This window comes from Pseudomonas sp. LS_2 (assembly GCF_042709235.1).
Classification (GTDB): domain Bacteria; phylum Pseudomonadota; class Gammaproteobacteria; order Pseudomonadales; family Pseudomonadaceae; genus Aquipseudomonas.
This window is the reverse complement of the sequence record NZ_JAVAYC010000035.1, coordinates 1-43,380: the sequence shown is the minus strand read 5'-3', so window position 1 is coordinate 43,380 and position 43,380 is coordinate 1. Positions and strand designations below refer to the sequence as shown.

Annotated in this window: 42 protein-coding genes; 16 read left to right on the top strand and 26 right to left on the bottom strand. The window is 63.5% G+C overall.

Translation table 11 applies throughout. The features are described 5' to 3' along the window. Positions 1-66: 66 nt before the first annotated feature. From RAC97_RS22415 to tssB, 10 genes are all read right to left on the bottom strand, one after another. Positions 67-582, bottom strand: coding sequence for an Hcp family type VI secretion system effector (locus RAC97_RS22415; protein ID WP_375101841.1), 516 nt, complete (start codon positions 580-582; stop codon positions 67-69). Between the two features lie 134 nt (positions 583-716). Further along, a complete protein-coding gene (gene icmH, locus RAC97_RS22410; protein ID WP_375101840.1) occupies positions 717-1,496 on the bottom strand; it encodes a type IVB secretion system protein IcmH/DotU in 780 nt (259 codons plus the stop codon). A 50-nt stretch (positions 1,497-1,546) separates the two neighbouring features. Continuing rightward, entirely contained in the window at positions 1,547-2,890 is a 1,344-nt protein-coding gene (gene tssK, locus RAC97_RS22405; RefSeq protein WP_375101839.1) for a type VI secretion system baseplate subunit TssK, read from the bottom strand. Positions 2,891-2,944: 54 nt separating this feature from the next. Beyond that, positions 2,945-3,742 (bottom strand): type VI secretion system lipoprotein TssJ, encoded by a 798-nt coding sequence (gene tssJ, locus RAC97_RS22400; RefSeq protein WP_375101838.1) that lies wholly within the window; start codon positions 3,740-3,742, stop codon positions 2,945-2,947. Beyond that, on the bottom strand, positions 3,739-4,266 hold the full coding sequence (locus tag RAC97_RS22395; RefSeq protein ID WP_375101837.1) for an FHA domain-containing protein: 528 nt from the start codon (positions 4,264-4,266) through the stop codon (positions 3,739-3,741). The genes tssJ and RAC97_RS22395 overlap by 4 nt, the downstream gene beginning before the upstream one ends. Then, positions 4,263-5,294 (bottom strand): type VI secretion system baseplate subunit TssG, encoded by a 1,032-nt coding sequence (tssG, locus tag RAC97_RS22390; protein WP_375101836.1) that lies wholly within the window; start codon positions 5,292-5,294, stop codon positions 4,263-4,265. The genes RAC97_RS22395 and tssG overlap by 4 nt, the downstream gene beginning before the upstream one ends. Continuing rightward, the gene (gene tssF / locus RAC97_RS22385) at positions 5,258-7,024 is read right to left on the bottom strand and encodes a type VI secretion system baseplate subunit TssF (RefSeq protein ID WP_375101835.1); all 1,767 of its coding nucleotides are present in this window, start codon (positions 7,022-7,024) and stop codon (positions 5,258-5,260) included. The genes tssG and tssF overlap by 37 nt, the downstream gene beginning before the upstream one ends. 3 nt (positions 7,025-7,027) lie before the next feature. Beyond that, positions 7,028-7,438 carry a type VI secretion system baseplate subunit TssE gene (gene tssE / locus RAC97_RS22380; RefSeq protein ID WP_375101834.1) on the bottom strand — a complete coding sequence of 137 codons (411 nt, stop codon included), beginning with the start codon at positions 7,436-7,438 and terminating at the stop codon, positions 7,028-7,030. Then, positions 7,435-8,922, bottom strand: coding sequence for a type VI secretion system contractile sheath large subunit (gene tssC, locus RAC97_RS22375; RefSeq protein ID WP_375101833.1), 1,488 nt, complete (start codon positions 8,920-8,922; stop codon positions 7,435-7,437). Before tssC ends, tssE begins: the two co-directional genes overlap by 4 nt. 17 nt (positions 8,923-8,939) lie before the next feature. Then, the gene (gene tssB / locus RAC97_RS22370) at positions 8,940-9,443 is read right to left on the bottom strand and encodes a type VI secretion system contractile sheath small subunit (protein ID WP_375101832.1); all 504 of its coding nucleotides are present in this window, start codon (positions 9,441-9,443) and stop codon (positions 8,940-8,942) included. Positions 9,444-9,712: 269 nt separating this feature from the next. Here tssB and vasI point away from each other — a divergent pair, with 269 nt between their 5' ends. From vasI to tssM, 3 genes are read left to right on the top strand one after another with little or no spacing between them, the layout of a single operon-like run. After that, a complete protein-coding gene (gene vasI / locus RAC97_RS22365; protein WP_375101831.1) occupies positions 9,713-10,420 on the top strand; it encodes a type VI secretion system-associated protein VasI in 708 nt (235 codons plus the stop codon). Continuing rightward, positions 10,408-11,862, top strand: coding sequence for a type VI secretion system protein TssA (tssA, locus tag RAC97_RS22360; RefSeq protein WP_375101830.1), 1,455 nt, complete (start codon positions 10,408-10,410; stop codon positions 11,860-11,862). Before vasI ends, tssA begins: the two co-directional genes overlap by 13 nt. 8 nt (positions 11,863-11,870) lie before the next feature. Beyond that, positions 11,871-15,488 carry a type VI secretion system membrane subunit TssM gene (gene tssM, locus RAC97_RS22355; RefSeq protein WP_375101829.1) on the top strand — a complete coding sequence of 1,206 codons (3,618 nt, stop codon included), beginning with the start codon at positions 11,871-11,873 and terminating at the stop codon, positions 15,486-15,488. A gap of 49 nt (positions 15,489-15,537) precedes the next feature. Here tssM and RAC97_RS22350 read toward each other — a convergent pair whose 3' ends face one another. Further along, entirely contained in the window at positions 15,538-16,692 is a 1,155-nt protein-coding gene (locus RAC97_RS22350) for a gamma-butyrobetaine dioxygenase (RefSeq protein WP_375101828.1), read from the bottom strand. Positions 16,693-16,790: 98 nt separating this feature from the next. On the opposite strand from RAC97_RS22350, the gene RAC97_RS22345 reads away from it, so the two are divergent. Next, the gene (locus RAC97_RS22345; protein ID WP_375101827.1) at positions 16,791-17,696 is read left to right on the top strand and encodes a LysR substrate-binding domain-containing protein; all 906 of its coding nucleotides are present in this window, start codon (positions 16,791-16,793) and stop codon (positions 17,694-17,696) included. 63 nt (positions 17,697-17,759) lie between these two features. On the opposite strand, the gene RAC97_RS22340 is transcribed toward RAC97_RS22345, so the two are convergent. Genes RAC97_RS22340 through RAC97_RS22330 form a run of 3 tightly spaced genes read right to left on the bottom strand, consistent with a single transcriptional unit; the run spans position 17,760 to position 19,046 of the window. Next, the gene (locus RAC97_RS22340) at positions 17,760-18,041 is read right to left on the bottom strand and encodes a Rho-binding antiterminator (protein WP_375101826.1); all 282 of its coding nucleotides are present in this window, start codon (positions 18,039-18,041) and stop codon (positions 17,760-17,762) included. Beyond that, the gene (locus tag RAC97_RS22335; protein ID WP_375101825.1) at positions 18,034-18,306 is read right to left on the bottom strand and encodes a DUF2024 family protein; all 273 of its coding nucleotides are present in this window, start codon (positions 18,304-18,306) and stop codon (positions 18,034-18,036) included. Before RAC97_RS22335 ends, RAC97_RS22340 begins: the two co-directional genes overlap by 8 nt. Further along, on the bottom strand, positions 18,306-19,046 hold the full coding sequence (locus RAC97_RS22330; RefSeq protein WP_375101824.1) for a hypothetical protein: 741 nt from the start codon (positions 19,044-19,046) through the stop codon (positions 18,306-18,308). The genes RAC97_RS22335 and RAC97_RS22330 overlap by 1 nt, the downstream gene beginning before the upstream one ends. Before the next feature lie 111 nt (positions 19,047-19,157). Between RAC97_RS22330 and RAC97_RS22325 the strand changes: the two genes are divergently transcribed. After that, a complete protein-coding gene (locus tag RAC97_RS22325; protein ID WP_375101823.1) occupies positions 19,158-19,724 on the top strand; it encodes a MarR family winged helix-turn-helix transcriptional regulator in 567 nt (188 codons plus the stop codon). 175 nt (positions 19,725-19,899) lie between these two features. Here RAC97_RS22325 and RAC97_RS22320 read toward each other — a convergent pair whose 3' ends face one another. After that, entirely contained in the window at positions 19,900-20,730 is an 831-nt protein-coding gene (locus RAC97_RS22320) for a helix-turn-helix domain-containing protein (RefSeq protein WP_375101822.1), read from the bottom strand. A 119-nt stretch (positions 20,731-20,849) separates the two neighbouring features. Here RAC97_RS22320 and RAC97_RS22315 point away from each other — a divergent pair, with 119 nt between their 5' ends. After that, positions 20,850-21,560 (top strand): cysteine hydrolase family protein, encoded by a 711-nt coding sequence (locus RAC97_RS22315; protein WP_375101821.1) that lies wholly within the window; start codon positions 20,850-20,852, stop codon positions 21,558-21,560. 124 nt (positions 21,561-21,684) lie between these two features. Here RAC97_RS22315 and RAC97_RS22310 read toward each other — a convergent pair whose 3' ends face one another. After that, entirely contained in the window at positions 21,685-22,587 is a 903-nt protein-coding gene (locus tag RAC97_RS22310; RefSeq protein ID WP_375101820.1) for a LysR substrate-binding domain-containing protein, read from the bottom strand. Between the two features lie 62 nt (positions 22,588-22,649). Here RAC97_RS22310 and RAC97_RS22305 point away from each other — a divergent pair, with 62 nt between their 5' ends. Beyond that, positions 22,650-23,423, top strand: a complete 774-nt coding sequence (locus RAC97_RS22305; protein ID WP_375101819.1) for an SDR family oxidoreductase — start codon at positions 22,650-22,652, stop codon at positions 23,421-23,423. 45 nt (positions 23,424-23,468) lie between these two features. Here the strand turns inward: RAC97_RS22305 and RAC97_RS22300 are convergent, their stop codons facing one another. From RAC97_RS22300 to RAC97_RS22290, 3 genes are all read right to left on the bottom strand, one after another. Then, positions 23,469-25,118 carry an alkaline phosphatase D family protein gene (locus RAC97_RS22300; protein ID WP_375101818.1) on the bottom strand — a complete coding sequence of 550 codons (1,650 nt, stop codon included), beginning with the start codon at positions 25,116-25,118 and terminating at the stop codon, positions 23,469-23,471. A gap of 64 nt (positions 25,119-25,182) precedes the next feature. After that, positions 25,183-26,352 (bottom strand): MFS transporter, encoded by a 1,170-nt coding sequence (locus tag RAC97_RS22295; RefSeq protein WP_375101817.1) that lies wholly within the window; start codon positions 26,350-26,352, stop codon positions 25,183-25,185. Positions 26,353-26,365: 13 nt separating this feature from the next. Beyond that, the gene (locus RAC97_RS22290) at positions 26,366-26,986 is read right to left on the bottom strand and encodes an isochorismatase family cysteine hydrolase (RefSeq protein WP_375101816.1); all 621 of its coding nucleotides are present in this window, start codon (positions 26,984-26,986) and stop codon (positions 26,366-26,368) included. Between the two features lie 150 nt (positions 26,987-27,136). Between RAC97_RS22290 and RAC97_RS22285 the strand changes: the two genes are divergently transcribed. Then, a complete protein-coding gene (locus tag RAC97_RS22285) occupies positions 27,137-27,640 on the top strand; it encodes a winged helix-turn-helix transcriptional regulator (protein ID WP_375101815.1) in 504 nt (167 codons plus the stop codon). A gap of 93 nt (positions 27,641-27,733) precedes the next feature. On the opposite strand, the gene RAC97_RS22280 is transcribed toward RAC97_RS22285, so the two are convergent. The 3 genes from RAC97_RS22280 to RAC97_RS22270 form a co-directional block, all read right to left on the bottom strand. Continuing rightward, a complete protein-coding gene (locus tag RAC97_RS22280; protein ID WP_375101814.1) occupies positions 27,734-28,441 on the bottom strand; it encodes an anti-sigma factor domain-containing protein in 708 nt (235 codons plus the stop codon). Continuing rightward, positions 28,438-28,956: a sigma-70 family RNA polymerase sigma factor gene (locus tag RAC97_RS22275; protein WP_375101842.1), complete on the bottom strand. Its 519-nt coding sequence runs from the start codon at positions 28,954-28,956 to the stop codon at positions 28,438-28,440. Before RAC97_RS22275 ends, RAC97_RS22280 begins: the two co-directional genes overlap by 4 nt. Positions 28,957-29,058: 102 nt before the next feature. Beyond that, positions 29,059-29,583 carry a DUF3455 domain-containing protein gene (locus RAC97_RS22270; protein WP_375101813.1) on the bottom strand — a complete coding sequence of 175 codons (525 nt, stop codon included), beginning with the start codon at positions 29,581-29,583 and terminating at the stop codon, positions 29,059-29,061. A gap of 203 nt (positions 29,584-29,786) precedes the next feature. Here RAC97_RS22270 and RAC97_RS22265 point away from each other — a divergent pair, with 203 nt between their 5' ends. Further along, positions 29,787-31,991, top strand: a complete 2,205-nt coding sequence (locus RAC97_RS22265) for an OsmC domain/YcaO domain-containing protein (RefSeq protein ID WP_375101812.1) — start codon at positions 29,787-29,789, stop codon at positions 31,989-31,991. A 90-nt stretch (positions 31,992-32,081) separates the two neighbouring features. On the opposite strand, the gene RAC97_RS22260 is transcribed toward RAC97_RS22265, so the two are convergent. Together RAC97_RS22260 and RAC97_RS22255 are read right to left on the bottom strand one after the other, a co-directional pair. Beyond that, entirely contained in the window at positions 32,082-33,035 is a 954-nt protein-coding gene (locus RAC97_RS22260) for an ornithine cyclodeaminase family protein (protein WP_375101811.1), read from the bottom strand. Further along, the gene (locus RAC97_RS22255; protein ID WP_375101810.1) at positions 33,032-34,009 is read right to left on the bottom strand and encodes a threonine/serine dehydratase; all 978 of its coding nucleotides are present in this window, start codon (positions 34,007-34,009) and stop codon (positions 33,032-33,034) included. Before RAC97_RS22255 ends, RAC97_RS22260 begins: the two co-directional genes overlap by 4 nt. 341 nt (positions 34,010-34,350) lie before the next feature. On the opposite strand from RAC97_RS22255, the gene RAC97_RS22250 reads away from it, so the two are divergent. From RAC97_RS22250 to RAC97_RS22220, 7 genes are all read left to right on the top strand, one after another. Continuing rightward, a complete protein-coding gene (locus RAC97_RS22250; protein ID WP_375101809.1) occupies positions 34,351-35,151 on the top strand; it encodes a substrate-binding periplasmic protein in 801 nt (266 codons plus the stop codon). 83 nt (positions 35,152-35,234) lie between these two features. Next, positions 35,235-36,143 carry a LysR substrate-binding domain-containing protein gene (locus RAC97_RS22245; RefSeq protein ID WP_375101808.1) on the top strand — a complete coding sequence of 303 codons (909 nt, stop codon included), beginning with the start codon at positions 35,235-35,237 and terminating at the stop codon, positions 36,141-36,143. A 77-nt stretch (positions 36,144-36,220) separates the two neighbouring features. Continuing rightward, positions 36,221-36,925, top strand: coding sequence for an SDR family oxidoreductase (locus RAC97_RS22240; protein ID WP_375101807.1), 705 nt, complete (start codon positions 36,221-36,223; stop codon positions 36,923-36,925). Positions 36,926-37,117: 192 nt separating this feature from the next. Continuing rightward, positions 37,118-38,023, top strand: a complete 906-nt coding sequence (locus tag RAC97_RS22235; protein ID WP_375101806.1) for a LysR substrate-binding domain-containing protein — start codon at positions 37,118-37,120, stop codon at positions 38,021-38,023. 112 nt (positions 38,024-38,135) lie between these two features. Continuing rightward, the gene (locus RAC97_RS22230; RefSeq protein ID WP_375101805.1) at positions 38,136-39,326 is read left to right on the top strand and encodes a CaiB/BaiF CoA transferase family protein; all 1,191 of its coding nucleotides are present in this window, start codon (positions 38,136-38,138) and stop codon (positions 39,324-39,326) included. Continuing rightward, positions 39,323-40,261 (top strand): hydroxymethylglutaryl-CoA lyase, encoded by a 939-nt coding sequence (locus RAC97_RS22225; RefSeq protein WP_375101804.1) that lies wholly within the window; start codon positions 39,323-39,325, stop codon positions 40,259-40,261. The genes RAC97_RS22230 and RAC97_RS22225 overlap by 4 nt, the downstream gene beginning before the upstream one ends. Positions 40,262-40,326: 65 nt before the next feature. Continuing rightward, a complete protein-coding gene (locus RAC97_RS22220) occupies positions 40,327-41,658 on the top strand; it encodes an MFS transporter (protein WP_375101803.1) in 1,332 nt (443 codons plus the stop codon). Positions 41,659-41,667: 9 nt separating this feature from the next. Here RAC97_RS22220 and RAC97_RS22215 read toward each other — a convergent pair whose 3' ends face one another. Next, positions 41,668-41,913: a hypothetical protein gene (locus RAC97_RS22215; protein WP_375101802.1), complete on the bottom strand. Its 246-nt coding sequence runs from the start codon at positions 41,911-41,913 to the stop codon at positions 41,668-41,670. A gap of 110 nt (positions 41,914-42,023) precedes the next feature. Next, positions 42,024-42,944: a glutaminase B gene (gene glsB, locus RAC97_RS22210; RefSeq protein ID WP_375101801.1), complete on the bottom strand. Its 921-nt coding sequence runs from the start codon at positions 42,942-42,944 to the stop codon at positions 42,024-42,026. Positions 42,945-43,380 lie beyond the last annotated feature (436 nt).

The following is a 43,380-nucleotide window of genomic DNA, read 5'->3' as shown; positions in this document are numbered from 1 at the left end:
TTGTCAGCCGTCAGATGACGTTGAAAAGCCCAGGCAGGGCGAGCCAGCCCGGGCACTCCAGCTAGGTCACACGATCGGTTTGCGCCAGTCGTCTGAACCCTCGGTACCTGCGGCAATGTGGGTCCAGGAGATCTTGCGATAGGCCATCGACACTTGGATCAGTTGGGTGAAATCGGCGTTTTCCTTGTTTTGCGCATGAGGCAGGACGGTATTGATGTCCACGATGGTGGCGTCCTCCAGCTTGGTGGTGAAGAAATGCTCCTGCTTGCCTTCCGTTGACGTGCGATACCAATTCACTTCAACGGTGGGCAGCATCTCGCCGCTGGCCAGTGCCTGGTACATCAGGGGTGTAGCCTTGTTCAGCGAGCTGGTGAAGGTGAAAGGCTTGTGAATGCGCTGCCCTGATGGCTGACCGCTTTGTGGGTCGGTCGGCACTGTCACCTGGTGTTTGATTTCCTGTACCAGGATCTCGTCTTCGTGACCCTCGACAAACACATTGCCGACGGAGTCGGGAGTAAAGGCACCAGCGGTGATGTTGCCCTGGGTCTGGCCTTCGATCTTGATGTAAGCGGGTGTCGGCATGGCAGATTCTCCTGCGTCCATGTGGATAAAACACGCACACCCCGAGGCGGCGCGGCCATCGCAAGCGATGGGCTTGTCAACGAGGCACAAGCCTCGCTAATTCGTTGTGTCCAGTCGTTGGGCTCGCTTGCCGGCTATTGCAGCACCCCGTTGAGCGAGTGCAGCACCTCGGCCGTCATCCGATGCAGGCGATAGCTGTACACGCCGTAGGCTGCTGTCATGAGTGCCACGCCAATCGCCAGTGGGCTCCACCAGGGCCATTGACGGTTCATCCGGTAGTTGCTGGGGGCTACATCGCCAAGCGGTTCGCACAGGCGTTCCGGCAGTGGGCCGCGTAGTTCGCGAATCACCTGGTACAACTTGCCGGTGAGTGCCTGCAGTGCCTCGTCCCCCTTGGGCGCGATGCCGTACTTGCCCTTGAGACCAAGGCATAGGCACAGGTACATGAACTCCAGTACGTCCTTGTAGCGTTGCGGCTCTTGCAGCATCCGCGAGAGCACCGTGAAGAACTTCTCTCCACCCCAGGTCTCGTGATGGAAGATGCTCAGCAGAGGCTCCTGGCTCCAGCACGAGTTCCTGCCCCAAGGGCGGTGCATCACGGCTTCATCCAGGTACAGGCAAAGCGCGTAGGAGTAGGCCAGCAGGTGCGCCGGCTCATAGGCGTGCTGGCGCACTTCCTCGAGGATGGTGGTGATCTGGTTGCGTACCTGTGCGTGCACGTTGGCGATATGGGGCAACTGATCCAGTGTGCGTAGGCGCATTACCAGGCCGAACAGCGGCATCGCTGCGTCCACCATCGGGTTGCTGTAGCCGCCGCGCAGTTGGAAGTCTGGGTCGGCGGGGTAGCCGTTGGCATCGTTGCTGCCTGAGGTGCTGGAAGGGGGCTCACGGATCTCACCCTTCGTATTCAGCATGAAAAGCCCTCCGGGTAGGTTCTCCTGGCCTTCACCTGCGGCAATGTTGTTCATTTTTCGTCACTCCGTATCGCCCAGAACTGCAACTCGAGCCCTGGGAAGTCCCCCGCGATATGGAAGCCAAACCCATTGCTGCCTTTCATTGCGTCCCACGCCACGTCGCGTCGGTCCAGTTCGAAGTAGCTGAAACCTGCGTGGAAGGGCAGCTCTCTAGGGGCTACGGGCAGGGGGCGTAGCGGAATGCCCGGCAGTTGCAGCGGTACGAGGTCATCGAGGGCTGACAGGGAGGTGACCTTGGCCTTTTGCGGGAACTGCAGGCGCAGGGTTTCCGGTGGCAGGTTGGCGCGCACGGCGAGAATGAACTCCGCCTGCTCGAGCAACCGATGATCGTCCAGTGTTGCTGTCATCACGCCGTACTGCAGGTGCTCCAGTGCCAGGGCCAGGGCACGAGGCTGCAGCACGGTGCTTAGCGCGCGACGCAGCGTGTCTTCCAAAGGTTTGAAGGAGGCATGCAAGGCGTTGTGGTGATACGCCGGGTACTCCTGCGGCAGCCGGCTTTCATCGGTGAAGGTAACCAGCTCGCCGCAGGCCTGGCTCATCGCGAGATACAGTTGTTCGGGGTGTGCTTGGGGCTGGCGTGCCAGATGCTGGAAGCAAGGCCACCAGCGGTTCATGGCCTGGAGCAGGTTGAAGTCGCGGATATCGGCGACACCGGACTGGCTCGACGAGCCGATGCGCGCAGCCAGGTTGCGTGCCCGTTCGCGCAGGGTGTGGGTGATTTCGTCGAGAAAGCGCTTGAGCGCGGGCACGGCACTGACGCTCAGGCCGGTAGGGTAGAACGTTTCGTCCAGTCGAAGGCTGCCGTCAGGGCGGCGCTCCAGAATTCGGGTCAGGGCGAGGCGTGTATAGGTGCTGCTGTCCTGCGTCTGGAGCCTGAGCTGAAGGTTGGGTACTGCCAGGTCGATCTGCACAAGGTCGCCGTCGGCAGTGTGGGTGTCCTTGATTTCCTGTGCCTGGGCGACGTAGCGGAAATTGGCGGCGTTGTCGGGCCAGCTGACCTCTCGACCGCCAGCGGTACGCAAGGGCAGGCAAAGGTAGACCTCACTGTTGGTCGACACCTCGGCACCGATCTCCAGGGGGGGCGGCGGCGCCAGGTCGCCTGGAATGTCGAACACCGTGCCGTCCGGCATGATGCCGCGCGCGCGGGTGATAGCGACCTTGCCCAGGCAAAGGTATTCGTCGTTCAACTGTAATTCGCTGAAGCCGAAGAAAGCGGCGTTCAGGCTGCTCAACCGCTGGTGAAAGGCGGCATCGCTGGCGCGTGCGGCCTGCTGGAAATGTTGGGGTTTTACAAAAAGGCCCTCAGGCCAGAGCACGGGGTTACGCGAGTTCATGGGCACTCCTTGCCTGGAACGGAAGTGGGGGCGGCGAAGGGCGATGGGCGTGCATCAGCTCTCCTCCTTGAGCAGGACCTGCGTGTCGTCGAGCAGAACCGAAAGCACCACCTGGCGGCCCCGCGGATCGATGCGCAGGATCTGCTGCCAAGTGGCATCTTCCTGATTGTTGTAATCAGCGATCACGGCGATGAAGCGGGTGTCGGCGTGCAGGGGTTCGAAGGGCACGAACTTGAACTGGCCTGGGAACAACAGGTAGTCGTCGTCGCGGATATAGGTGCTGCGCAGCGCTTTTTTTGGGTCCTGGTCCAGCAGCAGGTAGGTACTGTTGCGCAGCAGGGAGTCATCGCGTAATTGCAGGATCTTGATCGCGATGGGGGTAGCTATGGGCGCTGCAGCGAGGGGGCGTGGGCCGGGTAGCTCCAGTATCACCGCCGGGTCTTGGTAGAGACCGAGCGTGCTCTCCTCCACGGACGCGTCCGCCGGGGCTTCGTAGTCGTCCTCTTGCTCCATCGCGAGGGGCTGCTCGGGGAACTGCGCTTGCAGGTACGCCAGCAGGCTGCCGACTTTTTCGGTCAAGGCACGCGGGTCGTCTGCACTCAGGCTCACGGCATAAGGGGTTGGCGCCAGAGCGCCACCGGGCTCGCGCTCCACGTCAAGGCTGTTGGGGTTGGCATTGAGTGTGGCGCTGGCGTTGAGACTGAAAGCCACTTCAGTGGGTTGGTCCTTCAAGGCACCGACGGGCACCGAAGGGTCCATGATCACCTGGCCCATCTTGCCCAGGAACGTGCAGCCTGAGGTTGCGATGATTGCCCACAGCAATGCCAGGGCCAGCGGTGTGCGGAACGTCATGGCAGTTCCCTCAAGGGAAGTCGCTGCGCGTCGAGGGCCGCCAATGGGTCATGGCCCAGGCTTTTGGCGAATGCCTCACGAATATCTGCCGGGGCAGGTGCATGGGAGATATCGAAGGGATCGGCCACGACATCTGCTATTAGTGTCTCGAGTACCCCTCGGGCGGGCGTGAACAGTGTTTCCAGCCCTCGCTCGCCAAGGCGGTCGGCGGGGTAGTGAACCTGTAGCCGATAGCCACCGATTTGCAGTTGATCGCCTTCCCTAAGCCGTACCGGAGTACTCTCCCCGAGGCTTGGCGAGCCGTGATTGAGGTAGGTCCGGTTGCAGCGATCGATGGCGCAAAAGCTGCCTTCCAGCCAACGGATTTCACAGTGGATCGGCGCAATGCGGCGGTCACGGTCCTCGAGCAGCCAATCGGCACCTTGGCTGCCAATGGTTCCACCTTTGCGGTCGAACTGGTGCCGGGGGCGCACTCCATGTTGCAGCGCGTCGAGGTTGGCAATATTCAGGGTCACGGTATTCATGCTCGCCCTCGAATACGTACGACAGGACGGCTCATACCCTGCTGGTCGTCGACAAAGCTGGTCCAGCCCAGGTGAGCGCCTTGGCTTCGATGCAGGCAAAAGGGCGACAGCGCATGCCGTTTGAGGCGCAACTCCAGGTCGTAGGCCATGCCGTCGCGAAGCAAAAAGTCGATCAGTGCCCGCAATCGGCCGAAACCGATGCTACTGGGCAGCAGGTCGCGTAGTTGCGCCTGGTCCAGGTCGCTAATCAGGAGAGTGAATTTGCTGCTGCGGGTGCGTGTGCGCTCGCCGACCATGAATGAGTGACCCAGGCAACCGTTAGCCTGGCCGAGACGGGTGGTCTGCTCGCTGACCATGGGCACCGAGCGTGTTTCGAACTCACGGATCTGCACCTGCTTCAGGTCGAAGCAGTGGGCGATGATGCCCGCGACCGTACCGGGCGCTCGACTGCGGCTGGCGATGACGCCGGCAAAGCTGAGCAGGCGGCTCCAGGGTAGCGCCGTGTCGCCTCGCAATTGCCGGTTGTTCAGGCCTATCAGTGCGAACACGTATTGTGAAAACTGGTCGTTGGCGCCTGCCTGGAAGCGGATGTAGTAGCGATACTTGCGCCAGATGCGATGCAACAGGCATAGCAAGTAGTGGTTGAAAAAGTCGAAGAACGCAGGGCGCATGCCAATGCCTTGCGCATGGTCGTAAGCCAATTGCTCCAGGTAGTAGGTCGGTAGCGGCGAGTCAGTACCGTGCAGGCCAAGAAACGTGGTGCAGACGCGGTAGCGGTCATGCCCGGCGCCTTCCGGCAGCGGCGAGAGACGCTCGGCCTTCAGCACATCCGAGGCCGGGAAGCTCAAGCGTGGATCACTGGCAAGGCGCACTCGTCGGCGCGTGGCAGCGCTTGGCCAACGTGGTTCCAGGTCGTCACCGTGTAGCGTATGCAGCCTTTCCAGCAACTGGAAGAAGTTGTGCAAGTGCGCCTCGGCAAACAGGGTGTCGGCTAGATCAGCGGCTGTCTGCCGGTCAGCAATGGCCATGTGTAGTGCTCGTTGTTGGTGGTGTTGATCACTTCCAGTCGATGGAAGGAATTGATGCTGGCGTAAAGAGCGAGGAAGTGTGCGAGCACGCAGCCGAACAGGTAGAGGTCGCCTTCGCAGAGAAAGGCGTCCTGGTCGAGTTTCAGTCGGGTGTGCAGGCCGCGAATGGGTAGCCCTTTGATCAGCCAGTCCAGTGGCTCGGTGTGTACCTCTCCGATGCCGCTCAGGCGCTTGCGTGTGGCACGGGCTTGCTGGATGTCATGCAGCGCCGCGAAGTCGTAGGCGCCGATCACCGCCTTGAGGGGGTCCGCCGACAATAGCGACAGGTAGTTGAGTGACAGGTTGGAGATCAGCGACCACTGCAATTGGCCATCGAGCACCGGTCGATAGGCGCGGGTCGGTAGGCAAATGTTGCGGTAGCTTGCCAGCGGCGGGCTGGCTTCGGTGACCACGTCGATATCACCGATGCCCAGGGCCTGCGGTAGGTCGCGATTGGTGCAGGTCAGGTCGATGGAGGCGGTCTCCAGAGCGCCGATATAGGTGCTTTCATCGGCACGCACGAAACCTATGCGGTGAATAACGCCATCGCCGCGCAGCGACGCTTCCACCCGGCAGCGGTAGTACAGGGCGGTGCGTCCCTGTATGTGCTCGATCTCATGGGCAAACGACTCGAAGGGACGGAAGGTGCGCAGTGCTTCGCCAGGGCTGCCATCAGCCGTTGTTCGTGTGCTGACGACCTGGTCGACACTGAATATTTCGTAGGCGTGCGGCTGCCGACCGCTGGGCGTCAGGGTGACTTGTTCGGTATGGCCGGACAGATCGATGGGTTCGGCACCGTGCGTGAACAGGTTGACCGCTGGGCTACAGAACAGGCTGAAGTCACTCGCCGCGACGCGCAGGGCATCGGGAAGCGGGCGGCTGAAGTGGAATTCGATCCGGACATTCCGGCTTTCATGGGCGGGCCACAATCGGCCCAGGTTGGTCAGCTCGAAGAAGTGGAAGCGCTGTGGGAATACGAAGTACTCCTGCAGAATCCGGTACCCGTCGAAGACATTCTGTGGGTAGGGCAGCAAGGCCTCGTCAGGGCTGAAACCAGGAAATGCAACGTTGCTGGCTGGCAGCCGACGAACTTCGCCGTCGATGACCACATCGATGTGCTTCAGGTACTGCGCAAGCCAGAGGTAGAGGGTGCGAGCGCAGCGATCTTCGCCGCTGAGGTGGACTGCCAGGCTTTCACAGCCCAGGGCATTCAATGGGCGTTGAACCTGCGGCACGAGGTTCATGCATACCAACGAACTGTCGAGGGTTTGGGTCGAAGTGACCTCTCCCAGGGCGAAGGGGTGCAGTTTTACTTCGGTGCAGGTGCGGTACTCGCAGACGATGCCGTCCACTGGCCTGGAGAACAGGCGCGAGCCCTTGGGCACGCTGTGCGACTGACTGAGCGACTGTTTCAGAGGGGAGAACTGAATGATCGTGGCGCTGGGCAGCGGCCGAAGGTAGTTGGGCCAGAGCATCTGCAGCATGGTATGCGTCAGTTCCGGCAGATCATCTTCGAGCTTGAGCCGCAGCTTGGCAGTCAGGAAGGCAAAACCCTCCAGCAGCCGCTCGACATCAGGGTCGCTGCTGTCTGTGCCGAGAAACTGGACAAGCTGCGGGTTGTCGTGGGTGAAATCGCGACCCAGCTCGCGCAGATAGCGAAGTTCTTCGCTGAAGCGGTCTTTCAACGACATGGTTCATCTCACTCGGGTATAGCGATTGTGGCTGTTGACCAAGAGCTCGATCTCAAGCTGCTCGATGTGGTTCTCGACGCGCATCCGGCACTCCAGGCGCAAGTGCAACTCCAGGGGCGTGTTGGCATCTGGCAAAGCCTTCAGCGCGTGAACCTCTATCCGTGGCTCGAAGCGTTGAATGGTGCGGCGAATGTCGGAACTGATGTGCTTGAGCAAGTCGCCGCTGCCAAGGTCGTGCCCGTTGAAGTCGCGCAGGCCCAGCTCAGGGCTGCTCTGCGAGCAACCCTGGCGGGTGTTGAGCAATGTCTCGAGGTGGCGCTTGATCTCCTCGATGCGTTGTCCCGGTGCGGCATGCCGAGAGCGATCACGCCGCATCGAATGGGGCATTGTCAGCCGCTCGAAAAGACTGCTCATTGGTTATCGAGGCGACCGACCAGAGAGATCTCGAAGTTCGCCCCCATGTACTTGAAGTGTGGCCGTACGGCGAGCGAGACCTGATACCAGCCCGGGTCCCCGGCCACGTCCGAGACCTCTATCTTCGCGGCCCTGAGCGGGCGACGGCTGCGCACGTCGGCCGAGGGGTTTTCCTGGTCGGCGACATACTGCTTGATCCATTTGTTGAGTTCGGACTCCAGGTCGCGGCGCTCCTTCCAACTGCCGATCTGTTCGCGCTGAAGCACTTTGATGTAGTGGGCCAGGCGGTTGACGATGAACAGATAGGGCAGCTGCGTACCCAGCTTGTAGTTGGTTTGCGCTTGCTGTCCTTCCGGGGTTCGGGGGAACGCCTTGGGCCTTTGCACCGAGTTGGCCGAAAAGAACGTGGCGTTGTCGCTGTCCTTGCGCATGGTCAGTGCGATGAAGCCTTCCTCGGCCAGCTCGAATTCCTTGCGGTCGGAAATCAATACCTCGGTTGGAATCTTGGCTTGCAACTGCCCAAGCGACTCGTACAAGTGAACCGGTAGGTCTTCAACGGCACCACCGGATTGCGGGCCGATGATGTTCGGGCACCAGCGGTAGCGTGCGAAGCTCTCATTGATGCAACTGGCCAGCAAGAACGCCGAGTTACCCCACAGATAATGCTGATGTTGGCCGTCGATGTTTTCGTCGTAGTTGAAGCTTGCGACGGGCTGTTCCTGATGGTGATAGGCGCTGCGGAGCATGAATCGTGGCCCGACCAGCGCGATGTGGCGAGCGTCCTCGCTGTCGCGGAAGGCACGCCATTTGGCATGGCGTGGGCCGGCGAAGATGTCCTTGATTTCCTTCAGGTTCGGCAGTGCTTCGAAACTACTCAGGTTAAAGAATTCGGGCGCAGGTGCGGTGATGAACGGCGCATGGGACATTGCGCCCACCGATGCCATGTAACTGAGCAGTTTGATATCGGGGGAGGAGGGACCAAAGTTGTAGTTGCCGACCATGGCTGCGACGGGCTCGCCACCAAACTGGCCATAACCTGCAGTATAAACATGTTTATATAGCCCGCTGCTGGTGACGTCGGCGGCGTTTTCGAAGTCGTCGAACAAGTCTTCCTTGCTGACGTGCAGAACTTCGAGCTTTATGTTTTCGCGAAAGTCCGTGCGATCGACCAACAGCTTCAAGCCGCGCCAGGCGGATTCCAACTGTTGGAAGTCGGGTTGATGGAGAATGACGTCCATCTGCCTGCTGAGCGCTCGATCAACTTCGGCAATCATCTGATCGACACGATGTTTGTTGATTCGTTGATCTGGGTCATTGCTTTTTAGGATCTCGGAAATGAAAGCCGCCACTCCTTTTTTGGCAACTTGATAGCCTTCCTGGGAGGGTACCAACATGGTTTCGGCCATGACCTGGTCGAGCAGTGTGTTGCCCGCGATCTGTGTCGTGGCCTGGGTATCAAGGGTCGTGGTGTTGCGAGTAGGCATTGGGGACCTCCGTTGTCCTAGTCTGCTTTGGGGGCGTCGAGCAGCAGGTCCAGCTCTTCGGCGAGCTGCTTGCGGGACGGGGCATCGGTGAGCAACTGCTGCAGCTGCTTGCGAAACGCCGGGGCGTTGCCCAGCGGGCCTTTCAGCGCGACCAGGGCCTCGCGTAGCTCCAGCAGCTTGCGCAGCTCGGGCACTTGCCGAGCTATCTGGTCCGGGCCGAAGTCATTGATCGAGGCGAACCTTAGGTTCACCCCCAGCTCTGCATCCGCTGCGTTGCCAAGTACGGAGGGCACCGACATGTCCAGGGTGACCTCGGCGTCCTTCAGCACATTGTCGAAGCTGTGCTTGTCGATACGCATGACCTGGCGGTCCTCCAGGGCGCGGCTTTCCTGCAGGCCGAAATCGCCCATCACCAGCATCTTGTGGGGCAGCTCTACCTCGGCCTGTTCTTTGCCCGTGGCAGGTACGTACTTGATATTGATGCGCTCTTTGGGTGCTACAGAGCCTGTATTCCTTGACATCCATTACTCCTCGCTGCAGCGGGTTTTCGAGATATTGGTAGTCTCGAGGTTTTAAGTTTGTAGGAAGTTTCTCTAAAAGTGCGTAGTGAAATAAACGTGGTGTTGTTTTCGTGAGCTCGTCTCTTTTTAAAGTGCGTGTTGAAGAGCTTTTTGGTCGAGCCTGAAAGTGTAAGTGAATATTTATTTGTATAGCGTTATTTGTGTGTACTACTCTCTCGCTGGCTTTCGCGGTGGTCCTTTCATTCAACGTAGCTCCCCTGCATTCGTTCATGCAGTTGCACGCACGTTCAAGGGCGCCTGTACAAATGGAAAAGGGTGGACTTTCGGTGATTACCCGTTACGCCTATGGCACTGGATTGTCGTTGTTGTTGTATCTGGGGCAGGTGTTGGCCAGCCCCCTTCGGGATTGCCCGCGAATCGTGTCGAACCTCGAGCGTCTGGCCTGTTTCGACCAGGCTGCCGGGACACCTGCTCACGCCCCAAGGGCAACCTGGTCTGCAGCCGAACAGGGGGCTCCAAGCTTATTGAGCGTGATGGCCAGCGAGGGCCTTCGCTCTCCTGACGACCTGGCCTTCCGCATCAGCGAGCAGGGCAGCGCCGATGGGGGACTGAGGCGTCTGGTGATTTCCGCCCCCGCGATAGCCGCGCCAGAGCCGCGCCCATACCTCGCCATCAGTTGCATCGAAAATATCTCAAGGTTGCAGTTGTTCACCGGCCAGCCCATCGAAGCAGGACGGGTGGCCATACAGCTGCGCACAGAGCACAGGGCAACGAGGTCGGTGCCGTGGCAGGTGATGGAGAACGGCCAGGTGCTCGATGCTGGCCGAGGCCTGCCTGCCATCGAGAAGATCAAGGTACTGATGGGTGCTCATCGCATCCATGTGGGGAGTGATGACCCCACGCTCGACGGGCTGACCTTCGATGCCCAGGGCCTCGACCCATTGATTGACCAGGCGCGTTCGGCATGTCGCTGGTAACGCCGGTCTCGGCGGAGGAAATCGCTCGGTTGTTGGCCCCTATCGATCCGCAAAGCCCGGCGGGCTTGTTCGATATCGAGGATGAAACCTATCAGGCCGTTGACCAGGAGATGGTCAAGCTCGGGGGTCTTCAAGAGTCGTCTATCGACTGGCTCTACATCGAGGAAGCGTCGCGCCACTACCTGACCCGACAATGCAAGCAGTTGCGAATCGTCGGGCACCTGAGTGTCGCCTGGTTGCGTGGCGGCAGTTGGGAAAACTGGGGGTTCACGCTGGCACTGCTGGCTGGAATGGTGGAGCGCTACTGGGAGACGGCATATCCCACGCCTGGCGCCAAGGGTTATCCCGGCAAGCGCAAGCTGATCGAGCGGGTGCTAAAGCGCCTGCTCGACACCTTGCCCAGGCTCGACCGGTTCAGCTACACCGCCGACCGTGACGCTGTCGCCCAGCAGGCGCTGTCATGCCTGCAGCAGCAGGTGGCATTGGCGAAACTGGACGCAGCACTGGTGGCGGAGCTGGAGCACCTGTTGCTGAAGCAGTCGAAGGAGGCCATGGGCGCGGTACAGGCGCAGGCAAGCGCGACCGCTTCGCCCAAGGTGGTTGCCGCACCCTTGGCCGAGGCCTTTACGCCAAGCGTGTCGGGTGTGTCGCTGGGCAACGAGCGCGAGACCCGGCGTGCCGTGCTGGGCATGGCCGAGTTCCTCAACCAGCAAGACCTCTATGATCCGACCGGCTACCAACTACGGCGTTTTGGCATGTGGGCGCACATTACATCGGCGCCTGCAGCGGGGCAGGCGCACCGTACCGAGTTGATGGCAGTTCCTGCAGATATCGCGACTGGATACGAAGAGGCGATTGCCAGCAGGGCCATTGACCCGGTCTTGCTGCAGCGGGTGGAAAAAAGCGTAACAGCCTCACCCTATTGGATTCGCGGCAGTTTCCTGGCAGCGAACATGGCCACGCATTTGGCGATGGGGGAAGTCGCCGAAGGGATTCGTGCGGCAACCTCGCGTTTCGTGCGGCGCCTACCGGCTTTGCAGCAGCTGTGTTTCAGCGATGGCACGGCCTTCGTCGATGAGCAGTGCCTGGCCTGGCTGAGGGGACACGACGGCCAGCCCACCGAAGCGGCGCAAGCCCAGGAGTTCAGTAGCCTGCACGACGCTCTGGCGAACCAGTTGGACGCTGAGGGTATCGAGCCGGTGCTACTGACGTTGCAGGGCTTGTACGCGGAATGTCGCTCACCCCGTGAGCGTTGCCATACCACGTTGATCGCAGCGGACCTGCTTGCCACTCGAGGCGTTTCCTGGCTTGCCCGGGACCTCTGCAGCAGTGTTGCCCAGACCATGCGGCATACAGCGGCGGATGCCTGGGAACCCGAGACATTTCAGAGGCTTGGGCAGCACGGAGCTGCCGCGATACAGATCGAACCTGACAAGGACTAGGAGCCCTGATGAGTCAATTCCTGAAACTATTGAGGCGCTTGGGCGTTTCGCGGGCCATGCACCCAGGAGTGGCCCTGCCGCTGCTACTTGGGCTGGCAGCGGTGTTGGTGCTCGTTGCCATCTGGTGGCTTGGCCCGCAATGGGCCTGGCGTGGTCAGCAACCTTTGGCCAGCGTGGCACACCGGGGTATTGTCAGCCTGCTGCTGGTGCTGGTGCCGCTGCTTTGCTGGTTGCTGGTATTACGTATGCGCCTTCACCGGCTTCAGGCTGAGCGTCGACAGCGCGCCGAGATCGAAAGGGACCCATGCCGGTCGCTCATACAAGCCCAAGAGACCGCGCTGAATCGTGGTCTGGCAGATTATCTCGACAATGCTGGCGGGCGCCGGGCGCTCTATGGCGCGCCCTGGTACCTGGTGCTGGGGGCGCAGAGCGCTGGCAAGAGCACTTTCATCAGTCGTTCGAACCAGCGGTTTTCCCTGACCCGTACCGCCAGCAATCAGATGCGCTCTGGCCAGGTCGTTGAAGGTGCTTATCCGGTGAGATGGTGGGTCGGTGACGATGCCGTCATCATCGATCCGCCTGGTGCCTTTATCGAACAGGACGTTTCGAGCAGCGATACCGTGGAGCGAGCGGGCAATCGGGCATTCGAAGTGCCCAGTGGCGCACCGGCCAGGCTATGGCTGCACTTGCTTGGATGGCTGGCCCGCAATCGTAGCCGCAGAGCACTCAATGGAGTGCTGCTGGTTGTCGATCTACCTGCTCTGGCGCACGCTGCGCCCGACCAGCGTATGGCGCTCGCCCATGTCCTGAGAACCCGGTTGCATGAAGTGAGCAGCCAGTTGGGCGCCCGTCTGCCGTTGTACGTGATACTGAGCAAGTTCGATCTGCTCGACGGTTTCGACCAGTGCTTTGCGCGTCTTACTGTCGCTGAGCGGGAGCGGGTACTGGGCTTTACCTTCAAGCTGGATCCCGTCGCTACCTTCGATGCCTGGTTGGACGAATGCGCCGAGCACTATGACCGCTTGACCGGGGCGCTGTACGAGCAGGTGCTGGAGCGCCTGAGTCAAGCAAGCCTGCCCCGAGAGCGCGAGCGCCTGGTCACCTTGCACGCTCAACTGACAGGGTTGCGGCCGGCACTGATGTCTTTTCTACGCGAAACCCTTGCAAGCGACCGGTTGACCACGCCCGCCCTGGTGCGAGGGGTGTACTGGTCCTCGGTGCTGCAGCACGGTCAGATCAGTAATGCGTTCATTCGCGAGGCGGCGCAGCCTTATGAAACCCAACCGCCCTTGCGAGAAAGCAAGCCGCAAGGCAAGAACCTGGTCTATTTCGCACAACAGGTTTTCCAGCGGGTCATCTATCGAGAGGCGGGCCTGGCCGCAGACAACATCAAGGTAGCGCGGCATAAGCGCCAGCTATTGTGGGCCAGTTCGGCAGCAGGCGTGCTGATGCTCGCGGTCGCGGTGACTGCCTGGCACCGCTATTTCGATATCAATCAAGCCAAGGCCGCGAGTGTGCTGACCAAGAGCCGGGAGTACCGGCATCAAGAAGTGGACCAGCGCCTGGACCCCACCGGGCGAAACCTGCTGGGGCCGTTGGAGCAGATTCGTGACGCCGTTTCCGTCTATGGTGACTACCGTAGCGCGTGGCCGCTGCTGGCCGACTTTGGTCTTTATCAGGGACGTGCCATTGGACCGATGGTCGACCAGGCATACCTGAGCCTGCTGTCCCGACGCTTCCTCCCCGCCCTGGCCAGTGGCGTGGTCGACGCAATGAACGCTGCACCCGCCGGCAGTGAGCAGCAGATGGCCGCGCTGCGGGTCTTGCGCATGCTCGAAGATCGCACAAACCGCCGGCCTGAGCTGGTCGAGGCATGGATGGCCGAGCGGTGGCAGGTCGCCTACCCCGGACAGGGGCAACTGCAACGCGACCTGATGCGGCATCTCAAATATGCCTTGGCTTATGCGGACACCGACCTGCCTCAGTACCGCCAGCAAGTCGAGGATGTCCAGGCGCTGTTGCGCAAGGTACCCATGGCGCAGCGCGTGTACGCGAGCATCAAGCAGCGGGCTGACGAGCAACTGCATGCGGGGTTGAATATCCGCAACCAAGTGGGCCCTGCATTCGATGTGGTCTACCGGTCGGTCCACGACGATGACGGCACCTGGTTGGCTCCGTTGCTCACGGCCAAGGGCTTCAAGGAGCACTTCGAACCCCGTAGCCAGCACTTCGCCGACATGGCCATGATCGATCAGTGGGCGTTGGGGGAGCGGGAGCACCTGGATTACTCGGATGCCGACCGCGAAGCGCTGGCGCAGAGCATTCGCACGTTGTACGGCGCTGACTACATCAACAGCTGGCGGCGTGCCCTGAACGCCTTCGCCATTGCCGACTTCAATGACTTGAACCATGGCGTCTCGATCCTTGAGCAACTGACCGGCCCCGCGGCTCCGTTGCATCGGTTGTTGGAGACCGTGCGGGAGAACACCTTCATGCTCCCTGTGGTGCCGGCAGGACGAGGGTTGGACGCAAGTGCGCTTGTTGAGGTGCAAGTCGATACGCCGGACCAGCAACAGGCGCTGGGTATTCGTCGTGCGTTCCTGGGGCTGGGCAGCATGCTCGAGGCAGAGGGCGACAAGCCCAGTTACTACGATGAAACCCTCGGCGCAATCGTCGCCGTGCATGACTATGCCAAGGCTGTGCAGGACAGCTCCGACCCTGGCAGAGCTGCCTTGCAAGCAGTGCTCCAGCGTTTCTCGATGACCGGCCCCGACCCGATAGGCACCCTGCAACGTGTCGCCAGCGGCCTCCCCGAGCCCGTTCGCCAGCAGGTCAGGAAGCTGGCCGAGCAAACCGCTCTGGTGCTCAATATCAAAGCGCTCAGGGAGTTGGAGCGCCGCTGGGATGTCGAGGTGTACAGCTTCTTTCAGCAACGCCTGGCAGGGCGTTATCCCTTCGTTGCCCAAGCACCCGATGCCTCTCTGGAAGATTTTGAAGCTTTCTTCGGCCCAAAAGGTCGGCTCCAGCAATTTCAGGCCCAGTACCTGAAGGTTTTCCTCGGCGACAACCTGGACGCGCTGCGCAGCGATGCACAGGGCGGGTCGTTGATTCGCCCGGAAGTCATCGAACAACTGGCTGGCGCAGACCGTATCCGCGAAACCTTCTTCGATCAGCGTGGCAACCTCAATGTGCAGTTCAGTATCGAGCCGCTGGGGCTAAGCGCCAACCAGCGCACCAGCTTGCTGGACCTGGATGGCCAACTGATTTCCTACACCCATGGCCCTCGCCAGATCACAGGTATCGTCTGGCCGAACACCCTGGGCCAGCAGGTACGCAGCAATCTGACCTTACTCCGGCTCAACGGCAACAGCAGCAGCCTGGAGTACCGTGGCCCGTGGTCAATGTACCGCTTGTTCAGCCGAGGCTCGCTAAACGGTCGTACCGCCACCAGTGTCGACCTGAGCTTCAAGACCGGAGATGGGGTGATGCGCTATCGCCTGAACTCGGAGAAAGCCTTCAACCCGATTACCCAGCAACCGTTCAAGGGGTTCAGGTTGCCACGCGCCTTGTTGCGATCCGATACGCCTCGATTGCAGGCCGCCATGCCGCTCAAGACGCCGATTTAAAGAGGTCTGGGAAAGAGGCCTGCCGACCTCTTTCGTTGCCGTTAAAGCGCTACCTCTGCAACACCAGTACCCGCGACAACAATTCATCTCGGTCCACATAACAGCCTTGGAAATGCCGCGCCCCGCTGGCCGGATCGAACGCTTCGCGGGCATGCAGCACCCGGCGATTGTCGAAGCACCACAACTGTCCGGCCTGCAACCGTTGGGTCACGCGAAAGCGTGGCTCACGGGTCATCTGCATGAAGCGTCGATAGGCCAGGTAATAGTCGGGCATCACGTCGGCGGGCAACTGCAACGGCGCGCGTAGGAAGTTCGCCAGGCGAATCTCCTGTACCTCGTCCTGGCAGTCCAGGGCGATCACAGGCGCGGTGCAGCGGTAGTCGCTGTGGCGGTCCTTGTTGCGAAACTCCACCGGGGTCTGGCACAGCATCCGGTAGGCGTGTGGGGCTTCGACGCGCAGCGTCTCGGCGATGGCAAATCCGTCGACGAAGGTGTTTTCGCCACCTGCGGCGTCGTTCACCAGGCAATGCAGGAACTGCAACCCTGGTTGCAGCTCGCGGGTCGGCAGGTCGGTGTGCAGCGGCAGGTTGAAAGCGGTGTAGGCGTTGCTGTCGGCGTCGGCCTTGGAACGTACATCGAACAGCACGCCGAAGTTGCTTTCGCGTACGAAAGAAATGCGCTTGGCCAGGCCCAGCAGGGTACCCGGCTCGGTGGGCACGCCCTGCAACTGGGTCAGGCCGATGTCTCGCACGGCCAGCAGCCATTGCAGGAGCGCCGAGTCGTCGTGCATCACAGCGTGGTAGTCGAACACCGGCAGTGCCAGGGCGGCCAGCCAGCGCTGCTTGCGCGGCTTGGCCGCGTCGCGTTCGGCCAGGCTCTGCGGGTCATAGGCGTGGGCACGCAGCCAGCCGGGGTCGAAAGTGCTGGCATGACCGTCGTCCCAGTGCAGCGACAGGCGCCCGTCCGCGGCGATGGCTACGGCCTGGAGCTGGATGTCTTCCGGCACGTCCGCGACTTGGAACACTTGCTCGCGAGTAACGCTGTACACGCATTCGCTGCAAGGGCAGTTGTCGCGCAGCCAGAGGTTGTGGAAGGGGCTGACACGGCCGTCGGCCCAGGTCACCGTGATACCGCCGGGGGCGATTTGGGCGCTGTTAAGGGGGCTGATGAGCGGGAAGTTGCGGTAGTCCGCGATCGCGTTCATTGCATGGGGCCTCTGCTGTTGTTGACGATGTGCTCATGCTGCGCAGGAGGGGCTTGTGCTACAAATGATCTTTTGGCTCACATGGTTGACTACAGGTAATGAATAAGCTGGGTCGCTCACTTCCGCCATTGGCGGCGTTGCTGCCCTTCGAGGCGACTGCCAGGCTGGGCAGTGTCTCGCGGGCGGCGCAGGAGCTGCATATCACGCAGGCCGCAGTGAGCCGGCAGATTCGTGCGCTGGAGGCGGACCTTGGGGTGGTGCTGTTCGAGCGACGTAACCGGGGTGTTCACCTGACCGAGTCCGGGCGCAGTCTGGCCTATACCCTGGGTAATGCGTTGAGCGAACTGGCCAACGAGGCGGACCGTTTGCGCGGCGTTGCCGGGGTGAATCAGGTGGTGTTGCTGTGCCAGATGTGCGAAAGCTTCCATTGGCTGATGCCGAGGTTGTCGAGCTTTCACCAGCAACACCCGGAGATCGAGCTCAAGGTCACCACGCTCATGCGCCCGCTGGCTGAGTTCGACGGCTATTTCGACGTGGCCATGCAAAGCAGCAACCGCGACCGAGGCGCGCACCCATTATTGTTCAGTGCATCGGATGAAGTTTTTCCGGTGTGTAGCCCTGCCTACCTGACGCGCCAACCGGGAGGCGTGCTGACACTCGACGCATTGGCCCGTTGCACGCTGCTGCATCACCAGACCGTACCGCAGTACGCGCTGGAGTGGGACACCTGGCTGGCCGCACATGGCCTGCCGATGCCGCAAGGGGCCAGGGCGCTGAGCTTCGACAGCTACTCGCTGATGCTGCAGGCTGCCGTTGCCGGGCATGGCCTGGCCATGGGGTGGCGGCGCACGGCCGAAGGGATGCTGGCGAGGGGCGAGCTGGTAGCACCGTTCGCGCAAACGGTGCCGCTGGATGATGCGCTGTCGGTGTGCATGCGCCATGGGCAGGCGAGGCGGCGCGAGACCCAGGCGCTGGCGGACTGGCTGAAGGTGCAGTTGGCGTAAGGGGGGGGCTGGGGCTGCGGCTTTGATAGCGAGCATTCGCTATCAAAGCGTCGCAGCACTGCCTCAGAGCGCGCAGACCCTACCGGCCAGTTCCAGGCGCGTGAAGCTTGCCCCAGGGGTCAGCGCGGTGACTGCCAGCAGCTGGTCCAGGCGCACTTCACGGCGCTGGCCATGCAGGTCGAATACCAGGAATTCCTCCTTGCTCGGCGCCGTGCGGGTGGTCAGCGCCGTGGCGCTGAAACCCGGGCCGTCGAGCAGTTCGACCTGCAACCGATAGCCGCGCATGCAAGCGATCTCCAGATGGTCATGCAGGTCGCAATCCAGTGGCTGGTAGCGTTTATTCATGACCTGACTCCTGGCAGCCTTGCAGCGGGATGATGAAGTACCCTTGGCGAGCGATGGCTGCGTCCACTTCGGGGTTGCCGGGTTCGCTGTGACAGAACAGGCACTGGCTCTGCTGTACATCGGCCTGCTGCACACCGCGCTCAGCCATCCACTCGCGGGCATGGCGGGCGGCGCGCTCGCGGTCGGTCCCCTCGATCAGCACGTCGAAATGCAGGTAGCGACCGTCGCGGGTGCGCACGTGGGTATCGAAGACACTGACGCTCATCATTGTTTCTCCTTCCAGGTAGCGGGCAGCGAAAGGTCGCCCGAGGCCACGTCCCATACGCTGGTTACACAAAGTAGCGGGTTGTGCAGGTCGGCATTGACTTGCAGCGCCGCGGTCACGCCGTCGTAGTTGAAGCTTTTCGGGAAGCCGACCGCCGATAGCGGCACGCGGATCTGCGCAGCGTCGTTCTTGACACTCAGGTCGTAGCCGGGCGAGTCGATGTAGATCGGAGCGCCAGGCCAGGTGGCCGGCAGCTTGGGCTTGGCGCCTTCGGGAATGTCCCGCACCTTCAGGCCCGCAGGGCCGCAGCTGGCGTCCTTGCTCAGCACCACCCAGTGCGAGTGCCACAGGCCGCCGTCATTGGCCTTGTTGCCGTCACCGTTTTCATCCAGCTGCGGGGTGTCGTCGAAGTCCGGGTGCGAGGTGAGGGCAAGCGCCAGGATGCCCGAGCCCGGTTCAAAGCCGACCGCGCCGCTGTCCAGGCTCGTGGGCCATACGTAGCTGTACACCTCGGCACCGGCAAAGCTGCCCTTGGCGCCGGGCACACGGCTGCCGGCCTTGCCATCGACCAATTGCTCAAACACCAGTTGGTCGCCGTCCTTGAAGACGCGGGTGTGTACCAGGTCGAAAGCGGCTTCGACCTTGGGGCTCTTGTCGCTGTGGATGCCACCAGGGCCGTGGGCCCAGGCGGAGCCGGTGAGCAGGGCAGCAAAGGTGAGGGCAAGCGGGGCGTATTTCATCAAGGGTCTCCTGTTGTTGGTATCGATTCGATACTTTCAGGTAGGCTACGCCCAAATGGACCTTTGTCAATATGGTTTTTGATCGATACTATGTTTCGACAGGAGCGATACATGACCGACATCCACCTCTTCGACTTGCTCGAACGGCTTTCCAGCCTCACCCGCATCTGGTTTCGCCAGCACCCACTGCTGGCCGACTTGCAGCCGATCCAACTCAGCGCGCTGATGTACCTGGCGCGCTGCAACCGCTATTCCAATACGCCCCTGGCCGTGACCGACTACCTGGGCCTGACCAAGGGCACGGTCTCGCAATCGCTCAAGGCCCTGGAAGCCAAGGGCCTGCTGGTCAAGACGCAGGATCCCCATGACCGGCGCAGCGTGCACCTGCAACTGACCGACAGCGCCCGGGCGCTGCTCGACGCGTTGCTGCCGCCGGGTTTCCTTGCCGAGGGCCTGGCGCGCATGGGGGGGCGCGGCGAGCAGTTGCAGGGCCTTCTCGGGGAGCTGCTGACCCAAGTGCAACGCAGCTGCGATGTGCCGGCTTTCGGCCTGTGCGCCACCTGCCGCTTCCACCAGACTGTCGACGGCCAGTCGTTCTGCGGCCTGACCCAGGAGCCCCTGGGCGCTGGCGACGCCAATTTGATCTGCCGCGAGCACCAGCCGCACGAGGCCACCTGAAAACGACCTCTTATCCCGTGCCGTCGCGGTTGGCTGAAGGGCATCCAGACGGATGATGCACAGGGTCTGTCATTGAACAGTTCAAGTGTCGGCATGTGGGCAACCGCACCAAGGCCGACCCGGCCTGTGGTGCCGCCGTGACCTTGACGCTGGGGCTCGGTTGAGCCGCTACGTTCTAACCAGGCTGCCGTTGACCCTTGAGCCACTCGGTCGGCGGCTGCCCCATCTCTTGCACGAAGGCGCGGGTCAGCGCTGCTTGCGAGCTGTAGCCCACCGAGTCGGCCACCACTTTCAGCGCGACGCCCTGGCGTATCAGGTCGCAGGCCAGCTTGATGCGAAAGGCCGCCAGGTAGGCGATCGGCGTCAGGCCCACCACCTTGTGAAACTGCGCGGCGAAGGTCGAGCGTGACAGGCAGGCGCGTTCGGCCAGGCTGGCCAGGGTCCAGTCCGCTTCCGGCTCGCTGTGCATGGCCTGCAAGGCCTTGCCCAGACGCGGATCGAGCACCGCGCACAGGCCGCCTCGGCTGATCGACCCTCGGGCGATGGCCTGGCGCACCAGCACGATGAAGACGTACTCGAACAACACATCCAGGCCCTTGCGGTAGCCAGCCTGCTGCCCCTGGAATTCCGCCAGCAGCGCCTCGATCACCGGCACCACCGCGCCCAGTTCGTGAAGCGGGAACACCAAGGTGTCGGTGACGCCCAGGGGCGACGCGCGGCCCATGCTGGTGCCGAAGGCGAAGGTGGCGCAGATGATCTCGGCGCGTTGGCCGTCCAGCGGTTGCAGGCGATAACGACAGGTGCTGGGGCACAGCAGCACGCTCGGGCCGTCCAGTTCCATGCGTGGGTGGCCGTCGCGCACCAGGGCAAGGCCGCCGTGGGCGACGATATGGATCAGCGCCGTGCCTTCGGGCTTTTGGATATCCAGGGTTTCGCGCACAACGCCGGCGTAGAACAGCTGGCCGCGCAGGTTGATCCGTTCGAAGAACTGCGAAAGTGCATCCATCGTGGAGTCCGGGCAAAAGATTCGGGACGCTGGGGCAAAAGCCGAACCCGGCGTGCAGGCAACATGGTGCTCACTTGGCAGCACGGCCAAGAGGTTATTTCAATCGGAGGACCGTCACAATGAGCAGCACCCCGAACCCGCTGTACCAGGACCCGGCCGAACCTGCGCTGCCGGGCACCGGTTTCACCCTTGACCCCAGCCGCGCGGCACTGGTGGTGATCGACCCGCAGATCGACTTCCTCAGCCCCAAGGGCGTCACCTGGCCGTACTTCGGCGAGTGCATCGAGGAACTGGGCACCGTCGACAACCTGGGTCGGCTGTTCGCAGCCGCCAAGCGCGCCGACCTCACCGTGGCCATTTCGCCGCACTACTACTACCCCTGCGACCACGAATGGCAGCACGGCGGACCGCTGGAAAAGATGATGCACGGAATCGACATGTTCGCTCGCAAAGGCCCGTTGACGCTGGAAGGTTTCGAGGGGTCGGGCGCCGACTTCATGCCGCAGTTCAAGCCGTTCATCCTCGATGGGCGCACGGTGATCTGCTCGCCGCACAAGGTCTATGGCCCGCAGACCAATGACCTGACCTTGCAACTGCGCAAGCATGGCGTTTCTCAGGTGATCCTCGCCGGCATGTCGGCCAACCTCTGCGTGGAATCGCACCTGCGTGACCTGATCGAGCAGGGCTTCGAGGTGGTGGTAGTGCGTGATGCCACCGCAGGTGCACGCCTGCCTGAAGGCGATGCCTACCTGGCCGCGCTGGTCAACTTCCGCTTCCTGGCCAATGCCCTGTGGAGCACGGACCAGGTGCTGGAGCAACTGGCGGGTTGAAACGAGTGGATAGTCCCGTAAATCGAGATAACGAATCCTTGTTTGTCCTGCTTATCGCGACGATGCATGGCGCTTACCCTGTGTTTACCCGAACTCAGGCAAGCGCCTCATGCACATTCCCTCGTCATTCCCGCTGCGCCGCCACCTCTCGGGCCAATGCCACAAAAGCCTTCATGCCCGCCGACAGGTTGCGTCTGCCCGGGTAGTACAGGCACAAGCCCGGCAGCGGCGGCGTCCAGTCCTCAAGCACGCGCAACAGGCGGCCGCTGGCCAGGTCTTCGCGCACGTCCTGCTCCATAAAGTAACCCAGGCCGACGCCGGCCAGCACCGCTGCGCGCGCAAGGCTGGCTTCGTCCAGGGTGATCGGCCCTTGTACCTCGATCTGCTGCGCCTGGTCGCCCTGGCTGAAGCGCCAGCGGTACAGCGCGCCATCGGGCAGGCGCACGCGGATGCAGCGGTGCTGTTGCAGGTCGACCGGAAGCCTCGGTGTGCCATGTGCCTGCAGGTACTGGCTGCTTGCGACCACCGCGTAGCGCTGCGCCTGGCCAAGGTACACGCGGATCATGTCGCTGGGCACCAGGTCTGCCACGCGCACGCCCAGGTCGAAACCATCGGCGACGATATCCACCAGGCGTCCTTCGGTCACCAGGTCCACCTGCATCTGCGGGTAGCGCCGCAGGAACTCCAGCACCAGCGGCGCCATGATCTCCCGCGCAGCGAACGCCGCGGCATTGATGCGCAGCGTACCGGTCGGCTGTTCGCGCTGCTCGCGCACCACTTCCAGCGCATCGCGTACCTCACCCAGCGCCGGGCCCACCTGCGCGACGAACAACCGCCCGGCATCGGTCAGCGACACGCTGCGCGTGGTGCGGTTGAACAGGCGCACGCCCAGGTTCGCTTCCAGCTTGCCGATGGCGTGGCTCAGCGCCGTGGTGGACATGCCCAGGTCGATGGCGGCCGCACGGAAGCTGCTGCGGCGGGCGATGGCCAGGACGGCGTCCAGGTCGTTGAGGCTGAGGCGTTCCATGGTGGCGGCTCGTCTGGGCAAAGCACCGATTCTATCCGTATTCACTCACCGAGGATTCAACGATGAACCTGCAACTGCACAACAAACGCGTATTGGTCACGGGCGGCAGCAAAGGCCTGGGCAGGGCCACGGTCCAACTGTTCCAGGCACTGGGCGCCGAGGTGCTGACCTGCGCCCGGCAACGCCCGGCGGATATGCCAGCGGCCCGTTTCGTCGAGGCTGACCTCACCACCCTGCAAGGCTGCGAGCAATTGGCTGCCGAGGTGGAGCGCCAGCTGGGCGGTTTGGACATCGTCGTGCATGTGCTGGGCGGCTCCAGCGCGCCGGGTGGCGGGGTACTGGTTCTGGACGAGGAGCAGTGGCGCCAGGAGCTCGACCTCAATCTGTTCCCGGCCGTGCGCCTGGACCGCCTGCTGCTGCCGGGCCTGCTGGCGCAGGGGCATGGGGTGATCGTGCATGTCTCGTCGATCCAGCGTGTGCTGCCGCTCCCGGAGTCGACCACGGCCTATGCAGCCGCGAAGGCAGCGTTGTCGACCTACAGCAAGAGCCTGTCCAAGGAAGTCTCGCCCAAGGGCGTGCGGGTGGTCAGCGTAGCCCCGGGCTGGATCGAGACCGAGGCCTCCGTGGCGCTGGCCGAACGACTGGCTTCGCAGGCCGGCACCGACTATGAAGGTGGCAAGCGCATCGTCATGCAGTCGCTGGGCGGTATTCCCCTGGGGCGACCGGCGCTGCCCAGTGAGGTAGCCAACCTGATCGCCTTCGTGGCTTCGCCGATGGCGGCGGCCATCACCGGGACCGAGTTCGTGGTCGATGGCGGGACGGTGCCGACGGTGTAGCGGGGCGAGTGCTTCAGCGCCTGGCACGGGCAAAGCCGGTGCCAGTCAGCGCAGGCGAATGCTCTTTACCACCGCCTCGCCTTGTTCACCACCCGGCCAGCAAAGCTCCACCGTCAGCGCGCCGCCCGCACCCACCTTGAACAGCGCGAAATTCTTGTCTTCCGAATGGCTGAACAAGTGCTCGAAATACACCTCGTCGTTGTTGTACAGCGTGCCGGAGCGGGCGATCACCGAGCTGGCCATCTTGCCCGCAGGTCGGCGCGAGATGGCGCTGGAAGTGACCTGGCAGATGCTGGCGTTGGGGTACTTGGCATTGCTCAGGCGAAAAGCTGCCGCGCAGTGCACGTCGCCGCTGATGAACACCAGGGTCTTGCCGCGCTTGTCGAGGGCCTTGAAGGCCTGTTCGAGCAAATGGTCGCGGTCGGCATGGTTGCTGGGGTGGTCCCATTCGTCCATGACGTCGTCCTTGGCCGACGGCACCATGGAGCCTGCGGTCATCACGAAGGACTTCCAGTGCACGAACGGCACCGGGCTGACCACGAACAGCAGCGGCGAGGCGCTTTTCCCGGCGGCCGTGAGCCAGGCTTCGAAGCGTGCCAACTGCCCGCTGCCGAGCAGGTAGTTCTTCTTCTGCGGGTTCTCCACGTCATGGTGGCCGCGCAGGTCGAGCACGTAGAAAGGCACCCCGCCTTGCTCGAAGCTGTAATCCCAGATGCAGTCGTCCGGCTTGGCCAGCAGTTCGCGGGTGACGCCAGTGTCGGGGTTGTGGCTGTGGGCGTATTCGAAGTACGCGGTACGCGCCGCCGACCACATGGCGTCCACCAGCTTCTGGTCGGTAGCCGGGTCGTCACGCTGGAAGAAACGGGTGATCAGGTCGATGCGCTGGGCGTTGGTGCGCGAGCCCCAGCCGTCCATGATCTCGTGGTCGTCCCAGATCATGTACTGCGGGTAGCGGGCGAAGGCGTCCTGCAGGTGCGGGAATTTCCAGTACACCCGGTAATACCAGCGGTACAGGTTGAGCAGGTAGGCGGCCAGCTTGGCCTCGTCGAGCTTGCCCTTGACCGAGCACTCGGCTAGCAGCGCTTCCTTGTTGTCCTTGAGCCATTTCCACACATCGGGGAAGTACTTGCTGTCCTGGCTGTCGACGTAGACCTGATCGCCGCCGCCTATGGCGAAGCGCGCCTGGGCGCTGTCCATGCGCTCGACGAACAGCGGCCAGGCGCCGTAGCTGCCGTTGGCGTTGTAGGGGTCGTGACAGCTGTAGAAACCGAAGTTGAATTCGGGCATGCGCTTGGCGGTGGTGCGGAACGACAGGGTCTTGTAGCAGCCGATTTCGGTACGCCGGAAGGTGTCGGTGCCGTCGCCTTCGTCGGTCATCAGGTAGTAGAAGTACTCGGTGTTGGCTTCGAGGCGGGTGAGGTCGAAGGTGTGGGTGAGGTCCTCCTCCCAGCTGAAGGTGTGGCTGGCGCTGGCGCAGTCGAAGGGTGCGATGAACTTGGCCAAGGGGTTTTTCGCGCCGCCGAGCTTGGCGAGGTCGCCGATGATCCGCTTCTTGGTCCAGACCAAGGTCCATGGGCCGGGGCGGTACACCCGTATCCATATACGTGCCGAGTTCGGCGTGACATGGCCGATGATGCTCGCGCTTTGCAGCTTGCTGACGTCGTAATCGTTGTTGCGTGGGTCGACCAAGGCCATGGGAAGTCCTTTGCCCGAAGGGGTGTGATGGGAGGGATGGCCGCTTGAATATAGGCGCAGGTTGTCAGACTTTCCTGATACCGAGCACAGACCAGGCATTGATCAACCCTGCGCCCACCGTGAATACCGCCCCCACCAGCGCCAGCCCGGCCCAGCCACCGTGGTGAGCGCCATAGCTGCCGATTGCCGCACCCGTGGCGCCGCCGAGAAAGTACGACCCCATGAACACCGTGTTCAACCGGCTGCGCGCCTCGGCGCGTAAAGCATAGATACGGGCCTGGTTGGCCAGCAGCCCGGCGCGGTTGCCAAGGTCGAGCAGCACCATGCCGGCGATCAGCGCAACCAGGCTGTGCCCGCCCGCGGCAACCAGGGCAAAGCCCACCAGCAGCGCCGCTACCCCAAGCATGAGCGTGCGTGGGGTGCCCAGGTGGTCGGCCAGAGCGCCGATACGTGGCGAGGCGAGAATGCCGAACGCCGCTGCCAGCCCCAGCAGGCCGATGCTGGCAGGGCTAAAGCCATAGGGCGGCGCCGTCAGCAACGCGGCCAGCGATGCCCACAAGGCACTGAATGCGGCGAACATCATGAAGCCGCAGGCAGCGCTGAAACGCAGCATCGGCTCTTCGCGCAGCAGCCGGGGCAGGGAGCGCAACAGTGTCAGGTAGCTGGCCTGCACTGGGTGCGCGACGCGCGGCAAGGCCATGGCCACCACCAGCAACAGCAGCGCATCGACCAGGGCCGCCAGGGCGAATACCGCGCGCCAGCCCATCTGGTCGCCCAGTACACCGCCGACCGTACGCGCCAGCAGCAACCCGGTCGACAGCCCGCCCAGCAGGCTGCCGACCACTTGGCCGCGGGCTGCTGGCGCGGTCACGCCAGCCAGGGTCGGGATGATGATCTGCGCGGTGATCGCCGTGACCCCCACGGCGAAGCTGGCAGCACACAGCAGCACGAACTGCGTGGCGCCAGCACTGGCCAGCAAGGCCAGGGCGTTGGCGGCGATGGCCGCGCAGGCAAGGGTGCGTGGCTGGCGGCAGTCGGCCAGCGGCACGATCAGCACCAGGCCCAACGCGTAGCCCAGCTGGGTCAGGGTCGCCACCAGGCTGGCCTGTGCGGGCGCCAGGCCAAACGAGGTGGCTATCTGGGCCAGCAACGGCTGGTGGAAGTAAAGGGTCGAGACGGCGAGCGCGCAGCTCATCGCCATCAGCGCGACCAGGCGGCGGGACGGTCCAGGCATGCCAGGGCTCCCGTCAGTGGCGCTGCAGCGCCAGTTGCAACTCGGCGGTGGTGAGGATCTGGTGGGCGAAGGTCGGTCCGTTCAGCGTGTGCGCGGCATGCATCATCTCATGGCTGAAGGCGGCAGTGGCGTCGCGTACCAAGGTGACGTGGTAGCCCAGTTCCATGGCGAAGCGTGCCGTGGACTCGATGCAGGTGTTGGCCAAAAGGCCAACCACGATCACATGGGTGATGGCTTGCTGCTTGAGCTGCAAGTCCAGGTCGGTGTTGGCGAAGCCGCTCTGGCCCCAATGTTCGTGGACGATGATGTCACCTTCCTGCGGGAGGAAGTCCGGGTGCCATTCACCGCCCCAGGTGCCCTTGGCGAAGGTGTGGCGCTGCTGGATGAGGCGCTGGGTGGGGTTGGGGTGTTGCCAGTTGTCGTAGTCGCCTGGCTGCCAGCGCCGGTGTGGCACGTAGAACACCTGCACGCCATTGTCACGGGCGCTGGCTACGGTGGCGCGCAGGTTGTCGAGCAGGCTCACCTGGTCGGCGACGTCCTTGAGCATTGGGAACAGCTTGCCGCCGTCCGAGAGAAAGTCATTGTAGGGGTCGACCAGCAGCAGGCCGGTACGGGGTAAGGGGTAGCTGAGCATGGGGGGACTCCGGTGATGTCGAGGTGGGGTCAATATTAACTATGAAAATCATAGTGTCAATTGGGGCGAGGGTTGTGGCGATTTTCGAAAGTGCGTGCGAACCTTGGTCGTGTTACTTTGAAAATCACAGTGACCCTGGAGCGAGACGCGGTGAAGCAAGCGCAACGAGACACACCTGCCACGCTGTGCCCGGTGGGGCGTTCGGTAGAAGTGATAGGCGACAAGTGGACCATCCTGGTACTGCGCGAGCTCTACATGGGCGCGACGCGCTTCGAGGAGATCCAGATCCAGACCCAGGCCACGCCGCAGATGCTCACCTCCCGACTAAAGGCGCTGGAGGCCGACGGCATGCTCGAGCGCCGGCCCTACAGCGAGAAACCCAAGCGTCATGGCTACCACCTGACCGCCAAGGGGCAAGCCTTCTACCCGGTGATCTACGCCCTGCGGGCCTGGGGCGAAACCTGGTGCAAGAGCGAGGAGGAAGGCGTGGCGGTGCGCTTCGTGCACCACACCTGCGGACACGATGTGGGCCTTGCCAGTGTCTGCCCGCACTGTGGCGTGGAAGTGTCGCGCGCCGACCTGCAAGCCCAGGTCAGCGAAGGTTTTGCCGACGAGCGTGCGGCGCGCTACGAGGCATTCAAGAGCAAGACCTAGGCCCGTTGCCAGGCGCAATGGTGCCGCCCGGCACTGCTGTCGTCGCATCCCGTCGATTCGCCGGTAGCGTCCTGGTTTCGAGCCGAACCGACCTCAGATAACTTTCACCGCCCTGCCAATGAACTGGATTGGCCCGGTAGGCTTGCCGGTCGGCGAGCCGGTCGGGGCTTCGAGGGTCAGCTCGAACAGCTGGTTCGGCGCCAGGGGAGGGAGCTTGTGCAGCGGCACCGATAGGGTTTCTCCCGGCTTGACCAGCCCCAGCGAAACCGGGCCTTGCCAACCTTCGCCCTTGGTCCAGAACTCCAGCGCCTTGTCGCTCGGCACCGGCGTGTCGCCGAGGGGAATCAGCTGGATCTCCCGTGGGTCGGACGCCTGCACCACCCAGCCAGGGGCTTGGCTGTTAGGCGCTACCAGCACCACCAGGTAGGTGGTTTGCGGCTTCGGGGCGATCAGCAAGGTTACCGCCAAGGCCAGTGCGGCGGCCACGCTGGCGGCGGTCAGCCCGCGCCACAAGGCCAGGCGGTCCCACCATGAGGTCGTCGGAACCGGGTCGCTATCGGCGACGCCAAGTGTGCGCTGGATACGCTGCCAAAGCTGCGGGGCAGGGGGCTGCGGTTCGGCCAACGCGGTCAGTTCGAACAGGCGCCGTTCCCAGGCATCCACCGCGCTACGCAGCTGCAGGTCGTGGCCCAGGCGCCGCTCGACTTCGGCCCGCTGCTGCGCCGACAAGGTGCCCAGTACATATTCTCCCGCCAACTGGTCGAGGCTGTCGGGCTGTTCATCATCGCGCTCGATGCTCATCCCATGCACTCCCGCAGCGCCGCCAGGCTGCGCTTGATCCAGGCTTTCACCGTGCCCAGCGGTGTGTTGAGTCGCTGGGCGATTTGCGCATGCGAGCAGCCGTCCACATAGGCATGCAGGATGCAATTGCGCCGCGCCGGCTCCAGCCGCTCCAGGCAGTGCTGGATGCGGCTGGAGGTCAGCTCGAAGTCCGGAGTACTGGCCGGTTCCTGTACATCGTCGACCGCAACGTCCCGGGCAGTATCGCGTACATGGTTCAGCGCCAGGTGGCGGGTGATGCTGTAGACCCAGCCGCGTGCCGAGCCGCGCGCCGGGTCGAAGCTGGCGGCGCGGGTCCACACGCGAATGAAGGTATCGTGCACGATGTCCTCGGCCAGGCCGCGGTCCCGCGCGATACGCAAGGCCACGCCAAGCAGCCGGGCGCTTTCCTGCTGGTACAGCTCGCGCAGGGCTTGCCGCTCGCGCCGGGCACAAGCGGCGAGGCACGCTTCGTAGTTGAAACCGGGTTCAGGCAAGGACAAAGTGGCTCGCTCGTCGAGGTGGGAACGGTGCCCCGGCGACCCGCGCCGAGGGTTGAGCAGAGCGTAGACCACTTTGCCTCACCATGAGCCCCCGCCTCAGTTGGCGGCCCAGAAGATGTAGTCGGCCTGGTACTTGACCACTTCCTGCTTGCCCTTGGTGGCCGTTGTGCACGGGCTGGCCGGGGCAACGCCGCCTTTGGTGGCCAGGCGCTGGATATAGGCGACGCCGTTCATGGCGCCCTGGCCTTCGGCTGGGTTGGCCTTGACCAGCTGGAAAGGAATGTCGCCAGTGCCGGCCGGTGCGACTGCCAGCTGGGCGCCGGTCACCTTGGAGCCGTCCTTGGCCTGCCAGGTGGCGGGCGGGCCGAAGTAGCTGCCAACCGCCTTGCCGCTGCGGTCGTTGAGCACCGCCTTGGGCCCGACGAAGGTCCACTCGGTCTGCCCGGCGGCATTGGGCTTGTCGCGGCATTCGTAGGTAATCTCGCCGACGCCGACGGTTTCCAGCATCACTTTGTGGCCTTCGGGGACCTTGACGGCATCGGGCACGCTGGCTGCGTGCGCGGCAAACGAAAGGCTGCTGGCGAGCAGGGCGGTGACCAGGGAGCGGGGCATGCGATTCATGGCGGTATCTCCTGATAGGGAATGGGCAGCCGCAGGGCTGCTACGGGTACTACCCGCCAGCGAGGGTTTTGGATGCAGTCGCTTGAAAAAAATTTTCCCAGGTTCGCGCAAGCCCATTCGCCTCTGTCTGAAAGGGCAAGACTTCCCCCGGGGAAACCCGGATAATCGCGCCCATTTCGTTTTGCTGCTACCCGGTGCCCCGCATGGAAATCAAGGTCAATTTTCTCGACAACCTCCGCCTCGAAGCCAAGTTCGATGACTTCACGGTGATTGCCGACCAACCCATCCGCTACAAGGGCGATGGTTCGGCGCCGGGGCCGTTCGACTATTTCCTGGCGTCCTCGGCGCTGTGCGCGGCGTACTTCGTCAAGCTGTACTGCCAGACCCGCGACATCCCCACCGAGAACATCCGCCTGTCGCAGAACAACATCGTCGACCCCGAGAACCGCTACAACCAGACCTTCAAGATTCAGGTCGAGCTGCCGGCGGACATCAGCGAGAAGGACCGCCAGGGCATCCTGCGCTCGATCGACCGCTGCACGGTGAAGAAGGTGGTGCAGGCCGGGCCTGAGTTCATCATCGAGGAGGTCGACAACCTCGACGCCGACGCCCAGGGCCTGCTGATGCTCGAGGCGGACCCGGCGGCCAGCACCTACATCCTCGGCAAGGACCTGCCGCTGGAGCAGACCATCGCCAATATGTCCGGCCTGCTGGCGGGGCTGGGCATGAAGATCGAAGTGGCATCCTGGCGCAACATCGTGCCCAACGTCTGGTCGCTGCACCTGCGTGATGCCCATTCCTCGATGTGCTTCACCAACGGCAAGGGCGCCACCAAGGAAAGCGCCCTGGCTTCCGCGTTGGGCGAATTCATCGAGCGGCTGAACTGCAACTTCTTCTACAACGACCAGTTCTGGGGCGAGGAAATCGCCAACGCGCCGTTCGTGCACTACCCCAACGAGCGCTGGTTCAAGCCCGGTCCCAAGGATGCGTTGCCCAGCGAAATCCTTGATGCCTACTGCCTGGACATCTACAACGCCGACGGCGAGCTGCGCGGCTCGCACCTGTACGACACCAACTCCGGCAACACGGCCCGTGGCATCGTCAGCCTGCCGTTCGTGCGCCAGTCGGACGGCGAGGTGGTGTACTTCCCTTCCAACCTGATCGAGAACCTGTTCCTGAGCAATGGCATGAGTGCCGGCAACACCCTGGTCGAAGCCCAGGTGCAGTGCCTGTCGGAGATCTTCGAGCGCGCGGTCAAGCGTGAGATCCTCGAGGGCGAGCTGGCCCTGCCGGATGTGCCGCCTCAGGTGCTGGCCAAGTACCCGGCCATCGTTGCCGGTATCCAGGGCCTGGAAGAGCAGGGCTTCCCGGTACTGGTCAAGGATGCCTCGCTGGGTGGCGAGTTCCCGGTGATGTGCGTGACCTTGATGAACCCGCGCACCGGCGGGGTGTTCGCCTCGTTCGGCGCGCACCCAAGCTTCGAGGTGGCGCTGGAGCGCAGCCTGACCGAACTGCTGCAGGGCCGCAGCTTCGAGGGTTTGAACGACTTGCCGCAGCCGACCTTCGAAAGCCACGCGCTGACCGAGCCGAACAACTTCGTCGAGCACTTCATCGACTCCAGCGGCGTGGTGTCGTGGCGTTTCTTCAGCGCCAAGGCCGACTTCGAATTCGTCGAGTGGGACTTCTCGGGTCAGGGCGAGAACTCCAACGCCGAGGAAGCCGCGACGCTGTTCGGCATCCTCCAGGACATGGGCAAGGAGGTGTACATGGCGGTGTACGAAGACCTCGGCGCCAAGGCCTGCCGCATCCTGGTGCCGGGCTATTCGGAGATCTACCCGGTGGAGGACCTGATCTGGGACAACACCAACAAGGCCCTGGCCTTCCGCGCAGACATCCTCAACCTGCACCGCCTCGACAACCGTGCGCTCAAAGCCCTGCTCAAGCGCCTGGACAACACCGAGGTGGACGAATACACCACCATCACCACCTTGATCGGCGTGGAGTTCGACGACAACACGGTGTGGGGCCAATTGACCCTGCTCGAGCTGAAGCTGCTGATCAACCTGGCGCTGCAGCGTTTCGATGCGGCCAAGGAACGGGTGGAAATGTTCCTGCAGTTCAACGACAACACCGTCGAGCGTGGCTTGTTCTACCAGGCCTTGAACGTCGTGTTGGAGGTGGAACTGGACGATGAGCTGGAGTTGGAAGACTACGAGGTGAACTTGCGCCGCATGTTCGGTGATGCGCGCATGGATGCGGTGCTGGGTTCGGTGCAGGGTACGGTGCGCTTCCATGGCCTGACCCCGACCAACATGCAGCTCGAAGGCCTCGACCGGCACCAGCGCCTGGTCGACAGCTACAAGAAACTGCACGCGGCCCGGGCACGAGCGGCGGGGTTGGCGGGCTAAGCCCCGTGCACTGTCCCGATAACCGGTGCATAGCCTCGGCCATGCGCCGCGTTGTCCTTTTCGCAGGCAAGCCCGCCTCTACAGGGTTTTCTACAGCCTCGGGCTGAGCGCCTCGAGGACACAGCCGGCAATTTGCGCGTCCTGCACGGCAACGCCGGTCAGGTCGGCGAGGGTGACCTGCTGCTCATTCTCGCGTCCCGGCACATGCCCTGCGAGCACGCAACCCAGTTCGCTCAGCGCGTTTTGGCCCAGCAGCCCGGCCTTCAGCGCATGGGACACCTCGCCGTACTGGCTGCACTGGCGGACCGAGTCGACCACCACCCGGGCGGCGCGTGCCACCAGGGCCGGGTCGAGCTCCTGCTTGCCGGGCGCGTCGGCGCCCACGGCAGTGATGTGGGTGCCGGGGCGTATCCACTGGCTTTGTAGCAAGGGCTCGCGCGAGGGCGTAGTGCAGACGATCAGGTTGGCGCCACGTGCCACCTGCTCGGCATCGCGGGTAGTCTGCACTTTGAAACCCAGGCCCGCAGCGAACGCCCGATAGCGTTCCAGTGCTATATCATTGCGCCCCCACACCAGTACCTGACGACAGTCGGTGACCCCTGCCAGGTGCTCGAGTTGCAGGCGCGCCTGCAAGCCGCTGCCGAGGATGCCGATCGCCGAAACCGCGCGGGGCGCCAGCCGGCGCGCGACAATGCGGCCTGCCAACGCGGTGCGCAGGGCCGTCAGCCAGCCCTGGTCCTGCAACAAGGCAAGTGGCTGGCCGGTGTGGGCCGACAGCACCAGCATCAGGCCATCGTTGCTGTCCAGGCCTTGCCGGGGGTTGTCGTAGAACCCGGTGGAGATTTTCACCGCGAAGGTGTCGCTGCCTTCGATGTACGCCGACTTGACGCAGCAGTCGCCCTTGGCCGCAGCGAACGCGAACGCCTGCACTGGCGGCACCTGCACCTTGCCCTGGGAGAAGGCGATGAAGCCTTGCTCCAGGCACTGCTCGACCTGCGCCAAGTCGAGGTGGGCGATGATCTGCTGCAGGTCTAAGACTTTCATTGCACCGCCTCGAGGAATTTCTCCAGCACGATGTTGCGCCCGCAAATGATCACTGCCACCCGCTTGCCCTGGTACTCGCTCGCCAGCTTCTGCATGCCCGCCACGGCAACGCCTGCCGCGCCTTCGATGATCCAGCGTTCGCCGCTGGCGACATCGCGCATGGCCGCACGAATCTGCTGTTCGCTGACCAGTACGGTACGGGTCAGCAGTGCCTGGCACAGGGGAAAGGTAATGGCGCCTGGCTCGACGCCTCCAGCCGTGCCGTCGGACAGCGTCTCGTCCTCGTCGATCTCGATGATTTCGCCGGCCTCGAGTGAGCGCTGCAGGGTGGGGGCGTTGGCTGGCCAGCAACCGATGATGTCGACGTTCGGGTTCGCGGTCCGCAGCGCGGCGGCGATACCGGACACCAGGCCGCCGCCTCCGACGGCCACGAACACCGCGTCCAGCGCCGGGGCCTGTTCGAGCAGCTCCATCCCGACGGTGCCTTGGCCGGCAATGATCTGCGCGTCGTTGTAGGGCGAGACGAACGGCTTGCCTTGCAGGGCCGCCCGGCGTGCGGCCTCGAGCTCCACCCCCAGCGGGTCAAGATCAAGGCTGACCACCTCGGCGCCCAGCGCGCGAATGGCCTCGACCTTGTAGGCCGAGGCCGAAGGGGTGGTGTACACGGTCACCGGCACGCCGAGCAGCTTGCCGGCAAGCGCCAGGCCCTGGCCATGGTTGCCGGAGGATGCAGTGACCACACCCAGACGGCGCTGCGCCTCGGGCAGCAGGCGCAACTTGTTGCTGGCGCCACGAAACTTGAACGAGCCCGTGTGTTGCAGGTGCTCGCACTTGAGGTGGACATTGCAACCGGTCTGCGCCGACAGCGCCGGGCTATAGCTCAGCGGCGTGACTGCGACCTGTGGGCGCAGGGCCTGGTGGGCATCGGCGATGGACGCCTGGAGTGCGGCGAGGTCGGGCGTGTGTGGCGGCATCGGACAACTCTCTTTTGTGGAATTGCTGTCTACAATGGACTAAATTTATCCAAATGACAAGCTGGAGGCGTTAGCTTCACTGCGGTCGTCAACGACGCCTGTTTACCTTGCATCGCCAGATCGACATATACCTGAGCCGGGCCTAGCACTTGCCGCTAGTCGTCGCGCATCGCTGCCGGTGGTTCCTATGCAAGCCTCTGGCTCGATCGTCGAATGGCACGTAGGACACTTCACTGGCGTGCGGCGTTTTCTGAGCCAGAATAAGTAGGTCCCCAATTCCATCCGTTGGCCAGCATGGGGTCGGCGAGCCGGTCGAATCGCCAGCGAGGCTGGGTTTGCACATGAACGAGCATTGCCCACGGCTGTTGCTGCTCCTGTCCCTCAGCCTGGCGTGGCTGCCCACGGCTGGCTGGGCGGACGATTGCAAGCGCTTGGTTGCCAGCGGCAACCCGGAGTACCCGCCATACCTCTGGCGCGACCCCCATGACCCTGCTCAATTGGTGGGCGCCAATGCCGACTTGCTGAAACAGGTGGCCAAGGAATTGGGCCTGGTGGTCGATGTGGTCTATGCCGGGCCCTGGTCGCGCGCCCAGGAAGAGGCCCGTACCGGTCGTATCGACATGCTGGCCGGGTACTTCTTCACCGAAGCGCGCCAGCAGGCGATGGATTTCATCAAGCCCGCGTTCCTGTTCACCCCCAGCGTGGTCTGGGCCAGGTCCGACGACACCTTCGCCTATGGCGGCTGGGCCGACCTGCAAGGGCGTAACGGCGGCACCTTGGTCAGCAACAGCCATGGCCAGAAGTTCGACGACTACTCCAAGGCCCACCTCAACCTCGAAGCAGTGCCCACTGCCGCGCAGGCCTTCCAGAAACTGCTGCACAAGCGCAACGACTATGTGATCTACGAACAATTCCCGGGCATGGCGCTGGCGCAGACCCTGGGTGTGCAGCACAGCCTCAAGGTGCTGGAGCCTCCGGTCTCAAGCGAGGGCCTGTACCTGGCCTTGTCGCGTGACTCGCCGTGCATCACCCCCCTCTTGCGTGAAGCGCTGGAGCGCAAGATGCGAGAGGTGGTCGCCAGTGACTTGCCGCAGAGGCTGGTGCAGGAGAACCTGGAGCGCTGGAAGGCGCAGCGGCAATAGGCGCCTTCAGGCACCTCGTGGCTTTCTTTCCCACGCGCCTCGACGTAGCCTTGGCTTTCCCCTCAACCCAGTAGAAAAACAGCATGCCTGAAGGGTTTCCCGCATTGCCGCCGCTCAACGCCCTGCGGGTGTTCGAGGTGGTCAGCCGACACCTGAATTTCCGCCTGGCCGCCCAGGAGCTCGGGGTGACCCAGGCCGCAGTGGCGCAGCAGGTGCGGGGCCTGGAGGCCAACCTGGGCTTGCCGTTGTTCGAGCGTCTGCCGCGCGGGCTGGGCCTGACCGATGCCGGCAGGGCCTACAGCGCCAGCGTACGTGCAGCCTTGGCGATGATCGATGACGCCACCCGGCTGCTGCGCCCGGCTGCGCAACACCTGACCGTAAGCGTGACCCCGACCTTCGCCGCGAAATGGCTGATGCCAAGGCTGGGTCACTTCGCCGAGGCGCACCCGGACATCGACCTGCGCCTGCTGGCCAGCGACCGGCTCTCGCATTTCCATACCGACGGCGTCGACCTCGCCGTGCGTCACGGCCAGCCGCCCTTTGGTCCCGGCCTCAATGCCGAGTTGCTGATGGCGCCACCGATCGTCGCGGTGGCCAGCCCTGCGCTACTGGCGCAGAAGGGCGCGCCATGCGACTTCGAGAGCTTCCAGCGCTTCACCCAGTTGCATGACGCCCACGACTTCTGGCCGCTGTTCAGCACGACACTGTTCCAGCAGCACGGCGCGTCCAGCGCCAAGCACATGCGCTTCAATCAGACCTCGCTGGCGGTCGAGGCGGCGATCAATGGCCAGGGCATTGCCCTGGCGAGCCTGGCGTTCGTCGATGAGGACATCGCCAACGGGCGGCTGGTGCAGGTGTTCGACCGGCAACTGACCCTGGAAAAGGGGTTCTACCTGGTGTGGCCACGCAAGGCGCGAGCCTCGGAGGCGCTGGCAGTGGTCAGGGCATGGTTCATGGCACAGGCTCAAGCAGTAGTTTTTCTATCGAACTGACAAAGCCTGGCTGCCTCCCTCGGGCCGTGCGTCGCTGCTAACCTGAGCCCATTCAACTCACGTGTTCAGGAGGCAACATGTCTATCGACAAGGTCGCGATCATCACCGCCGGCGGCAGCGGCATGGGGGCCGCCGCAGCTCGGCGCCTGGCCGCAGACGGTTTCCAGGTCGGCATCCTGTCGTCCTCAGGCAAGGGCGAGGCGTTGGCGCAGGCGCTTGGTGGCGTCGGCGTGACCGGCAGCAACCAGTCGGTCGAGGATCTGCAGCGCCTGGTCGATGCGGTCATGGGCCGCTGGGGGCGTGTCGATGTGCTGGTCAACAGCGCAGGCCATGGCCCGCGAGCGCCGATCCTGGAGATCAGCGATGACGACTGGCACAAGGGCATGGACACCTACCTGCTCAATGTCATCCGCCCGACCCGCCTGGTCGCGCCGATCATGCAGCGCCAGGGGGGTGGGGTGGTGATCAACATCTCCACCGCCTGGGCCTTCGAGCCCAGCGAAATGTTCCCGACCTCCGCCGTGTTTCGTGCGGGGCTGGCGGCATTCAGCAAGATCTTCGCCGACACCTATGCGGGCGACAACCTACGCATGAACAACGTGCTGCCCGGCTGGATCGACAGCCTGCCGGCCACCGAGCAGCGCCGTGACAGCGTGCCGCTCAAGCGCTACGGCAGCAGCGAGGAGATCGCCGCGACCATCGCTTTCCTGGCCAGCGAGGGCGCAGCGTATATCACCGGGCAGAACATCAAGGTCGATGGTGGGTTGACCCGGCACGTGTGAACGGCACGAGGGTTTTTTCCCTCTGGGCAAAATCCTCTAGGGGCGGGTTCACCCGCGAAAAGGGCCCTGCCGTGCATGGCCAGCGCTACGCCCCGGTTGGCGTTAAACCCGCTCCCTCACGGGCTTGAATGATTTCCGTGACCATCGCCGCCCGTTATCCTTGGGCCTTTCCCTGCCGAACGAGCCCTTCCCATGCTCCCCCGACACCTCGTGCGCCGCCTCGATCTGATCACCCTGCAACTGTTCGTCGCGGTGCACGAGGAAGGCACGCTGACCCGCGCGGCAGAGCGCGAGATGATCGCGCTGTCGGCCGCGAGCAAGCGCCTGAACGATATGGAGCAGACCCTGGGTATCGAGTTGTTCGAGCGCAACGCCAAGGGCATGGGGCTGACGGCGGCGGGGGAGACGCTGCTGTACTACGCCAAGCGCATACTGGCCGATGTGGAGAAGATCAGCATCGATGTCGGCGAGCATCTGCAAGGGGTGCGCGGCTACGTGCGCATGCTGGCCAATATCTCGGCGATCATCGAGTTCCTGCCTGAAGACCTGCAAGCCTTCATGGCCAGCCACGGGCAGGTGCGCATCAACCTGGAGGAACGCCCCAGTGCCGGGGTGGTGAAGGGCATCGTCGATGGCATCGCCGACATCGGCATCTGCTCGGCGGACACCGAGATCAAGGGGCTGCACGCGGTGCCGTACCGGCAGGACCAGCTCGTGGTGGTGATGCGTCCGGAGCACAGCCTGGCCGCTCGCGCGCGCATCGAGTTCAGCGAAGCCCTGGACTTCGACCACGTCGGCCTGCATGCCGACAGCTTCATCAACCTGCGCACCCACGCTGCCGCACGTGCCTGCGGCAAGCTGCTGCGGGTACGCATCCATGTGCCCGGCTTCGATGCGGTGTGCCGCATGGTGCAAGCCGACTTCGGCGTGGGCGTGCTGCCGCTCAAGGCCTTCGAGCTGATCGGCAGGCCCCTGGGGCTCAAGGCGGCGGTGCTGGAGGACGACTGGGCGGTGCGCAGCATGCTGCTGGTCATCCGCGATACCCAGGCGCTTTCGCCGGTCAGCAAGTTGCTCTACGAGCACTTGCAGGGGCTCTAGCTTCGAAGCCTTCGTGTTTCGCGAAGGAGCATTGCCGATTTACGGTTGGAAGGGCGGGGCGGGGCTGCCCTAGGCTTGGATCAAATTCCAAGAACAAGAGGTTTCCCCCCTCATGACAGCCCTCAACGGCCTGCGCGTCATCGAAATCGGAACCTTGATCGCCGCACCTTTCGCCGCCCGCCTGCTGGGCGAGTTCGGCGCCGAAGTGATCAAGATCGAATCCATGGGCCACGGCGACCCCCTTCGCAAATGGCGAAAGATGCACGAAGGCACTTCACTCTGGTGGTACCTGCAATCGCGCAACAAGAAGTCCCTGGCGCTGAACCTCAAGTCGCCCGAGGGCATCGCCATCGTCAAGCAGCTGGCCGAAAGCGCCGACGTCCTTATCGAGAACTTGCGCCCCGGTGCCCTGGAGAAGCTCGGCCTGGGCTGGGACGTGCTGCATGCGCTGAACCCCAAGCTGACCCTGGTACGTATTTCCGGTTATGGCCAGACCGGCCCGTACCGCGACCGCCCAGGTTTCGGCGCCATCGGCGAGGCCATGGGCGGTATCCGCTACACCACTGGCACGCCGGGTATTCCTCCGGCGCGGGTGGGGGTGAGCCTGGGGGATTCGCTGGCTTCCATGCATGCGGTAATCGGCGCGCTGATGTCGGTGCTGCGGGTCAAGACCGGGCAGGGCGATGGTCAGGTAGTCGACGTGTCGCTGGTGGAAAGCGTGTTCAACGTCATGGAAAGCCTGGTGCCCGAGTACGCCATGATGGGCCATGTGCGTGAGCGCACCGGGGGGGCGTTGCCCGGTATCGCGCCTTCCAATACCTACCCAACGGCCGATCAGGCCTATGTAGTGATCGCCGGCAACAGTGACCCGATCTTCCAGCGCCTGATGCTTGCCATCGGCCGGGCAGACCTGGCTGAGCGGCCGGACTTCGCCCACAACGATGGCCGAGCGCGGGAAAGCGAAATGCTCGACCAGGCGATTGCCGACTGGACCCTGCGCCACCCCATCGAGCATGTGCTGGCCGTACTCGAACAGGCCGAAGTGCCTGCCGGGCGCATCTATTCGGTGGCCGACATCGTCGCCGACCCGCATTACCAGGCCCGCGACATGATCCTCGATACCACGCTGCCCGGCGGTGCCGAGGTCAAGATGCCGGGCATCGTGCCCAAGCTTTCCCACACCCCCGGCCAGGTCAATTGGCAAGGCCCCGCCCTGGGCCAGCACACCGACGCGGTATTGGCCGGCCTGGGCCTGAGTGACGAACAGGTGCAGGGCCTGAGGGCTGCGGGGGTGGTGCAATGATCACCGATTACTCCGAGCGCCTGATCGTCCAGGAAGTCGCCCCGCGCGATGGCTTGCAGATCGAGCCGGTGTGGGTGGAAACCACCGACAAGATCGCCTTGATCGACCAGCTGTCGTTGGCAGGTTTCTCGCGCATCGAGGCCGGCTCGTTCGTTTCGCCCAAGGCCATTCCGGCGCTGCGCGATGGTGATGAGGTGTTCCGCAACATCCGTCGCCAGAGCGGGGTGATCTATGTCGCCCTGGTGCCCAACCTCAAGGGTGCGGAACGTGCCCTGGCGGCCGGGGCCGACGAGCTGAACCTGGTGATGTCTGCCAGCCAGACCCACAACCGCGCCAACATGCGCATGAGCTGCGAGCAGTCGCTGGCGGCGTTCGCCGATATCGTGGCCCTGGCCAAGGGCACTTCGGCGTCGCTCAACGCCAGTATCGCCACCACCTTTGGCTGTCCGTTCGAGGGCGCCATCGATGAAGACCGCGTGCTGGCGATCGTCGAGGCATACCTGGAACTGGGGGTGACCGGCATCAGCCTGGCCGACACCACTGGCATGGCCAACCCGCGCCAGGTCCAGCGCATCGTGCGCCGGGTACTGGCACGCGTTCCTGCGACGGCGCTGACCCTGCATTTCCACAACACCCGCGGCCTTGGCCTGTGCAACGTGCTGGCGGCCTATGAAGCCGGGGCGCGGCGTTTCGATGCCTCGCTCGGCGGGCTGGGCGGCTGCCCGTTCGCCCCGGGCGCGTCGGGCAACATCTGCACCGAAGACCTGGTCAACCTGTGCGACGAGGTCGGTATCCCCACCGGCATCGACCTTGCCCACCTGCTGCAACTTTCACGCACCTTGCCGGCCCTGCTCGGCCACGAACTGCCCGGCCAGGTGGCCAAGGCGGGGCGCAATTGCGACCTGCACCCGACCCCGGTCGACCTGGTCGGCTGAACGCTTCACCCAGACAACAAAAACAATCGGGCGCCTGGAGTCCAGGCAGCCCACTGGAGACTGAAATGACCCTATCCGCTACCTCTACCGGCAGCTTCGCCGACGACGTCAGTGCCGAGAAAGCCATCGTCCGCAAGGTGGCCTGGCGCATCATGCCGTTGATCATGATCTGCTACCTGTTCGCCTTCTTCGACCGCATCAACATCAGCTTTGCCAAGTTCCAGCTACAGGCCGACCTGTCCTTGAGCAACACTGCTTATGGCTTGGGCGCCGGCCTGTTCGTGGTGGGCTACGTGCTGTTCGAAGTGCCCAGCAACATGATGCTGTACAAGGTCGGCGCGCGTCGCTGGATCGCCCGCATCATGATGTCCTGGGGCGTGGCCACCGCGTTGATGGTATTCGTCACCGCCGAGTGGCAGTTCTACGTGCTGCGTTTCCTGATCGGCGCCATGGAGGCCGGGTTCGCCCCGGGCGTCTTGTACTACCTGACGCTATGGTTCCCGCAGAGCTACCGCGGGCGCATCACCTCGATGCTGTTCCTTGCCTCGGCGTTCGCCGGGCTGATCGGCGCGCCGGTGTCGGGCCTGGTCCTCGGGCATATGGATGGGTTGCTCGAGATGCGCGGCTGGCACTGGCTGTTCCTGCTCGGCGGGGTGCCGTGCGTGCTGCTGGGGCTGGTGGTGCTGTGGACGCTCAAGGATCGGGTGGCCGATGCCCACTGGCTGAGCCCGGAGGAGAAAACCCTGCTCGCCAGCCGTATCGCCAGTCATGAGGCGAACACGCACGGCTCGCTGCTGGCGGCGATCCGCCTGCCGGGCTTCCTGATGCTGGGGGTGATCTACTTTCTGATCCAGGTAGCGTCCTACGGCCTGAACTTCTGGGCGCCGCAGCTGATTCGCAGCGCGGGTACCGAAAGCCCGGTGGTGATCGGTTTGCTGACGGCCGTGCCGTACATCTTCGGGGCCATCAGCATGGTGGTGATCGGGCGCTTGTCCGATGCCAGTGGCGAGCGTCGCAAGTTCGTGTGTGGCTTGGTGGTGGCGGGGGCGATCGGCTTCTTCTGCGCGGGCATCTTTGCCGAACACACGGTGCTGCTGGTGTTCGCCCTGGCGTTGCTGGGCGCGGGCATCATCGCCTCGATCCCGGCGTTCTGGGCCTTGCCGCCAAAGCTGCTGGCCGGTGCCGGTGCGGGGGCGGCGGGCGGTATCGCGCTGATCAATACCCTGGGCCAGTTCGGCGGTATCGTCAGCCCGGTGATGGTGGGCTACATCAAGGATTTGAGCGGCAGTACCACGCCTGCGCTGTACGTCATCGGCGTGACCAGCCTGCTGGCGGCTGCGCTGCTCTACTGGGGCCTGCCGGAACGTCTGCGTACCCGTGACAAGCCAAGCCGCTGAGGTTGGGTATCAGCCACGGGTTGCCGGGTAGCGCTCGACGCTGTCGGTGACCGTGGTCGGGCTGTCGGCCCGCAGGATCGACAGCCTGCGCTGCTCGTAGGCTTCCTGGGAAAGCCCCTGGCGCTGCAGGGCTTCGAGCTGCAACTGGCGGGTTTCCTCGGCGCTGTAGGGACGCAGTTCCGGGTGGCTGGCGCAACCGCCCAGCACAAGGGCGGCGGCCAGGGCGGCGAAGAGCAGGCGGGCAGGGCGGTTCATGGATGCAGTCCCATTGAAGTGATGCGAGTCGATGGGCAAAGCATATTGGCCGCCGCCAGGCAGCAGAAATCGCCACCTTCAATAGTGACTATCGAGTGTGGCTATAGGTGTCACGGCAAAGGCGAGTACACGGAGCCTGTGATGCGCTCGCTCAGCAGTTCCAGGGCACGCAACCCGGCCAGCGAGTTACCCGCCGCATTCAGCGCTGGCGACCACACGCAAATGCTGTAGCGCCCCGGCACGATCGCCACGATACCGCCACCCACCCCACTCTTGCCCGGCAGCCCGACCCGGTAGGCGAAGTTGCCGGCCTCGTCGTACAGCCCGCTGGTGGCCATGACCGCGTTCACCTGCTGCGCTTGGCGCGGGCTGAGCACTTGCTCGTCGCTGTGGGCGCAGTAGCCGCTGTTGGCCAGGAAGGAAAAACCGCGCGCCACGTCCACGCAGCTCATCGACAGCGCGCAATGGTGGAAGTAGCTGCGCAGCACCGCGTCGACGTCGTTGTGGAAGTTGCCGAACGCCTGCATCAGGTAGGCCATGGCCGCGTTGCGGGCGCGGTGTTGGTATTCCGATTCGGCCACGACTGCATCGCTGACCATGCGCGGGTTGCCGGCCAGGCGGCGGACGAAGTCACGCATCGACAGGGAAGGGGTGGCGTAGCGCGACTGGTTGATGTCGCAGATCACCAGTGCGCCTGCGTTGATGAACGGGTTGCGCGGCCGGCCTTTTTCCACCTCAAGCTGCACCAGCGAGTTGAACGCCTGGCCCGAGGGCTCGTAGCCCAGTCGGGTCCAGATGTCCTCGCCGCTGTTGCGAATGGCCTGCACCAGGCTGAACACCTTGGAGATGCTCTGGATCGAGAACGGCGTACGCGCATCGCCTGCGCAATGCAACTGGCCGTCCACGCCATACACGGCGATGCCCAATTGGTTGGGGTCGACCTCGGCCAACGCGGGGATGTACTGCGCCACCTGGCCCTGGCTGAGCAAGGGGCGGACGTGATCGAGAATTTCCTGCAGGAGTGCTTGCATCGAAAGGGCCCTGAAGTGCGCAGTAGCGGCTGGAAAGCAGAGACGACCTACCTGGCCGATAGAGCACATCGGTCAGCGCCTGGCAAAACGTTTGCGCCGACACCTTTGGCCGCGCGCATGCCAATGGTTCACGACAAGACATGCATGATGTCTACGTAATACTACTTAGTCCCTCCGCGTAGTACTGCGAATTTTCTCCTTGGCTCGGTACGCCGAAAGTGTGCATCGTCCTACCCGGGCACACACAACAACAAAAATTGCCGCAGGCCACACGCCCGTGGCAGGAGAAAATCCAATGTCCAATCTGGCTACCCGAATTGCCTGGTTTGCCGTTGCTCTGCTTGGCGCCTTCGCGCTGGGCACCCTGGCCTTGCGGCGGGGCGAAGCAATCAACGCCCTCTGGATCGTTACCGCTGCTGTCGCGATCTATCTCGTT

What these genes read in the sequence shown, in the direction of transcription:
- RAC97_RS22245 (WP_375101808.1), top strand. Translation starts at nt 35,235, where the DNA reads ATGCCTGAAGGGTTTCCCGCATTGCCGCCGCTCAACGCCCTGCGGGTG.
- RAC97_RS22315 (WP_375101821.1), top strand. Translation starts at nt 20,850, where the DNA reads ATGAGCAGCACCCCGAACCCGCTGTACCAGGACCCGGCCGAACCTGCG.
- RAC97_RS22325 (WP_375101823.1), top strand. Translation starts at nt 19,158, where the DNA reads ATGACCGACATCCACCTCTTCGACTTGCTCGAACGGCTTTCCAGCCTC.
- icmH (WP_375101840.1), bottom strand. Translation starts at nt 1,496, where the DNA reads ATGCTGAATACGAAGGGTGAGATCCGTGAGCCCCCTTCCAGCACCTCA.
- tssE (WP_375101834.1), bottom strand. Translation starts at nt 7,438, where the DNA reads ATGAGCAGTCTTTTCGAGCGGCTGACAATGCCCCATTCGATGCGGCGT.
- RAC97_RS22310 (WP_375101820.1), bottom strand. Translation starts at nt 22,587, where the DNA reads ATGGAACGCCTCAGCCTCAACGACCTGGACGCCGTCCTGGCCATCGCC.
- RAC97_RS22395 (WP_375101837.1), bottom strand. Translation starts at nt 4,266, where the DNA reads ATGAATACCGTGACCCTGAATATTGCCAACCTCGACGCGCTGCAACAT.
- vasI (WP_375101831.1), top strand. Translation starts at nt 9,713, where the DNA reads ATGCAGTTGCACGCACGTTCAAGGGCGCCTGTACAAATGGAAAAGGGT.
- RAC97_RS22220 (WP_375101803.1), top strand. Translation starts at nt 40,327, where the DNA reads ATGACCCTATCCGCTACCTCTACCGGCAGCTTCGCCGACGACGTCAGT.
- RAC97_RS22280 (WP_375101814.1), bottom strand. Translation starts at nt 28,441, where the DNA reads ATGAGCATCGAGCGCGATGATGAACAGCCCGACAGCCTCGACCAGTTG.
- RAC97_RS22225 (WP_375101804.1), top strand. Translation starts at nt 39,323, where the DNA reads ATGATCACCGATTACTCCGAGCGCCTGATCGTCCAGGAAGTCGCCCCG.
- RAC97_RS22345 (WP_375101827.1), top strand. Translation starts at nt 16,791, where the DNA reads ATGAATAAGCTGGGTCGCTCACTTCCGCCATTGGCGGCGTTGCTGCCC.
- tssB (WP_375101832.1), bottom strand. Translation starts at nt 9,443, where the DNA reads ATGTCAAGGAATACAGGCTCTGTAGCACCCAAAGAGCGCATCAATATC.
- RAC97_RS22415 (WP_375101841.1), bottom strand. Translation starts at nt 582, where the DNA reads ATGCCGACACCCGCTTACATCAAGATCGAAGGCCAGACCCAGGGCAAC.
- RAC97_RS22270 (WP_375101813.1), bottom strand. Translation starts at nt 29,583, where the DNA reads ATGAATCGCATGCCCCGCTCCCTGGTCACCGCCCTGCTCGCCAGCAGC.
- RAC97_RS22290 (WP_375101816.1), bottom strand. Translation starts at nt 26,986, where the DNA reads ATGCTCAGCTACCCCTTACCCCGTACCGGCCTGCTGCTGGTCGACCCC.
- RAC97_RS22255 (WP_375101810.1), bottom strand. Translation starts at nt 34,009, where the DNA reads ATGCCGCCACACACGCCCGACCTCGCCGCACTCCAGGCGTCCATCGCC.
- tssF (WP_375101835.1), bottom strand. Translation starts at nt 7,024, where the DNA reads ATGTCGTTGAAAGACCGCTTCAGCGAAGAACTTCGCTATCTGCGCGAG.
- RAC97_RS22235 (WP_375101806.1), top strand. Translation starts at nt 37,118, where the DNA reads ATGCTCCCCCGACACCTCGTGCGCCGCCTCGATCTGATCACCCTGCAA.
- RAC97_RS22330 (WP_375101824.1), bottom strand. Translation starts at nt 19,046, where the DNA reads ATGAAATACGCCCCGCTTGCCCTCACCTTTGCTGCCCTGCTCACCGGC.
- RAC97_RS22350 (WP_375101828.1), bottom strand. Translation starts at nt 16,692, where the DNA reads ATGAACGCGATCGCGGACTACCGCAACTTCCCGCTCATCAGCCCCCTT.
- RAC97_RS22305 (WP_375101819.1), top strand. Translation starts at nt 22,650, where the DNA reads ATGAACCTGCAACTGCACAACAAACGCGTATTGGTCACGGGCGGCAGC.
- tssC (WP_375101833.1), bottom strand. Translation starts at nt 8,922, where the DNA reads ATGCCTACTCGCAACACCACGACCCTTGATACCCAGGCCACGACACAG.
- RAC97_RS22335 (WP_375101825.1), bottom strand. Translation starts at nt 18,306, where the DNA reads ATGAGCGTCAGTGTCTTCGATACCCACGTGCGCACCCGCGACGGTCGC.
- RAC97_RS22300 (WP_375101818.1), bottom strand. Translation starts at nt 25,118, where the DNA reads ATGGCCTTGGTCGACCCACGCAACAACGATTACGACGTCAGCAAGCTG.
- RAC97_RS22265 (WP_375101812.1), top strand. Translation starts at nt 29,787, where the DNA reads ATGGAAATCAAGGTCAATTTTCTCGACAACCTCCGCCTCGAAGCCAAG.
- tssK (WP_375101839.1), bottom strand. Translation starts at nt 2,890, where the DNA reads ATGAACTCGCGTAACCCCGTGCTCTGGCCTGAGGGCCTTTTTGTAAAA.
- RAC97_RS22215 (WP_375101802.1), bottom strand. Translation starts at nt 41,913, where the DNA reads ATGAACCGCCCTGCCCGCCTGCTCTTCGCCGCCCTGGCCGCCGCCCTT.
- RAC97_RS22250 (WP_375101809.1), top strand. Translation starts at nt 34,351, where the DNA reads ATGAACGAGCATTGCCCACGGCTGTTGCTGCTCCTGTCCCTCAGCCTG.
- RAC97_RS22230 (WP_375101805.1), top strand. Translation starts at nt 38,136, where the DNA reads ATGACAGCCCTCAACGGCCTGCGCGTCATCGAAATCGGAACCTTGATC.
- RAC97_RS22240 (WP_375101807.1), top strand. Translation starts at nt 36,221, where the DNA reads ATGTCTATCGACAAGGTCGCGATCATCACCGCCGGCGGCAGCGGCATG.
- RAC97_RS22260 (WP_375101811.1), bottom strand. Translation starts at nt 33,035, where the DNA reads ATGAAAGTCTTAGACCTGCAGCAGATCATCGCCCACCTCGACTTGGCG.
- RAC97_RS22320 (WP_375101822.1), bottom strand. Translation starts at nt 20,730, where the DNA reads ATGGATGCACTTTCGCAGTTCTTCGAACGGATCAACCTGCGCGGCCAG.
- glsB (WP_375101801.1), bottom strand. Translation starts at nt 42,944, where the DNA reads ATGCAAGCACTCCTGCAGGAAATTCTCGATCACGTCCGCCCCTTGCTC.
- tssJ (WP_375101838.1), bottom strand. Translation starts at nt 3,742, where the DNA reads ATGACGTTCCGCACACCGCTGGCCCTGGCATTGCTGTGGGCAATCATC.
- RAC97_RS22295 (WP_375101817.1), bottom strand. Translation starts at nt 26,352, where the DNA reads ATGCCTGGACCGTCCCGCCGCCTGGTCGCGCTGATGGCGATGAGCTGC.
- RAC97_RS22340 (WP_375101826.1), bottom strand. Translation starts at nt 18,041, where the DNA reads ATGAATAAACGCTACCAGCCACTGGATTGCGACCTGCATGACCATCTG.
- tssA (WP_375101830.1), top strand. Translation starts at nt 10,408, where the DNA reads ATGTCGCTGGTAACGCCGGTCTCGGCGGAGGAAATCGCTCGGTTGTTG.
- tssM (WP_375101829.1), top strand. Translation starts at nt 11,871, where the DNA reads ATGAGTCAATTCCTGAAACTATTGAGGCGCTTGGGCGTTTCGCGGGCC.
- tssG (WP_375101836.1), bottom strand. Translation starts at nt 5,294, where the DNA reads ATGGCCATTGCTGACCGGCAGACAGCCGCTGATCTAGCCGACACCCTG.